Consider the following 55,157-nt stretch of genomic DNA (forward strand, 5'->3'; position numbering starts at 1 on the left):
AGCCACTTGTACCCGATCCGGCGGCTCACGCCGAACCGCCGGCAGGTCGCCGCAAACGATTCCTCGCGCTTCTCAACCGCCACCACAAACCGCATCCGCTCTTCCACGGTACAGGTCTCCTTCCACCCCATCGGCAAGGTCCTCCTTGCCGACCAGTTGACCTGTTACCCATGTCGCCGGTCTATTCTGTTACCCATGTAGCCGGTCAGGACCCGCGCCACCTTCTCCCACAAGGGGAGAAGGGAAGGACGGCGCGCAAGGCGCCTTTGCCCCTCTTTCTGAGCGCCAAATTTTCGTGAATGTTCCCGCGATTCGAGCCATTGACTCGTGATCGATCGAGCCTATACTAAACCACATGGTTAAGTATCTCGACGAGACGCTGGACCGTACGTTCGCGGCGCTTTCCGATCCCACTCGCCGCGCGCTTCTGGCACGGCTTGGCGAGAAGGAAAGCCTATCCGTGAGCGAATTGGCGCAGCCATTTCAGATGTCGCTGCCCGCGATCATGAAGCATCTCGACGTGTTGTCGGATGCCGGCCTGATCACGCGAGAGAAGACCGGCCGCACGGTGGCGTGCCGGCTGACTGCGCGACCGATGGAGCAGGCGATGGACTGGCTCAATCGCTATGTGCGCTTCTGGTCCGACAATTTCGATCGCCTTGCCGCCTTTGTGGAGGAAGACCCATGGCCATCAGCAGCGCCAAGCCCGGCCCCGCCGCGCGCCCCGGCCTCACCCTCACGCGCCGTTTCCGCGCGCGGCCGGAAAAAGTCTACGCCGCATGGACCGAACCGGAAAACCTAGTGCGATGGTTCGGGCCGGCGAATGTGAAGCCCGGCTCTGTGCGGGCTGAGCTCGATGTTCGTGCCGGCGGGCGCTACCGCATCAGTTTCAACGGCAACGACGGCGAATATCACGAAGTCGGCGGCGTCTATCGCGACGTCGTGCCAAACGAGCGATTGGTTTTCAGTTGGGCCTGGCATTCGACGCCAGAGCGCGAGTCGCTGGTGACCGTGTCGCTGAGACCCGATGGCGCCGGCACGCTGTTGACCTTCCATCACGAGCAGTTCGTCGACGAGACCGCGCGCGACAATCATGAGCGTGGATGGACCGAGCTGTTCGCCAAGCTGGAAGATTTCATCGCCTGAATGCTGTCAAAGGAGGGTGCCATGCAGCCACACAAGGTCGTGTCACGCGAGGAATGGCTCGAAGCGCGCAAGGCCCATCTGGCGCACGAGAAGGAATTCACCCGTGCCCGCGATGCCCTCAGCGCGGAGCGGCGGGCATTGCCCTGGGTCAAGATCGACAAGTCCTATCTGTTCGACGGCCCGAACGGCAAGCTGGCGTTCGCCGACCTGTTCAAGGGCAAGCCGCAACTCGTCGTGCAGCACTTCATGTTCGCGCCCGATTGGGATGAAGGCTGCAAGAGCTGCTCGTTCTGGGCCGACGGAAACGAGCGCATGATCCCGCATCTTGCGGCGCGCGACACCACGTTGGTGGCGATCTCGCGCGCGCCCTTCGAGAAGCTGGAAGCGTTCAGGAAGCGGATGGGCTGGACGTTCGACTGGCTGTCCTCGGCGAACAGCGACTTCAATCATGACTTCGCGGTGTCGTTCACGCCGGAGGAACTGAGATCGGGCGCCAGGATCTACAATTTCGGCACGTCCGGTTTCGGCGTCGAGGAGGCGCCGGGCATCAGCGTGTTCTATCGCGACGAGGCCGGCCACATCTTCCACACCTATTCGTGCTTTGCCCGTGGCCTCGACATGATGAACGCGGCCTATCACTATCTCGACCTCACGCCGCTTGGCCGTCACGAAGAGGGCCTGCCTTATCCGATGGACTGGGTGCGGCACCGTGACCAATACCAGCCGACGCCGGTTCAGGCATCCTGTTGCCATAGCTGAGAGACCCGCAAACCGTCATTGCGAGCCGCCGGGTCGGCGCTAGCGCCGCCCAATGACGGGCTCCACGAAGCGATCCATGCCGCCGTATGCGGAGAAATGGATTGCTTCGTTGCTTCCGCCTCGCAATGACGGGAACAACAACAGGAACCGCCCATGCCCTATGTCGATGGCTTCATCCTCGCCGTCCCGAAGAAGAATCTCGCCGCCTATGCCCAGATGTCGCGAAAGTGCGGCAAGATCTGGCGCGAGTATGGCGCGCTGGACTATCGCGAATGGGTCGCCGAGGACGTCAAGCCCGGCAAGCTCACCTCGTTCCCCCAGAGCGTCAAGCTGAAACCCGGCGAGACCGTCGTGTTCGCGTGGATCACCTACAAATCCCGCGCCCAGCGCGACAAGATCAATGCCAAGGTGATGGCGGACGAACGCCTCAAATCCATGATGAACGGCAAGTCGGTACCCTTCGACGGCAAGCGTATGATCTATGGCGGATTTGCGAGCCTGGTGAAGGTATAGCGGCGCTCGCGCTACACAAACTGTTTCCGCAGAGACGGCCGAAGTGATCGCCGGTCGGCCGCTGGCTGACTTGCGCCCGTGTCGCGACTCCTGTACTTTGCAATGCAAAGTTCGGACAACCGATGCGCGACCTCGACAAGGCCCTGGCCGACATTCTTGCCATCCGCAGCCAGATTGCGGCGGGCACGGCGTTCCGCGGTTACGGTCCGGCGACCGTGGCCGCCACCGCCGGCGTGGCGCTGCTGACGGCGATCCTGCAGTTCCTCTGGCTCGATAATCCGACCGGGAACCCGCTCACCTTCTTTGGCGGCTGGACCGTGGCCGCGCTGCTTTCGGCCGCGCTGATCTGGACCGAGATGCGGGCGCGCTCGCGCCGCCATCATTCCGGGCTCGCGGACGCCATGATCCAGCAGGCGGTCGAGCAGTTCCTGCCCGCGGGCATCGCCGGCGTCTTGCTCGCGATCCTGTTGTGGAAGTTCGCCCCGGAAACGCTGTGGATGCTGCCCGGCCTGTGGCAGGTGCTGGTCAGCCTCGGCGTGTTCGCCTCCGTCCGCTCGTTGCCGCGCAGCATCGCCCTTGCCGGCGCCTGGTATTTCCTCTCCGGCTTTGCGGTGCTGGTGGTCGCGAGCCAGAGCCACGCGTTGTCGCCCTGGACCATGGGCCTGCCCTTCGTCGTCGGCCAGGTTTTGATGGCTGCCCTGTTGTATTTCGCCACCGGAGAAAACGATGTCGAAGATTGAAGCCAACAACGCGCCGTTCTCCTATGACGGTCTCGACCGCGTGATCCACGAGAAGGCGCGACTCGGGCTGATGACCTCGCTGATGACGCATCCCAAGGGATTGGCGTTCGCCGATCTCAAGCAGCTTTGCGGATTGACCGACGGCAATCTCAGCCGTCATCTGCAGGTGTTGCAGGAAGCCGGACTCGTCGAAGTCACCAAGGGCTATGAGGGCAACCGCCCGCACACCACCTGCCGCCTCACCAAGGCGGGCCGCCGCCGCTTCCTCGACTATCTGGTCGTGCTGGAGCGGCTGGTGCGCGACGCCGCCAAGGCCGCGGGCAAGGAAGGCGCCGCGCCTTCCCGGCTCGGCATCCTGCCGGCCTGATCACGATTCCTTTTTTGATCGGAGACTTTGTAATGCAAAGTGATCTTTCCTCCAAACTTCACGTCGGCATCATCATGGACGGCAATGGAAGATGGGCGACGCGGAGGGGGCTGTCGCGGCTGCGCGGCCACGAGGCCGGCGTCGAAGCGATCCGCCGCATCGTCGAGGCGGCGCCCTCGCAGGGGGTCGGCACGCTGACACTCTACGCTTTCTCCAGCGACAATTGGCGCAGGCCGAAGGCCGAGGTCACCGCGCTGATGGGCCTGTTGCGCTTCTATCTCGCCAACGAGATCCAGGCGCTGGTGCGCAATGGCGTCCGCCTCACCGTGATCGGCCGCCGCGATCGCCTTCCCAACGGCATTGCGGCTGCGATCGCCCGCGCGGAAGGCGCGACGGCTGATGGCGACGCCCTGCATCTGCGCATCGCGATCGATTATTCCGCGCGCGATGCCATCCTCAACGCCGCGACGCGGGTCGCCGGCTTTGGCAAGCTCACGCGCGAGACCTTCTCCGAACTCGTCACCGGCGAGCAGAATCTGCGCGATGTCGATCTCATCATCCGCACCAGCGGCGAAAAGCGCCTATCCGATTTCATGCTGTGGGAAGGCGCCTACGCCGAACTGCACTTCACCGATCGGATGTGGCCGGAATTCGATGGGGACGATCTCGCGGACGCGCTAGCCTCCTTCCACCGCCGCGAACGCCGCTTCGGTGGCCTGCAACCGGTCGCGCTGGAGGATGTGCCGAGCCTTTGAGCGGCGCGGACGCGTGCGCAACAGGTCGGAAGTCTCCTGTTGAAGATTCAAAGCCCGTTCTTAATCACCCGGCTCGTTCGAATGTAACATGTGTCGCTCCAGTGCGAGCGTCAGGATCGAACGACCAGCGGTGACCACGTGAGTGAATACCAATATTACGAGTTCAGGGCGATCGATCGGCAGCTCAGTCCGACCGAGCAGCAGGAACTGCGCGCGCTGTCGAGCCGCGCCGACATCACCGCCAGCAGCTTTGTGAACACCTATAATTGGGGTGACTTCAAGGGCAATCCTGATCGGCTGATGGCGCGATACTTCGATCTGTTCCTGTATCTGGCCAATTGGGGCACGCGACAGATCGCAATCCGCATTCCCAAGCTCGTGCTGGACGTCCCTCGCTTGAAACAATTCATTGCCGATCGGGATGTCGCCCGCATTCGATCTGAAGGTGAAAACGTCATTCTCGACGTAGCGCGGGATGAGCTGGATGCGGAGGACGAAGGCGGAGAGGGCTGGCTGGATGCGATCGCGCCGCTGCGCAATGATCTGCTCGAGGGCGATCTCCGGTCGCTCTATCTCGTGTGGCTGATGTCGGTCGAGAACAAGGACACTCCTGACAACACGATCGAGCCGCTCGACGGACTGGGGCCGCTGACGCCGCAGCTTGTCGCATTCGCAAACTTCTTCTGCATTGACCGCGATCTCGTCGAAGCGGCGGCCGTAAGGTCCGCGATCCTGCCCCCCGAACCATCGGAACAGGAAGTCACTGCAATGATCAAAGCTCTCGGCGCGAAGGAGAAAGACGGCTATCTACGTCGTCTCTACGATGGCGATCCGCTGGTCCGCGCGGATTTCCGTCGCCGCTGCCGTCCCGCCACCTCGCCAGGGAAGCCTGTGCAACCGCGCAGGCAGGCCGGCGAATTGCGCCGGATCGCGGCTGATCTGGCGGAAGCGCGCCGCAAGGCGGAGGAAGAGCGCCGGCAGGCTAAGGATCGGCGGGAGCGAGAGCGCGAGGCGAAAGCCAGGAAGATCAGAATAAATGCACTGAAGCGGCGGGGCAAATCTGCCTGGACGGACGTCGAAGCTATTGTCGCCTTTCGCAACAACGATGCCTATGATCAAGCGGCCGTCATGCTTGCGGACTTACGCGAGCTTTCGCTCCAGCAAGGGACTGACGACGAGTTTCATCGCCGCCTGACCGATCTTCGGGCGCGGCACAAGGCCAAGCGGCAATTGCTGGTCCGGCTTGCAGCTAACGGTCTTCACTGACGTTTCCGGTCCCGGCGGGAGGCCGGCGAGCCGAAGCCGCGCCAGATTCGCATCATCATCGTCACACTAGGTTAACCCTTAGCGGCTAGCTAGGCGCACCGACCTTCCCGCGAATCAAGTACAACCAGGGTCATTCCCATGGACAAGCAGATGCGCTGCCAATGCGGCCGGCAACGGACCGTCGCGCTGGACAAGCATTTCCGTACCGTCCTGCATTGCGAGAACTGCGACGTGGTCGAGCGGGCCGAGCCGGTCAGGCCGCGCGAGGACGCGCAGGCTGCGCTCCAGGACGCCTGAGCCCTCCACTTCGCTCAAAATGCTCTAACTGCCCGACGCGAGCTCCACGAGCTTCGCGATCGTGTTGATGTTCCGCGCCGTGCCGTTCGTCGCCGCCGGTATCTTCAGCTTCGACCGGCCGATCCCTGAGCCGTAGGCGACATAGATCTCGCGCTTGCCGAGGCGCACCTCTTCGTCCTGTTGCCCCTTGATCGTTTGAAGCGCTTCGGCCGGCGGCGCCTCATCAAGGAAGATCGCGACCGTCCAGTTCGGCGGCGCCTTCGGGAACGGATTGGCCTTCAGCGCCGCGGCCATCTCGTCGGCGGTCCGGATCACCACGCCGATCGGGCTGCCCGCATAGGCCTGCAGCCGCTTCTCCAGCGCCGCTTTCACCTTCGCGGCGGGCAATTTGCTGTCGAACACCACATTGCCGCTGGCGATATAGGTTTGTACGCTTGCAAATCCTTCGGCGACGCACATCGCTTTCAGTTCGGCCATTGGCAGCTTGCCGGTTCCGCCTACATTCACGGCACGCAACAGGGCGATATAGGTTGGCATTCCAGGCCGTATCCAAGGAGCGAGGCCGTGAGCATGCCACAGGCGCGCCAAGAGGGGCTACAGGACAAACGAGGTCAACTTGAAAAACCTTCCGATCACCTTGGCCGATATCAGGGCCGCCGCGGCCACCATCCGCGATTCCGTCATCGTCACGGCCTTCAACCAGAGCCGGACGCTGAGCGAGATCTGCGGCTGCGACGTCTGGCTCAAATTCGAGAATTTGCAGTTCACCTCGTCCTTCAAGGAGCGCGGGGCGTTGAACCGCCTGCAGGCGTTGTCGCCGGAGGAACGGCTGCGCGGCGTGATCGCGATGTCGGCCGGCAATCATGCGCAGGGCGTCGCCTACCACGCCTTGCGGCTCGGCGTTCCCACAACGATCGTGATGCCGATCGGCACGCCGATGGTGAAGATCGAGAACACGCGGCGCCATGGTGCCGAAGTCATCATCTCCGGTGCGACGCTGGAGGACGCCGCGCAGTTTGCCCGCAAGCTCTGCGAGACGCGCAGCATGACATTTATCCATCCCTATGACGATCCGCTGATCATGGCGGGCCAGGGCACGATTGCGCTGGAGATGCTCGCGTCCGTACCCGATCTTGATGTGCTCGTCGTGCCGATCGGCGGCGGCGGGCTGATCTCGGGCATCGCGATCGCCGCCAGATCGCTCAAGCCCGGTCTGAAGATCATCGGCGTCCAGGCCCAGCTCTACCCATCGATGTACAACGCCGTCAGGAACGAGCATCTGCCGATGCGCGGCGATACCCTTGCCGAGGGCATTGCGGTCAAGGCGCCGGGCCAGATCACGACCAAGATCGTGCGCGAATTGGTCGATGACATCCTGCTGGTCACGGAAGATCAGATCGAGCGCGCGGTGGCGATGCTGATTTCGATCGAGAAGACGGTCGTCGAAGGAGCCGGCGCCGCGGGCCTCGCTGCGGTGTTGGCCGCGCCGGAGCGCTTCGCGGGGCAGAAGCTTGGCCTGGTGCTGACCGGCGGAAATATCGACACGCGACTGATCGCCTCGGTCCTGACGCGCGAGCTCGCGCGCGAGGGGCGATTGACGCAGCTCGCGCTCGACATCGTCGACCGACCCGGCCAACTCGCCGCCGTCTCGGCGCTACTGGCCGAAGCCGGTGCGAACATCATCGAGGTCTCGCACCAGCGCACCTTCTCGGCGCTGCCGGCCAAGGCGACGCTACTCGAGCTCGTGATCGAAACCCGTGACCGCGCCCATCTGGACGATGTGCTGGCCAAGCTCGCGGCATCAGGTTTTTCGGCGCGCTGCACGTAGATGCGTAGCCCGGATGGAGCGAGGCGCAATCCGGGGTTCTCGCACGTGGCTCCAGCAGTCCCGGATTACGCTTCGCTGCATCCGGGCTACGTAACTGCAGCTCGATCTAGCCTCTGTCAGCGCAACAGATTGGTCCGCGCCAGGGTGACGACCTCGTCGGCGCGGCCGTTCAGCACTGCCTGCACCATGTAGAGGGTGAAGCCCTTGGCCATTTCGGTGGTCACCTTGGGTGGCATCGCGAGCTCCAGGCGGTTGACGACGGCGTCGATCACGACCGGCCCGGGATGCGCGAAGGCCTCAGTAAGCTTGCCTTCGACCTCGGCCGGATCCTCGATGCGCACCCCTTTGATACCGGTGGCCTCCGCCATCGCGGCGAAGTTCGGATTCTTCAGCTCCGTGCCGGTATCGAGGAAGCCGGAGGATTTCTGCTCGAGCTCGATGAAGCCGAGCGCGCCATTGTTGAACACGATCACCTTCACCGGCAGCTTGAGCTGCGAAAGACTCAAGAGATCGCCCATCAGCATCGTGAAGCCGCCGTCGCCGGAGAGCGAGATGACCTGGCGTCCCGGCGCGGCCGCCTGGGCGCCGATCGCCTGCGCCATCGCGTTGGCCATCGAGCCATGCCAGAACGAGCCGATCAGGCGGCGCTTTCCGTTCATGGCGAGATAGCGCGCCGCCCAGACCGTCGGCAGGCCGACGTCGCAGGTGAAGATCGCGTCCTCGCTGGCGAGCTGGCTCGCGAGGCGCGCGATCTGCTGCGGATGCAGCGTGCCGCCCTTGCGGCCGGAAGCGAGCTCGTCGAGGCCGCGGCGCGCTTCGGCATAATGCTTGCGCGCGCTATCGAGAAACCGCCGGTCGTCCTTGGCCGTCAGCCGCGGCAACAGCGCGCGCAATGTCGGGCCGACCTGCCCGATGACGCCGAGCTCGACGGGCACGCGCCGGCCGATCGCCTCGGGCCTGACATCGACCTGCGCGATCCGCGCGTCCTTCGGATAGAATTGTCGATATGGGAAATCGGTGCCGAGCATCAGCAGCGTGTCGCAGTTTTCCATCGCATGATAGCCGGAGGAAAAGCCGATCAGGCCGGTCATGCCGACATCGTAAGGATTGTCCCACTCGACATATTCCTTGCCGCGCATGGCGTGGACGATCGGCGACTTCAGGGCTTCCGCAAGCTGCATCAATTCGTCATGCGCGCCGGCGCAGCCGCTGCCGCAGAGCAGCGTGACACGTTCCGATTGGTTGAGGAGGTCGGCGAGTTGTTTAAGCGCGGCATCTGATGGCGCCACCGCCGGCTGCGACAGGACCAGCCCTGTCGATGTCGAGGCAGACGTGCCGGTGGCCGGCTTGAGCGCGATGTCGCCGGGAATCACGATGACGCTGACGCAACGTTCGGCGATTGCGCGCCGCACCGCGATCTCGAGCGCGCGCGGCATCTGCTCTGCGCCCGACACCAGTTCGCAATAGGTCGAGCATTCCCGGAACAGATGCTCCGGATGCGTCTCCTGGAAAAAGTGCGAGCCGATCTCCGGTGAAGGGATATGCGCCGCGATTGCCACCACCGGCACGCGCGACCGATGGCAGTCGAACAGGCCGTTGATCAGATGCAGATTGCCGGGCCCGCAGCTTCCGGCACAGACGGCGAGTTCGCCCGTGATGTGCGCCTCGGCGCCGGCGGCGAAAGCCGCAACTTCCTCGTGGCGCACATGCAGCCACTCGACGCCGCCGTGGCGGCGCAGTGCATCAGTGAAACCATTCAAGCTGTCGCCGACAATGCCGTAGATGCGCTTCACGCCGGCTGCGGCAAAGGTCTCGACCATCTGGTCGGCAACGGTGCGGGCCATGAGATTCTCCCTGGGGGAATGGAGGTTTCGGTCGGAGGATGCGGACGTGTCACGGAGGATAGGCCATCCGAACCGAGCGAGGCGAGGACTGCTCACAGCAAGGTGACCAGGATATTTCGGGTTCGCACGGCCTCGTCTTGAGACCGTAAGGGCCTTGCTTCTAGCGGCCGGCCCAGTGCACGAAGCGCCGTTCGATCAATAGAAACAAGAGATTGAGCGCATAGCCGAGCGCGCCGGCGGCAAAGATCGCCGCATACATGCCGGGCATGTCGAACAATTGCTGCGCTTCGAATACACGCTGGCCGAGCCCGTCGGTCGAACCGATGAACATTTCGGCGACCACGATGATGACGAGTGCGAGCGACACGCCGTTGCGCAAACCCACAAAGGTCTGCGGCAGCGACTCCAGCAGCATCACGTCGAACAGCACGCGCATCCGCGACGCGCCCATCACCCTGGCGGCAAGCAGGCGGGTCTTGCGCGCGTTCATGACGCCATAGGCGACGTTGAACAGGATCACGAGGCCGGCGCCGAACGCGGCCACCGAAATCTTGGTGCGGTCGCCGACGCCGAACAGCACCAGGAACAGCGGAAACATCGCGGAGGCCGGCGTCGAACGGAAGAAGTCGATCAGGAATTCGACCGAGCGATAGAGTTTTTCCGAGGAGCCGAGCAGGATGCCGAGCGGAATGGCGATGACGGCCGCAATCGCGGTGGAGGAGATCGTCCGCACCACGGTCTTGACGAAATCGACGCCGAGCTTGCCGCTGGTCATGCCTTCCCACAAGGTCTTGAACGTCGCTGCGGGCGAGGGCAGGAGCACGGGATCGACCAGTTTCAGCCCGTTCACCAGCGTCCAGACGGCGAGCAGCATCGCGACACCGACCAGCGGCAGCAACGCCCTCGCGATTTGCTTGCGTCCGGTCATCCGCGGCGCACCTCGTGCTGAAACAGCTTCAGGCAATGCGCCTTGGTGGCGACGAAGGAGGGCTCGGTCATGGTCTTGTCGGAGCGCGGCCGCGCCGCGTCATAGGGCACGAGCTCGACTACCCGTGCCGGATGGCGCGACAGCAGCAATACGTAGTCGGACAGATACACGGCCTCTTCGAGGTCGTGCGACACCAGGACCGTCGTCGTTTTGGTCTCCATGAACACGCGCTGCAACTGCTCGCGCATGAACAGCGTCATCTCGTAGTCGAGCGCGGAGAATGGCTCGTCGAGGAACAGGATCTCCGGTTCGACGATCAGCGCGCGCATGATCGAGACGAGCTGCTGCTGTCCGCCGGAGAGGTGATAGGGATAAAGCGCAAGGTCGATCTTGACGCCGAGATGCGCCACCAGCCGCTCCACGCGCAGCCTGCGTTCCGCCTCGGGCACGCCCATCAGCTTCAGCGGATAGGCGATGTTGTCGAACGCCGGCAGCCACGGAAACAGCGCTTCGCGATAGTTCTGGAACACGTAGCCGAACTTGACGCGGCTCAGCGGCCGCCCGTCGAACAGCACCTCGCCGGCATCAGCGGGCACGAGCCCCGCGATCATGTTGATCAGCGTGCTCTTGCCGCAGCCATTCGGTCCGAACACGGAAATGAGCTTGCCGCGCGGGATATCGAAATCGAAATTGTCATAGATCACTGCGTCAGGGTAACGCTTGGAAAGCCCCCGGATCGTGACATGCGGTGCCGTCCGGCGCGACTCGTCGAAGCCGCTGGCCAGCCCGCTCGCCATGCTTGCGGCCGCGCTCGTCATACGCCCCTCAGAACTTGTGCAGGAATTTGCTGACGTCGATCTTTTCGGGCACGACGCCGATCGAGTTGCCGAAATCCGCGAAGGCCTGCAGATCGGCAAGCTGCTCCTTGGTCATGTCGCCGACCATCACATAGCCGAGCATCGGCACCATCTCGACCACGTTGTCCGGCGTGTAGGTGTTCTTGGCGAGGTGCTTGCGCGCTTCATCCGGATTGGCATTGATGAAGGCGATCGCCTTGGCCCAGGCGGCGGCGAAGCGTTTTGCCACATCCGGTCGCTTCTGGATGAAGTCGGCGGTCATCGCGCAGCCGGCGGCGTACGCGTTGGCATTCTCATTGCCGAGGATGTATTTCGAGATCACCCCGGCCTCGATCGGATGCGCGACGCCGGCCTTGATCATCATCGATGCGTTCGGCTCGAGCGTATAGCCGCCGTCGAACGTGCCGGCCGTCATCGCGTTGACGTGCTGGCCCATGTCGAGCTGGTCGATGGTGTAGTCGCCTTCCTTCAGGCCGTTCTTGGCGAGGATCGCTTTGGCGGTGTTGATGTTGGCCGGACCCGGCGCCGACATCAGTTTGGCGCCCTTGAGATCGGCGATCGTTTTCGCCGCAAAGCCGCTGCGGACGACGAACTGCTCCATCTTCCAGACCTTGGTCTGGCTGTTGAGGCTGATATAGGTGGCAACCCCCGGCTTCTTGACATTGGCGTTGAGGCCTTCGAGCGTGACCAGCACGGCGGAGACCTCGATCTGGTTGGTCATCAGCGCCGCGACATTGGCAGGCCCGCCCAGGAGTTTCGTCATCTCGGGCTCGATGTTCTGTTCCCTGAAGAACCCGCGTTCCAGCGCGACGAAATAAGGCAGCGACGAGGAGAGCGGGAACACGCCGACGGCGACCTTGTCCTGCGCCAGCGACGGGGCGGGCAGCGCCGCAAAGGCTGCGAGCAGGGCAAGGATCGCGGTCACTCGGGTCGTCAATTGCATGGAAATTTCCCCTGGGAAGTCCCGTCGGGAGTAGCAAGAAATGTGCCGCGATAGACTATGATTGCGACCTCCGAGTAAGCTCGCCCTCATTGCGATCTCTCATCAGGAAAGGCTGACCGTCATGGCCATCCGCTTCAGCCGCGTGATGCACCGAAACCTGCGCGAGACGCCCCCGAAAGCCGTCGGCGGCGAGGGTGTCTGGCTGATCGCCGAAGATGGCCGGAAAGTTCTTGATGCCTCCGGCGGCGCCGCGGTTTCCTGTCTTGGTCATCAGCATCCGCGTGTGTTGGAAGCCGTGGCGCGGCAAGCGTCAAAGCTCGCTTATGCCCATACCGGGTTCTTCTCGTCCAAGCCGGCGGAAGTGCTCGCCGACAAGCTTGTGGGTCACGAACCCGGCGGTCTCGCTTACGTCTATTTCGTCAGCGGCGGATCGGAAGCGATCGAAGCCAGCATCAAGCTGGCGCGGCAGTACTTCGTCGAAATCGGTCAGAAGCAGCGCCGGCATTTCATCGCGCGGCGGCAGAGCTATCATGGCAACACGCTGGGCGCGCTCGCGGCCGGCGGCAATGCGTGGCGGCGCGAGCCCTATGCGCCGCTGCTGTCGGAGGCGTTCAGCCATGTGACGCCGGCCTTTGCCTATCACGAGCAGCGCGACGGCGAACAGGAAGCCGATTTCGTCACACGGCTCGCGGCCGAACTGGAAGCCGAATTTCAGCGCCTCGGGCCTGATACCGTTGCCGCCTTTCTCGCGGAGCCCGTGGTCGGCGCCACCGCGGGCTGCGTGCCGCCGCCGGAGGGATATTTCAAGGCCATCCGTGAGGTATGCGATCGCCATGGCGCGCTGTTGATCCTCGATGAGGTGATGTGCGGCATGGGGCGCACGGGCACGCTGCATGCCTGGGAGCAGGAGGGTGTTGCGCCCGATATCCAGGCGATCGCCAAGGGCCTTGGCGGCGGCTACCAGCCGATCGGTGCAATGCTCTCGAGCGCCCGCATCGCTGAGACGATCCGCGACGGCTCGGGCGCATTCCAGCACGGCCATACCTATCTCGCGCATCCGCTGGCCTGCGCGGCTGCACTGGAAGTGCAGCGGATCATCGACGATGAAAGACTGCTCGATCGCGTACAGGAATTGGGCCGGCAGCTTGAACGTCGCCTCGTTGAGCGCTTCGGCAATCATCGCCATGTCGGCGATATCAGGGGCCGCGGCCTGTTCCAGGCGATTGAGCTGGTCGCCGACCGCGGCACGCGCGAGCCGTTCGATCCCACTCTGAAGCTTCACCACAAGATAAAGGCCGCGGCATTCGAGGATGGGCTTGCCTGCTATCCCTCCGGCGGCACCGTTGATGGCCGCCGCGGTGACCATGTATTGCTGGCGCCGCCCTATATCGCAACGCCTGGTGATATCGATACGATCGTCGATCGGCTCGGCCGGGCCGTCGACCGGGCGCTGACGAGCATCGGCCATTGATCGGAAGCAGAACAACGAAAATGCGTATCGCACTCATTCACGCCCTGAAGCATTCGATTCAGCCGATCGAATCATCATTCGCAAAGCTGTGGCCGGAAGCGCGGCTGATGAACTTGCTCGATGACAGCCTGTCGGCCGATCTGGCGCGCGACGGCCGGCTCATCGACGTCATGACTGAACGTTTCCTCGCGCTCGGCCGCTATGTCGTGAGCACGGGCGCCGACGCGATCCTATTCACCTGCTCCGCCTTCGGTCCGTGCATCGAGGCCGTCGCGCGGGCGCATGCGCCGATGCCGGTCTTGAAGCCCAATGAGGCGATGATCGAGCAGGCTGCGCGAAGCGGCCGCAAGGTCGGTTTGCTCTCGACATTTCCGCCGACCTTGGCGTCCATGCCTCGCGAGTTTCCTGCCTCCGTCGAGCTCGTGCCAAAACTGGCGGAAGGCGCGCTGGCGGCGCTCGACCGCGGCGATCGCGCCGAGCACGATCGGCTTGTGGTCGAAGCATCGAAAGACTTGCGCGACTGCGACGTGATCGCGCTCGCGCAATACAGCATGGCGCCGGCGGCATCAGGGGTTGAGCAGGCATCGGGACGACCGGTGTTGACGACGCCGGATAGCGCCGTGTCGAAGTTGAAGGAGATGCTCTGCTGACGGTATCCTATGCGGACAAGCGCGCTGCCGAATTGTCCTGACCAAGCGTCTTCTGGACGAAGAAGTACATCAGAGAGTTGTGCGAGCTGAGCGTTCGCGCGTCGGCATATGCAGCGTACGTTTCTGCAAGCGATGATTCATTCGCTCTCGGGTTGTTTCATCGCTTTCGCTGCCGCCGTTTAACGTTAATTAAACAGCCCCAACAATAAGTTCGCCCCTGCTGAAGAGGTTGGGCCAAAGGCCAGACTGCAACGGGGTGGGCATGATCAAAGGTATTCAAAACTTACGGATCGGAGCCAAGCTTGGCATTGCATCCGCGCTCGGCGTGATCTTCGTCGCGCTGATGATCGTGAATCAACTGACGGCGAATGCCACGGTCAGCCGCACCAATGAGAGCGTGCTCCTGCAGTCCAACATCGCGCGCGCGGCAATCGACGCCAAGGCGGAGGCGCGAGGCCTGCAGATCGGCGCGGCCAACATCCGCGTTGCCACCACCGATGAAGAATTGCAGAAGGCCACCGAGTATCTGGCGGCACGCTACAAAGGATTCCTCGGGTTCATCGATGATATCTCCCGTCTCTCGGCCGCCGATGCGCGCTCGCAGTTGGAAAAGCTGAAGAGCACGGCGACTGCCTATGAGTCCGCCGCCGAGAAACTGGCGAAGATGAAAACCGAGCTTCTGGAAATTGCCTCCGTCGAAGCTTCCGGGCTGACGATCTCGAACGAGGCCCAGGCGCGCGCCGCCCAGTTGACGACGGATTCACGACAGATCGCCAATGACGTCATGCTGTCGCTTTCCGCGGAGCTCGAATCCAACGCCAATGCGATTGTGGACCGTGCCAAGCAGGCTATGGCCGGCGAGATCGAAAAGGCGACGCAGCAGGCAGCCTCGGCCGACAGGATGTCGCTAGCGATCGGCGGCGTTGCGGCCCTGCTGCTGATCGTGACCTCGGTGCTGTCGGCGCTTTCGATCGCGGGACCGATGCGCAGCCTGAGCCGGGCCATGCAAGAACTCGCGAACGGTAATTTCGACGTCCAGTTGCCTGGCATCGGGCGCAAGGACGAAATCGGCGCGGTCGCGCGCGCTGTCGAGACATTCAAGGTCAAGGCGGAAGAGAGGGCGGTGCTCGAGGCCGACTCCAAGCGCCGGCAGGATGATACCCTCGCCGGGCAGCGCCGGGCCGAGATGATCAAGCTTGCGGATGCGTTCGAGGGAGCGGTGGGTGAGATCGTCAGCACCGTCTCGACGGCGTCGACGGAGCTGGAGCACTCCGCAAAGGCGCTCACCTCGACGGCCGAGCGCACCCAGGAAATAACGGTTGCGGTGGCGTCGGCTTCCGAAGAAGCGTCGGCCAACGTGCAATCGGTTGCGACCGCAACGGAAGAATTGTCGTCTTCGGTGAACGAGATCAGCCGGCAGGTCCAGGATTCGGCGCGAATCGCGGCGGCTGCGGTCGGCCAGGCGCGCGCCACCACCGAGCGCGTGAGCGAACTTTCCAAAGCCGCCAGCCGCATCGGCGATGTGGTCGAGCTCATCAACACCATTGCGGGCCAGACCAACCTCTTGGCGCTCAACGCCACCATCGAGGCTGCGCGCGCCGGCGACGCAGGCCGGGGCTTTGCGGTCGTCGCATCCGAGGTGAAGGCGCTGGCCGAGCAGACGGCGAAGGCGACCGGCGAAATCGGTCAGCAGATCGCGGCGATCCAGACCGCGACCAATCAGTCGGTCGGCGCCATCGGCCAGATCAGCAACACGATCGAATCGCTGGCGGAGATCGCCTCGACGGTCGCCGCCGCGGTCGAAGAGCAGGGTGCGGCGACGCAGGAGATCGCGCGCAACGTGCAACAGGCTGCACAAGGGACCGAGGAGGTCTCTTCGCGGATCACCGACGTGCAGCGCGGCGCCACCGCGACAGGCTCGGCGTCCACGCAGGTGCTCTCGTCCGCGCAATCGCTGTCCCGCGACAGCAGCCGGCTCCAGACGGAAGTTAGCCGGTTCCTGCAGACGGTGCGGGCTGCCTGACCTGACCAAAAGGTCGTCTCGGGCCGAGTGAGGTTCCTGAGACGTCCAACTCCACTTCGATTCCGATCGCGGAATGAACTCCCGCATTTCGCGCGCGTTGTCCTCGCACATGCTCGATTGTACGGGGAACCGATCATGACGAAACACGACAAGACGAAACGGCCGAGCGATGTCGACCTCTATCGCAATCCGCTGATCGGCGGATCGAAGGGCGTCACGATGGCGCAGGCGACGCCGGACGATCTCGAGGAGGTCGAAGGCGAGAACACCTTTGAGGGCGACGTCGAGAACGATACCAACCCGCAAGGCGGTATCGAGGCGCCAGATCGCCGGCAAGGCCGCCCGTCGCGCGATCAGACGCCGAAATCGCGCAAGACGGTGCTGCAGGGCAAGAAGACCCATGAGCAGCAGTTGCGGATGCTGGAACGCAAGCCCGATGTTCCCGACGCGCGCAATGTCGAGCAACGAGGCGCGCGCATTGTGGAAGATGCAGGCGCGAGACATCCGAAACAGGATGCGCGCCAGTCGGAATTTCCGGTGAGCCGCGGCGGGCTGAACCAGGAAAGCCACCACAACAAGCACAACGATCCCGGCCAGAGCGGCCATAAGCCGCAGAAGCACGGCGGGTGACGCAACTGAAATCGTGATTCGGTTGAACGGAACCAGATCACGATTTCATCTTCTGGTTTGAGCATGATCTCCGCGCAAACGCTTCGCGTTTTGTTGTCGCGAGGGCAAACCGGTCTCCGCCTTCCCGGATCATGCTCTACGGTTTGGCGGCCGCCTCCGTGCGCAGCCATTTTCGTGGCGGCGGCTGGTAGGTTCCAAAGCGGCTGAGCAGCGCGTCCACCTTGGTTTCGATGATGAGCATCTCGGCATAGGCTGCGATCGTGAAGCCTTCGGCGACCATCCTCTCCACCATCGCGATCAGCGGCGCGAAGTAATCCTTTACGTTCAGCAGGCCGCACGGCTTTTGGTGGATCCCGAGCTGGGCCCAGGTCCATTCCTCGAAAAGTTCTTCGAGTGTTCCGGCGCCGCCCGGCAGCGCGACGAAGCCATCGGATAGCTCTGCCATCATCGTCTTGCGCTCATGCATGGTTTCGACGATGTGAAGCTGGCTCAAGCCCGTGTGTCCGATCTCGCGCTCGACCAGCGCGCGCGGAATGACGCCGACGACGCGCCCGCCCGCCGCAAGCGCCGCATCTGCTATCGCACCCATCAGTCCGACCTTCCCGCCGCCATAGACGATGGTAATGCCGGCCTTTGCCAGCGCCTGTCCGGTGGCGATCGCGGTCTCCAGATAGATCGGATCACGGCCCGGGCTGGAGCCGCAGAAGATACAGACGGATTTCAGCGCTTTGGCGTTTTGGTTCTGCATTGGATCTGTGCGGACCTTTCGTGCTGCAAACGATTCGTCGGCGGATCGACGTTAGCATGAGGGGCTGGGGATCGCGGCGTTGCGCTACAACGTGATGCATCGGCGGATCGGTGCTGTGAATGACCTGCTCATATATCATTGAATTAAAAAAAGAATTTCGCCGCGCGGGCGGGTCGAGCCGAATCGGGTTTTGCGGCAGCCGGTAACGTATGCCGATCCGGGAAGGACTTCATCAACAGGCCTGTTGTCAACCTCGGAGACTGTCATCAATCTGTCGTATCGCCTGCGCTTAGCTGCGGAACCAGTCCGGCATGCTACCATGGCCGCGGCCGAGAGGGAGTGAGGCGGTGAGCGAAACGACGAGTGTCCCGGCATTGCCGGCAGATGCATCAGTGATTGCACGTATCAAGTCCGAAATCGATATTTCAGATCGTTCGCGCATCGTCACGTTCGGCGAGCGCGCCCAGCGGTCGGTGGTCGAGTTCGCCGACCGCATTCTGTCCCAGACGCAAAATCGAGAGCTCGGAACAACCGGCAAGCTGTTGTCGGACATTTTGGCAAAAGCGCGCGGGCTCGATCCCGCCGATCTCAAGGACAGCGGCCTCTTGACGCGCCTGTTCTCGTCGGCGGAGGCACGGCTGCGCCGCTTTGCCGAGCAGTTCGGCGATGTCGCCTCGCAGATCGATCGCGTCTGCGTCGAGCTCGATCGCAACAAGGAGGTCCTGCGCCGCGACATCGCGCTGCTCGACGATCTCTATGAGCAGACCAGGACCGCGCTAGGCCAGCTCGACGCGCATATTAACGCCGGCAAGGCCTTTGCCGCGGACTTCCGCGGCGGCAAGCTGGTCGAGATGGAGCGGGCTGCGACCGCGAAAGGCCAAAGCAGCGATGCCCTGCTCGCTGCGCAGACCTATCAGGACGCAGTCCAGGCGCTCGACCGGCTCGAGAAGCGCATCTTCTATCTGCAGCAGGCACGCCAGATCGGCATCCAGCAGTTGCCGCAGATCCGCATCGTGCAATCGGGCGACGAGACGCTGATCGAGAACCTGCAGGCCACCACCGAACTCACTATCCCGGTGTGGAAGCAGAAGATGATCCTGCTGCTCGGGCTGAACCGGCAGAAATCCGCGCTCGAGCTGCAGAAGACCATCACCGATGCCACCAACGAGATGATGCGCCAGGCCTCCGAGATGATGAAGACCCAGGCGATCGAGATCGAGAAACAGTCGCAGCGCGGTATCGTCGACATTACGACGCTGGAAAAGACCAATCGCGACCTGATCGACACCATCTCGGGCGTGCTCGCCGTGCAGGAGCAGGGCCGCACCAAGCGCGCCGAGATCGAACAGCGCATGTCGGAGCTGACCGACGAGTTGAAATCCGCGGTGACCAAGGCCTCTGCATGAGCCTCGCGTTGTTCCCGCGGCGCTGGCTTGCGCTGCTCGCTGCGGCGCAGCTGATCGCCGTACTGCTCTCCGGCTGCAGCGGCGGCCCGGGACCGCAATTCACCATTCTGTCGGGCTCGGAGAATGACGTGCTCGAGCCGCTGGTGCAGGAATTCTGCAAGTCGCGCAATGCCGCCTGCACCATGCGCTATCAGGGCTCGCTTGACATCGCGCTGGCGCTCAAGGGCGACGATCCGCCGGCCGACGCGGTGTGGCCGGCGGCCTCGATCTGGATCGACATGTTCGACACCAAGCGGCGAGTGAAGTCGGTCAAGTCGATCGTGCAGATGCCGGTCATCCTCGGCGTGCGCCGCTCCAAGGCGCAAGAATTGAACTGGATCGGCGCCAAGGTGACGGCCAAGGATATTCTCGCCGCCGTCGAGGCCGGCCGATTGAAATTCCTGATGACCTCGGCGACGCAGTCGAACTCGGGCGCGGCGGCCTACCTTGCGATGCTCGCGGCCGGGATCGGCAAGCCCGACCTGATCGAAGCCGGCGATCTGGACAAGCCCGAGGTGCTGGCGACGGCGCGCGGCCTTCTGAAAGGGGTCGAGCGCAGCGCGGGTTCAAGCGGCTGGCTCGCCGATCTCTATCGCGACGGCGAGCGGAATGGTGCGCGCTACCAGGCGATCTGGAACTATGAGGCTGTTATCAAGGAGACCAATGACAAACTGATCGCCGATGGCCATGAGCCGCTCTACGCGATCTATCCGGAAGACGGCGTCGCGGTTGCCGATTCTCCGCTCGGCTTCGTCGATCGCGGCCGCGGCAAGGACGTCGAAACCTTCTTTGCCGATCTGCAGGCCTTCCTGCTCAAGGGCGACGTTCAGGCACGCATTGCCAAGACCGGACGGCGAGTGGAGGTCGGCCGCGCTGCGCCGCTTCCCGCCGACCCCAAGACCAATCTGGATCCGGCGCGCGCGCTGAACGTCATCCGCCCACCCGAGCCCGCGGTGATTCAGAAGGCGCTGTCGATCTATCAGGAGGCGCTCCGCCGCCCCTCGCTCACCGCTTTGTGCCTCGACGTCTCCGGCAGCATGCAGGGGGCCGGCGAGACCCAGTTGCTCGACGCGATGCGTTTCCTTTTGACGCCCGCCCGCACCCGCGAGCTGCTGGTGCAATGGACCAAGGCGGACGAAATCCTGCTGCTGCCGTTCAACGATCATGTGCTGTGGACGGCGCGCGCCACCGGCGCCGACCCCGAGCAGGCCACGCTTCTTACCCAGGCGCTGGAGCTGCGCGCCGGCGGCGGCACCGATTTCTACACCTGTGGCGAGCGGGCGCTCGTCGCCATGAAGCCGCTGCTCGACGGCGGAGAGCATTTGCCGGCCATCGTCATCATGACCGACGGCAAGAGCCAGGGCTATTTGTCGACGTTTGAGGCCGCGTGGCGCGCGGACGGCCGCCGTGTGCCGGTATTCGGGGTCACGTTCGGCGACCAGGTCGATCGCAGCCAGCTCGACAATCTCGCGAAGCTGACCGGCGGCAGGGTGTTCGACGGCACCAAGAGCCTGACGGACGCGTTCCGCTCGGTGCGGGGATATAATTGATGGCGGCCGCGCCGTCCGGGCTCGGCTGGATTGCCGGTGGCGCGGCGGCGGCCATCCTGCTGCCTTCGCTTGCGATCGGCGTCGGGATGCCGTTCTGGATCGCTCTCCTCGTCAGCGCGCTCGCCGGCGGCGGCGTCGTTGCGGTGATGGCGCCGCGCAGGCGCTTCGCCGAACTCGACGCCAGCGGCGCGGCGCGCGGCCGCATCGAATTCGCGCGCGAACTCCTCACGGAGGCCGAGCCGCTGACGGAGCGCATGGAAACCGCGGCGGCAGCGATCCGGACCCGTGCGGTGGCCGAGCGCGTCCGCCACCTCGTGAAGATCGCGCGCGATATCTTCGCCGCGATCGAGCGGGACCCGCTGCGCATCGACCGTGTCAGGCGCTTCCTCACCTATTACCTGCCGCGCGCGGCCGAGATCACTGAGGCCTATGCTTCGCTGGAGCGCAGCGCCGTGCCCGACGCCGCGCGGCTTGCCGCGACCGGTGAATTGATCGAGCGGCTCGATGCCGCGTTCACGCGCTACGCGGCCAATCTGCAGGATGCCGATCTCGACAGGCTCGACATCGAACTCAAGCTTTTGAAAAGCTCGCTCGACGAGGATATCGGACCGGCGCGGGCCGATATCCCGTCCGGGCAGAAGAAGGGAACAACCTGATGGCCATGTCGCGTCGTGCGTTCGGGATCGGCCTCGTCGCCGCAAGCGCCGCGGCGACCGGAGGCTATCTCTATCTTCGCGAACATCCTGAGATCGCCGGCCGCTTCGGTGAAGCCAAGAAGCTGTTCGGGTTCGCCGGCGGCGAGAAGGAAGGCTTCCTCGCCAATGCGCGTGTCCGCGGCGTGCTCGAACGCCGCTTTGGGCTGGTGCTCGACGGGCGCCGCGCTGGATCGGTGGAGATGGTGCGCGAGCGTGCATTGCTCGACCAGAAGCCGCAATTCCTGTGGCCGTCTTCCTCCGTGCTGGTGGAGGTGGCGCGCACCTCGGGCGTGAAGATTTCGCGCGACCAGGTGATCTTCAACTCGCCGATCGTGCTCTATTCATGGGACCGCATCGCCGATGGCCTGGTGAAGGGCGGCTTCGCCGAGCCGATGGGCGGCCCGCGCTACAAGGCGGACCTTTCAAAGCTGCTCAAGGCGATCATCGCTGGCGAGACCTGGGCGGCGATCGGCGTCTCCGACCTGTTCGGCCGCGCCCGCATCGTCTGCACCGATCCGAACAAATCCAATTCGGGATTCATGTTCGCCGGCCTCGCGGCGAGCCTGCTCTCGGGCGACGTGGTGATGCCGGATACGCTGAGCCGCATCGACGGTGACGTCGCCACCGTGTTCCGCCGCATGGGGTTCAAGCCGCCATCCTCGGGAAAACTGTTCGACGATTATGTTGCCGGCGGCGCCGGCGCGCAGCCGCTGATCGTCGGTTACGAGAATCAATTGGTGGAGTGGGTGCTGCAGGATGCCGAGCGCTGGAAGCGGCTGGAGGCCAACGCGCCGGCCAAGCCGGTGATCCTCTATCCGCAGCCGACGGTGTTCTCCGCGCATCCGTTGATCAGCATCGAGCGCCAGGCCGACGACCTCATCGACGCGCTGATGAGCGAAAGCCTGCTCGAAATGGCATGGGAGGATCACGGATTCCGCGGTCCGCTCGGCACCATCGGCAAGGCGCGCAATGCGCTGCTGCAATCGCGCCTGATCGAGCGCATCGACGCGGTGCTGCCGATGCCGGACGCCCCGGTCATGCTGGCGCTGCTCGACCGGTTGGCAGCATAGCGCGCAAGCGGTGCACCGCGCCTCAATCGTTGGGCCTTACCAGCCTGCCGGGCTGGCTATGCCGGCGATCTCAATAGTCGGACTTCGGTCCGCCCTGATACCGGCGCACGTTGGGCCAGTACGCGAGCCAGGGCGCTGCGGGCTCGAAGGCGTAAGGGTAGTACGCGGCTTGTGCAGCGTAAGATGCCGCGGACCAATGCGTGCGCGCGTGCGTTTTCGGGCTGCCTGCAACCGCCGCGCCCGAGATTGCGATCAGCATGATGACCGATGCAGCCAGTGCGAGTTTGTTTGCCATGAATTCCTCCTTGTGCCTCCGGCTAACGAATGCATTTTGCGGTAACCGCGAGCGGTGCCGCATGCCGGAACTTCGAAGGTCAGGGTTACGCGCACATTTCAAGGCCGGATAATTCGGTTACATCTGCCACATGCCGCGTGTGCCCCGGCAATTGATGGGGCGGGCAATTGATGGGCGTCACAGCTCCGGACCGGACAGCCTCATCTCTCGTTCCGCCCTGAACACATTGCTGTAAAGGTTTGCGATCCATTGGCGGCCGCTTGACGTGACGTTCAGGTATCGAATGGCGGTCGATATCTGCGGCGCAACGGTGTTCCAATAGAACTGCGGATATTTGTACACGACATCGGCCGGGGTATCGTAGCCGAGCTGCTTGTTCATCCCGGTCTCTTCGAATTCATAGAAGAGAGCGTTCGCCTTCCTCAGATAGTTGGGGTCGCCGAGTTGGCCGATCAGGTCCGCGGCGCGCAGCAGCAGGCCCTCTTCATTGTTCAGATCGTCGTCCGACGATGACGGCGCGTAGGGAAATCGCGTGTATTCGATCGCGCGCGCCATCCGGTTGGCGTCGACGTGTTCAACGGTATCGAAACGTTCCAGCGCGAACAGTTTGGACCGGTCCACGTGATAGGGCGCGAGCGCTGCGTCCGACGCGCCGCGCGGAAGCCGGATGGTCGCGCCGGTGACATCGGCGACATAGAGGTCGTCCCCGTCCCCTTGAAGGACGCCGCGGACATAGCCGATGTCGTGGATCAGGCAGGCCAGGATGAAATTTGAATAGTCCTCGGCCGTCGTCGGCCGCGACAAGGCGCGCCCCATCAGGATGTCATGGCCGGCCAGGGTGACCAGCATCGAGTGCTCGATATCGTGATAGAGCGCGTCGCTGTTGCCGATGCATTCGAGCGACAGGCGTGCCGCATATGGCAGAAGCTCGTTGAGGTAACCGTAAGACGCACCGAACCGTCCGTTTGTCTCGGAGGCCAGAAAGGCGCCAAGCGCCTGCGCGGTCAGATGTGGAATGGTGAGCATGTTGCTGCTCGCTCAATCGCGGCCGGTCGAAAGATAGCACAGTCGGTTCGGGCCGTCTTCAGGCGGCATGTTGAAAATGATATGGATCGGGACGTTAGAAACGCCCGGGGGCGCGCCGTTGACCTGGATCAACCACAGTGGACTTGTCGTCTTTTTCTCACTTTTCGTGTGCGCCGCACACGAGGCAAAGGCCGTCCCGCTGACGCCGTTCCGCTATCAAGCCCAGGCCCAGCGGCATTGCCCTGATGATTCCGTGGTTTGGCTCGATTTCCGGCGCGCGCGCTATTACCTGAAAGGGCAAAAACGTTACGGACTGGGTCACACCGGAAGCTTTGTGTGCAGGAGCGAAGCCCGCGCCAGCGGCTACCGGCGCTCCCTTCTCGGGCTGAGGTAGCGGTGCGCCCGACCGCACGTGAGGTGGGTGCCTATGGCGATAGGCCCGGTCAAGCTCGGCCCGCAAGGACCGCTGCAGCCGCCGGATATCCGGCTACGGTATGCATCATGGCGGTTGGTCACGTGACGTTCAGGAAGCGTCGTGAAAAGTTGAGTGCGGCCATACTGCCTGAAGACTGTATGTCCGACGAGTACGACCGTGATGCTGCAACGAAGAGGAAATGCCGATGAAGATGGCTTTAAGCATCGCCCTGCTGGTCGTGATGACATCTAGCGCAGGCGCGCAATACCTCGGCAACTATTCCGCCAACCCATATGCCCCGAACTCTACGGGGAACGCATTCGGTGCTGGTAGTCCCTACAATCCAAACAGCGTCAATAATCCGTACGGGCGATATGGCAGCACCCACAGCAACAGCTCCGCCAATAATCCGTACGCGATGGATGCACCCAAGCTGTATGACAGCCAGGGAAACTATCGCGGGCGCTTAAGCAGCAACCCGTATGATCCGGATTCGATTTCAAACCCATACGGCCGTTATGGAAGTTGTTTCTCTCCGGATAGCGTCAACAATCCCTTCGGTGCTGGAAATCCGTACATACCGGATAGCCCGACGAACCCGTATGGCCAAGGCTTCTCCATTCAGGGAGCTGACGACGACTGAAGACTCCCCTCGCTCGCGCCGCACACGGGAGTGGGGTGGAGCGCAGGCGAGGATGAGCAGCTGAGAGATCACATGCGACTAGCGCCGGAGGAAAGCGAAGTCGCGCCTTCAGCCTAGGCAAGCGCTGCTACGCTGCGAGCTTTCAGTGGCACAAACTGCACTGGTCAATTGCCAGCCGTAGCCACATCATAGGTGGTGTGGAGTATTGGGGCCATGCCGTCGTTCTCAAACACGACCCGGGCGAAAACCATAGTGATCTTCGCCATCGCCCGGTTGCGTTGGCGCAAGAGCGTTCTCCGATTGAAGTCTGGCTTGTTGTGGTTTGCCGAGAATGACTTGGTATTCAAAGCGGCCGTCATCTCGCTCGGAATATTTTCTGGGGCAATAACCGCAGTTGCCGTGCTCTACCTGTGACCCGGCAAAGTGCCCGTAATAGGCGCATGACAGCAGGGCCATGATCCGTTTTTAGCTGAGCGTCAGCGCCAAATGGATCGTCTGCGGGTCTCGCCGCGAGACCGGCTTGAAGCCGAATTTTCCGAACACTTTGAGCATCGCGGCATTCTCGGGCAGAACCTCTGCGGTCAATTCCTGTAACCCGGCATTACGAGCAATCTTGACGAGGTGACGCATCAGGATCGAGCCGATGCCGCGTCCTTGCCAGGCATCGACGACCACGAATGCCATCTCGGCTCGCCCGGGCTCGAACACAACGTATCGGCCGCCTCCGACGATCGCCGATTGATCGGCTTCCTCGAGGAGTGCGACAAGCGCGACATGATTTCTGAAATCGATCTCCATGAAGAAGGCGCGCTCCTTCTCCGAGAAGCCGCGCTTCACCGCAAAGAAGCGGCGTTGCAGGGATTGCGCGCTCGCCCGCCCAACTGCAGCCATCATGTCGGCCTCATCGTCCGGTCGAAGCGATCGGATTTCGACTTGGCTGCCGTCGTTCAGGCGCTCGAGCGCCGTGTAGGTTGCGGCTTCCGGCATCTGCTGCCTCTTGTTCCAGCAATTTGACGGCCGGTCTCGCCGACCAATCAAACCTGCCGCTCGGGGGGCCAGGGTGCTTGATCTAGATCAAGTCGCCATTAGTCACGGGCACTTGATAGTCGTGTGAATCTACGCGGGCCGCGAGACGCGGCTCACTCAGGTCGGCTCCCTCGATCGACGCCGACCATCCCGATCTGGATCGCCCCCTAGAGCGTTTTCGAGCGAAGTGGACACCGGTTCGCGTGAAGAAAACGCGTCAAAACAAGAATCTAGAGCTTCGGTTCTGATTCAATCAGAACCGAAAATGCTCTAGTTGGGGCTGATGATGCAGGCTCCGTCGCGACGGCTCCAGACGAACCACCGGTAGCACGGAGGACGGGGGTGAGCCCCGACCGGACACTCATTGCGCACACGCGCGCCTCTATCCCAGCCGTCGACGACGCACCCGCCGTTGCGTGCCACATGGCAACCGGGGCCGCAGCCGTCCGCGGCGTTGGCCATGCCGATGCTCGCGAATATGGCTGCGAACAGAACTGCGAATGTCACTTTCATCTCTATTTCCTCTCGCCTCTCATGTTTTGCAGGCAAGTGCTGCGCGGAGCGCGCGGCATTGATCTTGGATCAATGGGGCGGAAAAGCGAAGCCCCTCCCGAGCACGAAACCGAGCGGGCGAGGGCACTGATTTCGCGGGGGTGGGGGCAGTGGGGCCGGTGTGCTTGATCTAAATCAAGCCGCGTCGCGGAACGAGGCGGGTACGCTTTCGCGCAGCCTCGAACGAGGGTGCGCCCTTGAGAACACTTCGCCAGCTTTTGTCCGGGGAGGACATCATCCAGCTTGCAATCCGGCTTGGATTGCTGGCTTTTCTGATCTACTGGACTTTTGTCCTTGTACGACCCTTCGTGCCGATCGTGGCCTGGAGCGTGGTGCTCGCCGTTGCGTTCTATCCGGTCTTTAACGGTCTCGCCAACTTGCTCGGCGGACGCCCGAAGCTGGCGGCGGCGCTTCTCACTATCGTCAACCTCGCGATAGTCATCGGGCCGGCGACCTGGCTCGGTCTAGGCGCGGTGGATGGCCTCCGGGAAATTGCTGCACAACTCAGCGCGGGAAGCCTGGCGGTTCCCTCGCCGCCCGGGCGCATCAAGGATTGGCCGCTGATCGGCCCGCAGCTCTACGATCTCTGGGATCAGGCATCGACCAATCTCCGCGCCGTTCTGGGCGAAATCGCTCCTTATCTGAAGCCGCTGGCTGCGACGATTCTCGGCCTTGCGGGCAATGCCGGCGTCGGAACGCTCAAATTCCTCCTGTCGGTTGCTTTGGCCGGCTTTCTCTTTCCCTATGGACCGCAGCTTGTGGCGGCGAGCAGGGGGTTCCTGTCCCGCGTCGTTCCCGAGCAGAGCGAGCACTTCCTGGAATTGGCGGGGGCAACGATACGCGCGGTATCTCAAGGCGTTATCGGCGTCGCGATCATCCAGTCCCTGCTCGCCGGCATTGGTCTCAAGCTGGCGGGAATTCCAAATGCGGGCCTATTGGCTTTCGCGATCCTGCTGCTGAGCATCGTGCAGATCGGTGCGACGGTCGTCCTGCTTCCCGTGATCATCTGGCTCTGGACAGCGAAAGACTTCACGACGGCGCTGCCACTGACCGTGTTTCTGGTGATTGTTGGCTTGCTCGACAACATCTTGAAGCCGCTGGTGATGGGGCGCGGCCTTACTACACCCGCCCTCGTCATCCTTATCGGGGTGATCGGAGGCACGCTTGCGCACGGAATTCTTGGCCTCTTTATCGGCCCGGTCATCCTGTCAGTCGCCTGGGAGTTGACGGTGGCCTGGATCAATCAGGATCGCAGCCGCCTTGCGCAATCAGCGGAACAATAGCTCTCGAGCCGAAGCCGCTCAAAACGGACCATTCTGTTCCGCTTCACGACGTTGACCTAAATCAAAGTCCGAGGTGGCGCGGCGCATTCAATCGACAAGCGACAGGGAGGTCCGGACATGTCGATGGACAAGGCACCGCTTTCGCGCGATCCCATATCGGGCCTCATTGCCTCGGCCGTGGAATACATGATTGATGCCGGGCAGCGCAGCGTGCTGTTCCTGGACATCCTGCGCCGGCGCGGCGACCAGTATCAGCAGCACATTGCCCAGACGGCACCGCATGTTCTGCACTACACCGCCGAACTGGTCATGGACGGGCGCAAGCTCTCCGAACCGGTGAACTATGCGCTGGTGCGCATCATTCCGCCCGAGGGTACCGAGCTCGATCTCGAGCGGCGGCCGTTCATCGTGGTCGATCCGCGCGCGGGACACGGGCCGGGAATTGGCGGGTTCAAGGCGGACAGCGAGATCGGCGTCGCCATGAAGGCCGGTCATCCCTGCTACTTCATCGGCTTCCTGCCGGAGCCGATGCCGCACCAGACCATCGAGCGCATCGCGCGCGCGGAAGCATTGTTCATCGAGGAAGTCATCAGGCGCCATCCTGATGCCGATGGTAAGCCCTGCGTCATCGGCAACTGTCAGGCGGGCTGGGCCGTGATGATCCTTGCGTCGCTGCGTCCGGAGCTGTTCGGGCCCGTCATCATCGCCGGCGCGCCGCTTGCCTATTGGGCCGGCGTGCACGGCAAATATCCGATGCGCTATTCGGGCGGTCTGCTCGGGGGGGGCTGGCTGACGGCGCTCACTAGCGACCTCGGTGCCGGCAAGTTCGATGGTGCCTGGCTGGTGCAGAATTTCGAGAGCCAGAACCCTTCGAACACGCTGTGGACCAAGCAATACAATGTGTATTCGAAGGTCGACACCGAGGCGGACCGCTACCTCGAATTCGAGCGCTGGTGGGGCGGGCACGTCAACCTGAATGCGGAGGAAATCCAGTTCATCGTCGATGAACTCTTCATCGGCAACAATCTCGCCGCCGGTCGCATCAAGATGTCGGACGGCAAGACGGTCGATCTGCGCAACATCAAATCGCCGGTCGTGGTGTTCTGCTCCAAGGGAGACAACATTACTCCGCCACAGCAGGCGCTGGACTGGATCCTCGATCTCTACGCCGACGTCGACGAGATCAGGGCCTACGGCCAGACCATCGTCTACACGGTTCATGAGAGCGTCGGCCATCTCGGAATCTTCGTGTCCGGCGGCATCGCCAAGAAGGAACATGCGGAATTTTCCAGCAATATCGATCTGATCGACGTGCTGCCGCCGGGCCTCTATGAAGCGACCTTCGAGGCAAAGGGCGCCGATACCGTCAATCCCGATCTTGCCGTCGGCCAGTGGGTGATGCGCTGCGAGGCGCGCACGCTTGACGATATCCGCGCTATGGGCGGCAATTCGCCGGAGGACGAGCGGCGCTTCGCCACCGCCAAGCGCGTGTCCGAGATCAATCTCGCGGCCTACCGGAAATTCGTCCAGCCCTGGATCAAGGGCATGGTGACGCCGCAGATGGCCGAGTGGATGCGCAAGCTGCACCCGCTGCGCCTGCAATATGAGGTCTTCAGTAGCCACAATCCTTTCATGGCCGCCGTGAAAGCGGCGGCAGATGCGGCGAGTGAGCATCGCAAGCCGGTATCATCAGACAATCCGTTCCTTGCCTTCCAGGAGCAAGTCTCCAAGCAAATCGTCCACGCGCTCGACACTTGGCGCGATTCGCAGGAAGCCCTCAGCGAGGCAGTCTTCCTTACCGTCTACGGCTTGCCCGCGCTTCAGGCGGCGGTTGGAATCGATCCGCAGTCCACGCCGTCGCGGCGGCAGGAGATGTCGGCCGAATATCGCGAGAGATTGCGGGCGCGGATATCAGAGCTGAAATCCAAGATCGACGAGGGCGGTCTTCGGGAGGCAACCATTCGCGGCTTGCTCTATGTCGGGTCGGCGCGGGGAATGGTCGATGAACGGAGCCTGGAAGCACTGCGTCAGGTTCGGCGCAATGACAGCGGGGCGCGTCTGGCGCTGGCGGATTTCAAGATGATGGTGCGCGAGCAATTCTTCATACTGCTCCTGGACCAGAAGGAGGCGCTGGCAGCGATCCCGAAGCTGCTGCCCGATAACGCCCAGGAGCGTAGCGCGGCCTTCGCCGTCATCCGCGACGTGCTGTCCGCGAGTGCCGCGATTTCAGGTGACACTGCCAAGCGCCTGCACCATGTGGCTGAGCTGTTCGGCGTAGATGCGACAGAGACGTCGGACAGAGCCTCGAACGTTGCCCCTTTCGATCCCAAAACCGATCCCAAGACCGATCCCAAAGCGAAGGCGTCGTAACGCCGGTTGGAAGAATCCGGAGCGCCACCATGAGCATCATGCCCGCAGATTCAGGCGAAGTGCGATCCCATACCAAATATGATCGGTTGATCGCGGCCGCCAAGGCCGTGCCGCCGGTGCCGACCATTGTCGTGCATCCCTGCGACGAGACCTCGCTGCGCGGTGCCTTGGACAGCGCAGAAGCCGGCATCATCCGTCCGCTGCTGGTCGGCCCCGAAGCCAAGATCAGTAACACCGCAAGCAAGCATGGCCTCGACATCGCCGGCGTCGAGATCATTGATGTTCCCCACAGCGACGCCGCGGCCGCCAAAGGCGTCGAGCTGATCCACGCGGCCAAGGGCGAAATGCTGATGAAGGGCAGCCTGCACACCGACGAGCTGATGCGCAGCGTCACGGCAAAGGCGACGGGCTTGCGGACCGATCGGCGCATCAGTCATGTGTTCGTGATGGATGTCCCCGCCTATGCCGATACGCTGTTTGTGACGGATGCGGCCATCAATATTTTCCCTGATCTCGATGATAAGCGGGACATTATCCAGAACGCCATCGATCTCTTCACGCAGGCTGGTTTCGGCACGTTGCCGCGGGTGGCGATCTTGTCCGCGGTCGAAACGGTCACGCCCAAGATCCCGTCCACCATCGAGGCGGCGGCACTGTGCAAGATGGCGGATCGCGGGCAGATCACCGGCGGCCTGCTCGACGGGCCGCTTGCCTTCGATAACGCGATCGACGTGGAGGCGGCCAGGATCAAGGGGATAAAGTCCGAGGTCGCGGGGCGCGCGCAGATCCTGGTTGTCCCCGACCTCGAGGCCGGCAACATGCTGGCAAAGAATCTGGCTTATTTCGCGAACGCCGACAGCGCCGGCATCGTGCTCGGGGCCCGGGTGCCGATTGTTCTGACGTCTCGCGCCGATTCGCCGCGGGCGCGCATGGCCTCCTGCGCGGTCGCGGCGCTCCATGCCGACGCGCGGCGCCGGCTTGCTCCAATTGCGGCTGCGTGATCGCCATGAATACGATCCTCGTTGTCAATGCGGGCTCCTCCAGCGTCAAATTCCAGATCTTTGCGATTGAGGGAGAAGGGAGGCTGCGGCGGCAGATCAAGGGCCAGATGGATGGCATCGGTAGCCGTCCGCGCCTGCGCGCTGTCGATGCAAACGGCGATCCGCTGGCGGAGCGCGCCTACCAGATCGAAAGCGTTTCGGACATCCCGGCCGCAATGGCTGTTGCCGGAGCGTGGCTGCGGGACGAGCTTCGCATCAACCCGATGGCCGTCGGGCATCGCGTTGTCCATGGCGGTCCGGACTATGAGCGGCCGGTGCTGATCGACTATGGCGTGGTGTCGCGCCTGGAGCGGTATGTCGCGCTGGCGCCGCTGCATCAGCCCCACAATCTGGCGCCGATCCGTTCGCTGCTCGCCAATTTTCCTGCCCTTCCGCAGGTGGCCTGTTTCGACACCGCCTTTCACCGCACCCACGGCACGGTGGCCGACTATTACGCGATCCCTTATCAGCTCCATGCCGAGGGTGTGCGGCGCTACGGATTCCATGGCCTGTCGTATGAATATATCGCGAGAACCTTGCCGCAGATCGCGCCGGATGTTGCGAAAGGGCGGGTGATTGTCGCCCATCTCGGCAGCGGTGCGTCGATGTGTGCCCTGAAGGGTGGACGCAGCGTGGAGAGCACAATGGGGTTCACCGCGCTTGATGGCTTGCCGATGGGGACGCGTCCGGGGCAGATCGATCCCGGGGTCGTGCTTTACCTCATATCCGAAAAGGGAATGTCGGCCTCGAACGTCCAGGATTTTCTCTATCGCAGTTGCGGATTGAAGGGTCTCTCCGGCGTCAGCAACGATATGCGGCAATTGGAGGCGAGCAACGATCCGCACGCGATATTGGCAATCGAGTATTTCGTCTATCGGATCTGCCTCAACGCCGGCATGCTGGCGGCGGCGCTGCAGGGGTTGGACGCGTTCGTCTTTACGGCCGGCATCGGCGAGAACTCGGCTGGAATTCGCTCACGCATCGTCGAGCAGTTGGCCTGGCTCGGCATTGCGTTCGATCCGGTCGCGAATGCCAGCCACGCGCGGCTCATATCGCGGTCCGACAGCCGCATCCCGGTATACGTCGTGCCGACGGATGAGGAACTGATGATCGCGCAGCACACTTTGTCGGTGCTGTTGAACAGTCCATCATCCAGCCCGAACCGCGAGAGGGTATCATGAATATTCCCGTGTTTCCGGAGACCAAGGTTGCTCTCAAGGGGAGGAAGGGCCTGATCGTGGGCATCGCCAACGATCAATCGATCGCATGGGGCTGCGCCAAGGCGTTTCGCGCGCTCGGCGCCGATCTGGCCGTCACCTACCTGAACGACCGGGCCAAAAAGCATGTCGAGCCGCTGGCGCAGGCGCTGGAAGCCCCGATCTTCATGCCGCTGGACGTCAACACCGAAGGCCAAATGGAGCAGGTGTTCGAGCGCATCGAGAAGGACTGGGGCCGGCTTGATTTCGTGCTGCACTCGATCGCGTTCTCGCCAAAGGAAGCGCTGCATGGCCGCGTCGTGGATGTTGGACGGGATGGCTTTTTGAAGACGATGGAGATTTCGTGCTGGTCGTTCCTGCGCATGGCGCATCTGGCCGAGCCCTTGATGAAGGAGGGCGGAACGCTGTTCACGATGACCTATTACGGCAGCCAGATGGTGGTGCCGAACTACAATGTCATGGGGGTCGCGAAGGCGGCGCTTGAGGCGGCCGTACGCTATGCCGCGGCCGAACTGGGGCCGAAGGGAATCCGGGTGCACGCGATTTCGCCCGGGCCGCTGGCCACCCGCGCCGCGTCGGGAATTCCCGAATTCGACGAGCTGATGGACAAGGCGCAATCGAAGGCGCCCGCGCGCAGCCTCGTCAGTATTGATGACGTCGGCAATGCAACGGCCTTCCTGGCGCTCGACGGTGCGAAGTTGATCACCGGTGGCGTCATGTATATCGATGGCGGCTATCACATCATCGATTGAGTGGACCCGGGCGCCGCAGCGGTTGGAAGCTGTTCAGCGCTGAATACCCGCGCGTTCGTTACCTCGTCAGATCGTCATTTCCGGAACCGTGTCGGGAATGACGAGTTCGGCTTCCGTCACTGCCATGACCTCGGCGACCGTGACGCCGGGAGCGGTCTCCATCAACGTCGCCTTGCCGTCCGGAAAGCCGATCACGGCGATGTCGGTGACGACGAGATCGATTATTCGCGACGACGTCAGGGGCAAGGTGCATTTTCTGACGATCTTCGATTTTCCCTTCGCGGCATGCTGCATCGCCACGATGACACGTTTGGCGCCGCTGACCAGGTCCATCGCGCCACCCATGCCTGGCACCATCTTGCCTGGGATCATCCAGTTGGCGAGGTGTCCCTCCGCGTCGACCTGCAGGCCGCCCAGTACGGTCACGTCGAGATGGCCGCCGCGGATCAATCCGAACGACATAGCGCTGTCGAAGGTGCAGGCCCCCGGAAGCGCGCTGATCGGCCGTCCGCCTGCATCGGTCAGATGGGGATGGGCCATCCCTTGCTCCGGGATCGGGCCGGTGCCGATCAGACCGTTCTCGGACTGGAAGAACACCTTGATGTCTGATGGCACGTAGTTGGCCACCAGTGTCGGAATGCCGATCCCAAGGTTCACCAGGTGGCCGGTGCGAAGCTCGCGTGCCACGCGGCGGCCGATGATCTCTTGTGCATCCATGGTTCACTCGTTCGCTATGAGATAGTCGACAAGCGGCGCCGGTGTGACCACCTGGTCGGGCGCTATGACGCCGACCGGAACGATGTGCTCGGCAGTCACCATCACGGTATCGGCCGCCATCGCCATGACAGGGTTGAAGTTGCGCGCGGTCAGCGCATAAGAGAGGTTGCCGAGGTAATCGGCGAGGAAGGCGTGGACCAGCGCGAACTGGGCCCGCAGCGCGGTCTCGAGCAGGAACGCTTTTCCATCGATCTCGATCTGACGCTTTCCTTCGGCAACCGTCGTTCCGACGCCGGTCGGCGTGAGCACGCCGCCGAGGCCGCAGCCTCCGGCGCGGATGCGCTCCACCAATGTCCCCTGCGGAATCAGGTCGACGGCAATCTGGTTGGCCAGCATTTGCTGCTGTGCTTTGGGATTGAGGCCGATGTGACTTGCCGTCAGGCGTGAGACCAGGCCGGCGTCGAACAGCTTGCCGACGCCCTTTCCAGGTGTCGCCGCGTCATTGGAGATCAAGACGAGGCCCGTCTTGTGCTGGCGCACGACTTCGTCGAGCAGGCGTTCCGGCGTACCAACGCCCATGAAGCCGCCGACCATGACACTTGCGCCGGCCGGGATCATCGCAACGGCTTCTTCGACGGAAATGGCCTTCATGATGGGCACTCCGGTCGGCACGCGATTGATCTAGGGCAGTACCGGTGCGATGCTGGCTCCCGCTCACCGCGTCGCTTTGATCTGTATCAAGAGTATTCGCTGGAGCGACGGGTACCGAAGATCCGCCACCCGCATCTTGCGCTCTTGGGTGAGCGGGACGGCGGGATTTTGCTTGCCGACCTCAGGACAACGGCGGAGGCTGAGGGACAGTCGACCCGTCATCGGGCCCGGCACCGGGCGTTCGGTGAACCTCGAATTGGCGGCTCTGTGGCGGCTGGTTCGGCGGCCTCGCGAAATAGACGGCACCTTAATGGATTTCATCAGAAGAGGAGGATGCGATGTCGAACCCCCAAGAAGTGGCAGCGGACAAGGTCCGGACGATGCTCACAGAGAATCTCGGCCGTGTTCGCAAGGCCAATTCGGATTATTTTGACATGCTTGAGAAGGGCTTGAACTCCTCACAGCTCCCGATTGCCGGGCAGGCCAAGCAGTTCTGTGATCATATGCGGCGGCAGACCGCGACGACTTTTGACCTCTGCGACCGGCTAATCGAGGCTAAGGATGTGCCGGACATAGTCAGGATTCAGTCCGAGTTCTTCCAGGACCAGATGCGAGCGCTGATGGAACAGGGGAGGAGCATGGGCGAATCGGCCATGAAGGCGGCAGCGGGCGTGTTTACTCCCAAGAGCTGATTTGCTTAGCGGCCGGGGCCGACGGATGGCACTTCAGTTCCTTGTCGGCGCAGTCATCAGCGTAGTCAACATCATGATCCACGCGCTGGTGACCGTCGCTGTGGTCGCCATCGCCCGTATTGCAGAGCAACGACACCCTGTTTGGCCGAGACTTCATCTGATGGGCGTCATGGTCGTTGTGGCAATCCTGCTGATGCTGGCTCATACCCTCGACGTCTTTGTCTGGGCACTGGCCTATGCGATCGTCGGTGCCGCACCTGCCGGCGCCGACCTCGTTTATTTCGCCTTCGTGAACTACACCACCCTCGGCTACGGCGATATCACGCCCGCGGCATCATGGCGGCTGACGGGACCGATAACCGCAATGAACGGCATCCTGATGTTCGGCTGGTCGACGGCCCTGTTGTTCGAGGTGCTGCGCAGGTCGTACGACCACCTTGCATCGATCGCCGAGCCAGGAGGGCCTTTCAGTTCTGCAAATCGAGGCCCGCCAACTGGGGCCGGTCCAGGAGCACGATCTGGCGCTGGTTGTTGCCGATGAATCCGAGGATGCCGAGCTCGTGCAGCCGCGACAGGGCGCGAGAGACCGTCTCCAGCGTCAGGCCGAGATAATCGGCGATGTCACGGCGGCACATCGGCAGCGCCATGACGCCGGCCGCGGTCAGGCGCTTGTCCATTTCGAGCAGGAAGGCAACAACGCGCTCGAGCGACGTCTTGCGGCCGAGCAGGAGCATGTGATCCTCGGCGTGCTGCAGGTTGTTCGTGGTCATGCTGAGCAGGTTGCGGGCGACCATCGCATCGCTCTCGGCTACGAGTTCGAGGCTGCGACGCTTCACCAGGCGCACCGCGGTGTCGACGATCGCCTCGGCCGTGAAACGATGCTCGCTGCCGTTCTCCAGCCCGAAGATATCGCCGACCAGGTGAAACGCGCCAATCTGACGGCGGCCGTCTGAAAGCAGCTTGTAGCTTCGCACTGCACCAGACTTGACCTGATAGACGTAATCGGCAGGTTCTTTCTCGCCGTAGATCTCCGTCCCTTTCTTGTACGTAAATTCGTTTAAGGTCACCATCGGGTTCGAAGCGCTCGCCATGCCGAACGCGCCGAGCATATTAGGTAGGGATGCTGCCGGATCGATGTTGACATAGGAAAACATGGCCCAACTCCTAACCTGAACGTCACGATTTTTGTCAGTCTTTAGAAGTATTGCGCTGCAAGAATGCGGTATCGGGTCCAGTCTCGCTAAAGTTGATCTGCGACGAAGGCAGGATTCCTAATCATTGTCCCACGGACCATTGTACTATGGGACAAGTAGGCAATGGTGTCGGACCGGCGGCGAGACTACCGGTCACGATCCGGCTCCATGCCTCCTCGGAGGGAAAATTGCCTGGCCTCGTTCACGTGGTTGATGACGATGCTTCGTTTCGGACAGCCATTGAGCGGCGGCTGAAGCTCGCCGGCTATGACGTCGCAACCTATCCGTCCGCTCAGCAGCTACTGGATCGTCTGTCGGACAATGAGCGGCTGGGATGCATCCTGCTCGATGTGCGGATACCCGGCCTGAGCGGTCCCGAACTGCAAAATCGTCTCAGCGAACTCGGTTCGACGCTGCCGATCGTGTTCCTCACCGGGTACGCCGACACTGCGACGGCCGTGCGGGCAATCAAGGCCGGCGCGGAGGATTTCCTGACCAAACCAGTGTCTTCGGAACAGTTGATGGATGCCATCGAGCGCGCCATTGCTCGTCATGGCGCAGTGCGCAGCCAGCGCAGCAAGCTCGATTCCCATCGCTCCCTCCTTGCAAGGCTGACGCCGCGCGAGCGACAGGTGTTCGAGTTGATCGTGCGCGGCAAGATCAACAAGCAGATCGCGCATCAATTGGGAACAACCGAGCGCACGGTGAAAGCGCACCGCCACCAGGTGATGGAAAAGATGCAAGTGCACTCGCTCGCCGAATTGGTATCGATCGCGGAGCGGCTCGGCGTGCTCGGCTCAAGGAACGATGCAGACCGTTAGCGTCCGAGATCGAAACTATCGCACTTTGACAGGAAAAATACGCAAAGGGTGTTGGGTTCCCTCAGGACACCTGTCCGAACGGACAATATCACACCTTGATGACAGCGCGTATCTGGGGGTGCGAAATCAATCGAGCTTCTCGGCTCGCGGTCAGGCCGCCGACTGCAGAAGACGGCCGAAAACATCCTCGAAAAGCTGAGCACCTTGCCGAATCGAAGATCTGTTCTTGTCGTAGATGACGACCGATCCATGCTCAGGAGCCTTAAGCGTCTGCTGGGGCAGCACGGGTTTGATACGACGCTATTCGAGTCCGCCAGCGCGCTGCTTGGCCACGGCGATTTTGGTGGCGCTTTCTGCATCATCCTGGATATCAATCTGAATGGTCAATCCGGCATTGATCTGCGTCGCCGGCTCCTGGACAACGGCATCAGCTTGCCGGTCATCTATATCACTGGCAATGACAGCCATGCGAACCGCACGGCGGCGACGGAGTCGGGATGCGTCGCTTACCTGACCAAGCCGTTCTCGGCGAAATCACTGATCGAGCCGATCGAAAGAATGGCGGCCGCTATCGCCTAGTCGCGCGTGTTTATCCTCACTCATCGATATCCTGTTCGAAAACACGTGCAGGTGCGCCTTTGCGCACGGTCGCAAACTGATCGAGCGGCAGCGCCGTCTTCACCGACAGCAAGTTGGTGTCGACCACTTGCAGAAAGAGTTTCTGACCAGAGTCCATGTCGCGCAGCAGGTTTGGGTTGGCGAGGTCGCCTGCAATGCAGGTGTTGGTGAGACACCACGTGAACGGAAGTCGATAGGTTGCGCCCTGATCGACGGTGAGCGTGGCGCCTGCCGGCAGATAGAGACCAACCGGCAGGAAAAGCTGTAGCCGCGCGCCGCTATTGTCCTCGCGCTCGGTCAGATAGACGCGAACCGCGGTCTGGGCGGTATTGAAGGTGCCGCTGATCGTGGTGCGGCAGACCATCTTCGCGCCGCCGGGCTTGAAGCAGACCTTCTCCCAGTCGCCAAACTTGATGTCGCGCGCTTCGCGCTGGCCGCGAGGCGCGATTTCGGCTCCCCCGGGTTGCGCGTCAGCCGGCACCTTTTGTCCATTCGCCGGACCGCCCGCGATCGTCGCTGATAATATCAGGGCGACGAACGGGATCGGAAACGGTCCAGGAGGCTGCATCGTCATGGCTATGCTCCTCACGCCGGCCACCGTCGCTATTTGTGCCTGTCCAGGAACACGCTGACGAGCGGCGCCCAGATCGGAATGGAATCGGCCGAGCCGACCAGGAAATGTCCATCGTCACCGAACGGCGGAAGCAGGTGGTACTCGGCGTTGCCGCCTGCGGCGGTGAACGCCTCGTGCATTCGTTTCGACAGCGCCGGGCCGAAGAACGTGTCGTTTGCAATGTAGATCCAGAGCATCGGCACCCGCGACGTACGGCCGAATTCACGGGTAGCCTCGACCAGCCGGTCCGGCGCACAATTGTTGTTCGGCTTGCCATCGACGCGGCCGCCGCGTCCGGCTGCAAAGGTGATGATGGCTTTGACTTGCGCCGGGTTTGCGCTCGAAAGCGCAATCGACGCCCAGCCGCCGGCCGATTGGCCGATCACGATGACATCCTTCGGCACGATCTTCTTCTCGGCTGCCATATAGTCGATGATCAAGAGGTCGAGCTGCGCAACCGCCATGCCGGCGTCGTGGAAGTTCGGATTGGTGCAATTGCCGATCTTGGAGAAGAACGGTCCGTAGAGCCCGCGTTCGGGTATGTCGATCGCCGAGGCGCCGTAACCCGATCCAACCGGTGCCACCACGAGGTAGCCGCGTCGCGCGAACCACATGGCGGCGTCGCGGAATTCGACCAGCGGAAAGAAGCTGCGCTGCACCGGGTCAAGTGACACCCCGTGATTCATGATGGCGAGCGGGAAGGGGCCGTCGCCGACCGGACGCACCACATAGGCGATGGTCGGCAGGACGAGCGGCAGCGCCCAGACTTCCTCCTGAATGCGCGCGGGAGCGTTTTGATCGTCAGGGCGCGCCGGCGCGATCTGGCTGAGGAAGACGAACAGTATTATCAGGAATCGTGAGCAAGCCTGACCCATATCAGAGCTCCGCCGTAACGAGGCGAGTTGACGGATCGAATCCGAAGCGACGCTTGATCCAGATCAATCCCGCTTGGCTCCAGGCCGCCGTTGATCGGAGCAATTCGGCGATCGCTATAGCGCCTCAAATCTCGCGTGACGGGCCAATTCACATGAAGCCATCGTCATCTCAGCAACCGGGATGGACGCGGCTCTTTCCGCCGATGGAGTGGCTTGCCAATTATCGGCTTTCCTTTCTGTCCTTGGACGCCGTCGCGGGGATTACGCTCGCCGCCTACGCGATACCGGTTTCGCTGGCCTATGCGGCGCTCGCCGGGCTGCCGCCTCATGTCGGAATCTACGGCTATCTGCTTGGCGGCGTCGGCTATGCACTCCTCGGCTCCTCGCGTCAGCTTGCGATTGGTCCGACATCCGCGATCTCGCTCATGATCGCCGGCTCGGCCGGAGCTTTGGCCGCAGGCGATCCGGCGCGATACGCTGACATCGCGAGCTTGGTGGCCTGTGCGGTGGCGTTGCTTTGCCTGATCGCCTGGCTGTTCAAGCTCAGCCTTTTGGTACGCCTGATCAGCGACAGCATCCTGGTCGGATTCAAGGCGGGCGCCGGGCTGACGATCATGATGACGCAGCTACCCAGCCTGTTCGGTGTAGCGGGCGGTGGCCACAATTTCTTTGACCGGGCTGTTCGGCTCGCCGGGCAGCTCGGCGATGTCAACTTGCTCGTCTTAGCGATCGGTCTTGCTTCGCTGCTGCTGTTGCTGATCGGCGAGCGCTTCCGGCCGGGCAAGCCGGTTGGACTCGCCGTCGTCGCACTATCGATTCTGGTTGCATCGATATTTGGCCTGCCGGCGCTGGGAGTGCCGATTACCGGGGCGATTCCGCAAGGGCTGCCGGCGCTTGCAATGCCTTCGTTCGGGCTGTCGAAGCCTGCAGAGCTGTTTCCGATCGCGGCCGGCTGTCTGTTGCTTGCCTATGTCGAGGGGATTTCGGCGGCGCGGAGCTTTGCGGCCAAGCATGGCTACGGCCTCGATGTCCGGCAGGAGTTTCTGGGACTGGGTGCGGCCAACCTCGCGGCGGCGCTCGGCCACGGCTATCCCGTTGCCGGCGGCCTGTCGCAATCTGCGGTGAACGACGCGGCCGGGGCCCGTACGCCTTTGGCGCTGGTGCTCTGCTCGGTCACGCTTGCGCTGTGTCTGCTGTTCTTCACGGGACTGCTGACAAATCTTCCCAAGGCGGTGTTGGCTGCGATCGTTCTTGCTGCGGTGTACAGGCTGGTCGACATCCCCGCGCTGCTGCGCATGTGGAAAATCAGCCGGATCGATTTCTATGCTGCGGCGATCGCGCTCGCTTCGGTGCTGCTGCTTGGAATCCTGCAGGGAGTGCTGCTTGCGGCACTCGCATCCATCTTCCTGCTGCTCGTCCGCGCGTCGCAGCCGCATGTGGCTTTTCTCGGACGGCTCCCCGGAACCGGCCGTTATTCGGATAGCGCCAGGCATCATGGGGTGGAGCCGCTCGCCGGCGTCATCGCATTCCGTCCCGAAGCGTCGCTGCTCTACGTCAATGCCGAGACGATCCTCGACACTGTTCTGGCTGCACTGCGAAAATCGTCGGACATCAAGGTGGTGGTCTGCGACCTCTCGGCATCGCCCTTCATCGATCTGGCCGGCGCGCGCATGTTGCATGATCTGCATGACGAACTGGCAGATCGCGAGGTGACGTTCTGCATCGTCGGCGCTCATGCTCAATTGCGCGACCTGTTGCAGGCGGACGGGCTGGCGGAAAAGACCGATAGCCGCAACTGGATGCGGACGCTCGACAGCGTGCTTGGCGAGAGCAAGGCCGGCGGATGATCGAGCGCCTGAGGAGCTCGCTGCGGGTTAACGCAGCATTGACTTGGATCAAAGGGGCGGCGGCGCGACCCACCACCATTCAGTGTCGCCGTACACGACGATCGGGAGAAACCCGCCGTCGAGCGCGTCTGACGCGGGAAGTAGTCTTGGCAAACTGTTCTCTAAATCGCTCTTGGAGGTAAATCATGAGACATGTTGGGGTGATCGGGGTGCTGGCAATGCTGGGCTTGGCAGGACTGAGTACGCCGTCGCGGGCGGAGACCGGCCAGGTTGCCGTCGTCTTCACCAAAGGCGGCTTTGTCCTCGGCGTCGGTGGCGGCGAGGGCGTGCTGATACTCCGCGGCAAGCGCTATCCATTCACTGTCTCCGGCATGAGCGTTGGCTTCACGATCGGAGCCTCGACTACCAAGCTTGTTGGGCGTGCGCTGAATTTGCGGGGGCCTGAGTCCATCGAAGGCAGCTACGGCGCGGTCGGCGCTGGTGGCGCCGTTGCCGCCGGCGCCGGTGGCGTTCAGCTACGAAACAACAATGGCGTGATCTTGCAACTCAGCGGACCGAAGATCGGAGCCGAAGTCTCAGCCGCCGTCGGTGGCGTCACCATAAGATTGAAGTGATCGCGCAGCGGGCCATGGCTGCGGTGCCGTGGTCTGCTTTTCGGGGACGAGGCGCTCTTGTGCGATGCGCGAGAGTCAGCCCGCCCAGGGAGCGTTCGCCTGCCAAATCAGAATCGTCAGCTCTCAGGAACGCACGCAGCCGCCTATCGTTTCGGCTAACTCGAAAGCGTGCAAATCCGTCGTCTGGGTCGTAAGCGGCAAGCAGACATCCCGGCTTTCAGAGTTGTCAGCGAGGTTGGGGCTGTGCTCCCGGAGCGCCACTCGGTGCTCCCGGAGCGCCACTCTGCGCTCCTCCTCCAGGCTGCATGGAGCGCGCCCGCTCAAGGAGCGTCAGAGTGGTGTCAACGCATGCCTTCATGGAGTCTTGTGGATCGCAGCGCACAGCCACCATCGCGTCGCCATTCCGCAGGAAGAACGCGGCGCCGCCTCGGCGTGCTCCCCCGCGACCAGATTCGCCGATTGCCCGCAGAACATCGTCCAGATCACGATCGCTTCGGGAGTATGATGAGTCTCGCTGATCTGAGCTGGGGGCGTTCTGACTGAAGGCGGGCGGAGAGATAAGCAAAAGCGTGGCGGTGAGGGCAAAGGCCTTGTTCATCATGAGTCTCCTCATTGTGAGCGAGAGGCCGGAGCGGAACTCGTCGTGATTCCGCTCCGGCTCACTCTGAGATGCTCAGTCGCGGCACACGCGCCGACGAATGATAAGGATAAAATCGCGGTCCTCGTCACTCAGGCTGCGGGTAAGGAAATAGCAGCCTCCGCCCTCACCTCCATGGCGTCGCTCAGCCAACCTCTCGGCGAGCCGCTCCCGCAGACCGCCGCGCCAGCTCCCGTCGCCTTCATCCTCCTCGCGGTCACGCCACTGGCCCATCCGCTCGCGCAGGCGGCCCCGCATCTCCTGTCGATCTCGCAGAAGGTCGATAATGAGGTCTCGCAGATCTTCGCGCGTTTGAATCCGGTCTCTCAGAAGGTCTCTCAAATCGCTGCCCACATTGCCGTCCCTGCCTTGCCATCCTTGGGCTGATGCGGGGCTTGTTGTCGTGCAAACAATGGGGGCAGATGCAGCAATCGCTAGAACTGCTGCGGCAATCACTGGCAGCCGTGTCATTGCGCTCTCCTCTTGTTGCGGACAAGATTCGAAGACCGAATGATTCTTTATGCCGCCGTTGGCAAATCGCGACGGATGGCGAGATGATCCTCGAACCTATCCCTGCTCGGCCGGAATGGGCGGCCATTATTAACGCTATTCGTGCGCGGTGGTCGCTCCCTTGACATAAATCAAGCTGGCGTTGCGAGTCCCGGATGGCGGACGATTGAGAAAAGCTCGGAATTTGGAACTTGGCCGCATCCGGTCAGTACCGCTGAGCAACAAACGCCATCCCGCGCAGCCCGGTCTGATCGTTGTAGCGTCCTTTGCTGGAACGCTTGGGCAGCCTGACCTTGTTCCGGCGAACGCGCTTGTACGGGATCATGTCCAAGATATGCGAGATGCAGTTCAGCCGTGCCCGCCGTTTGTCGTCGGAGCGGATGATGTGCCATGGCGCATGTTTCGAACTGGTGGCCTTGAGCATCAGGTCGCGTGCCCGCGAGTAGGCGTACCAGCGTCGATAGGATTCCGTATCCATCGGACTCAGCTTCCATTGCCGCAGCGGATCGTTGATCCTGGCCCTGAATCGTCGCTCCTGTTCCTCCATCCCGACCTCGAGCCACAGCTTGATTAGGACGATGCCGGCCTCAACGACGTAGTGCTCCACGGTAGGGCACAGCTCGAGGAAGCGCTTGTGCTCGGCGGGGCTGCAGAAGCCCATCACATATTCGACCCCGGCCCGGTTGTACCAGCTCCGGTCGAAAATGACGATTTCGCCCCCGGCAGGGAAATGCTGCATGTAGCGCTGGATGAACATCTGCGTCTTTTCGCGATCCGAAGGCGCAGGGAGGGCGACGACGCGAAACACGCGGGGGCTGACCTTTTCCGTGATCGCCTTGATCGTGCCTCCCTTGCCCGCCGCATCCCTGCCTTCGAACAGGATGATGACCCGCGCCTGGTTCGCTTTCACCCATTCCTGGAGATGGCATAGCTCGACCTGGAGCTTCTCCAGTTCCTTCTCATAGATCTTCCGCTTCATCCGTGCGGCGGGCGCATCTGCCATGTCCAGGCTTCCACTGTTTCAGATCGTCTTGAACCGGCCGGCCGCTTAATCGCCCCAGGCGATGGTGACGCCGATGTCGCCGGGCACACCGCCGGGAAAATCGATGACCTGATAGCGGATGCGGTAGCCGCGCGGCTTCAGGTAGTCGGTCCAAAGCTGGAAGATCTCCTTGGGAATCCCGGTCAGCGTGGCTTCCCAGCCCGCTTCCATCTGGTTGATGGCGCGGCCCTTGTCGGTGCACAGCGTATTCGGGAAGCGATACACCAGGACTTCGGTCAATCCGTTCCGCACGGCGCGCTGGATGATGGTCGATGCCAACTGGATCTTTTCCTCCTCGGACTTGCCGGAGGGCCGGCTGAGCCGATCGATCAGGGCTTTCTTCTCGGCCTCGGCGGCGGCCGCGCGGCGGACATACTCATCCGCCTTTTCCGCCTCCCGGAGGGCGGCCTCCTTCTGGATCTGGCTGGCGTTGGGGATCAGGTCATCAATGTTCGCTGGCATGGCTGACATCTCCTGAATGGCCGGTTTCCTCTGGTCGTTCGCGAAAGGCTAGGGCCGGGTAGGGGCGCACCTTTGATCCAGATCAAGCGACCCCTGGACGACGGTACCCAGACTGAACGGTCAAAGGCCCAATTCCTGACCCGGGAGAAGCAGTTGAGCGAGCAGCTTCATCCAATGGCGCCCCATCATCTGCCTTTTTTCATCACGCCGCCGAACGAGGTCGACGTGCTGATGGTTGTGATGGGCATCTTCCTGATAGCCGTCGTGCTGTGGGTCGGTACGCTCTATTGGCGCCTGCACAGCCTGCCCGAGCGGATGGCGCACAAATCGCAAAAGCTGCAGTTCGAGATCGTCGCGGTCCTCGGCTTGCTGGCGCTTTTCACGCACATCCACCTGTTCTGGGTCGCGGCGCTGTTGCTCGCCATGATCGATCTTCCCGATTTCAGCACGCCGCTGCGCAGCATTGCCGGCTCGGTGGAGAAGATAGCAAGTGCCGCTGCGGATGAAGGCGGCGCGGCAAAGCCTGAAACCAAACCGGATCCGGCGCTTCCGGCCGCCTCATCGGAGACGAGAGGCCCGGATGCCGCGAAGGCAAGGGAGTCCAGCAATGCTTGAGCTCCTGATCTGCTCCCTCGTGACGGTCCTTCCAGACTATCTCTTCCGCCGCTACGTCCAGGGCAAACGCTTCGGCAAGGAGATCACCTTCTTCTCGGTCTGGTTCGAGCTGAGGTGGGGCATCACCAGTTGCCTCATGCTCACGATAGCGCTGATCACCATGATCTTCTATTTCCATCCCGCAACCGACACCGCCACGCTGTTCTTCCGGACGATCCCGATCCTCCCGGAGGCTTCCGGGCGCGTCGCGGAAGTCAATTTCGACTTCAGCGCACCGGTGAAGAAAGGCGACGTGATCTTCAGGCTGGACAATTCGAAGCAGGAAGCAGCCCTTGAAACGGCCAAGCGCAAGGTCGCCGAGGTGGACGCTGCGCTGGTGGCCGCGGAAGCCGATGTCGTCAAGGCCGAGGCACAGGCCCAGGAAGCAAGAAGCGCGCATCAGCAAGCCAAGGACGAATTGGATGTGAAGAGCGAACTGCAGCGCCGCAATCCCGGCATCGTGCCGCAGCGCGACATCGAAAAGCTGCAGGTCCTCGTCGATCAACGGCAAGCCGGGATCGACGCCGCAGTGGCCGTCAAGCAGTCCGCGACCTTGCGGGTTTCAACACTGCTGCCGGCGGAGAAGGCAAGCGCCGAAGCCAGCTTGGCGCAGGCGCAAGTGGATATGGACAAGACTTTCGTTCGCGCCGGCGTCGATGGTCGTGTGGAGCAGTTCCTGCTTCGGGTTGGCGACGTCGTCAACCCGCTGATGCGGCCGGCCGGCATCCTTATCCCGGAGGGTGCAGGCCGGCGGATCCTGCAGGCCGGATTCGGCCAGATCGAGGCTCAGGTGATGAGGGAAGGCATGGTGGCGGAAGCGACCTGTATCTCAAGGCCCTGGGTCATCATTCCGATGGTGGTCACGACGGTCCAGGACTATATCGCCGCCGGCCAGTTCAGAGGTGGCGAGCAACTGGTCGAAGCGCAAAACATCATCCGGCCGGGGACCGTCTTGGTGTTCCTGGAGCCGCTCTACAAGGGCGGTCTCGAAGGGGTCACGCCGGGCAGCAGTTGCATCGTCAACGCCTACACCAGCAACCATGACGAAATCTCCAACACGGACACCAGCGCGGGCCGGCGCATCGCGCTGCATGTGGTCGATGGCGTGGGACTGGTGCACGCGTTGCTGCTGCGGATCCAGGCGCTGCTGTTGCCGATCAAGACCCTCGTGTTCAGCGGCCATTGATACGCGGCGAGCACGGAAGTGCCTGCGACATTCTGGAAGGGGGCATGAAATGAAGGGACTTCGCGGGTTTCCGGTGCTTGTGACAACATTGGCCGTTGCCGTCTTGGGATTATCCGGAAATGCGGCCGCGTTTGATCTCACCGGCTCATGGGTCGCGAGCGCCGACCAATGCAGCAAGGTATTCACGCGCAAGGGAAGGGCAAAGCTGGTCGCCTTCACCAATTTTCCCGGCGTGCATGGCGGCGGATTCATCGCCGAGCCCAATCGTCTGAGAGCCAAGTACGCGACCTGCTCGATCAAATCCAGGAAGGACAACGACGAGAACGTCAATATGGTCGTCGGCTGCGCCTCAGGGATCATGCTCGAAAACATCCAACTCTTCTTCAAAGTGGTTGATGACGACACCATCACGCGCCTGTTTCCTGGCATCGAGGGAATGGAAGTCACCTATCACCGCTGCAAATCATAGCGCTTGCCGTGACGCAATGCGCGCGGCGCGCGGTTGATTCAAGTCATCGAGTCCCTTGCGTGCAGTCAGGGAACGCCTACGGTCGGGTCACGACGCGCTGCTGAACTCCTCGCCCGGCGGAGTAAGCCGTTGGCCGCGGTGCAATTCGCGCTGGAATTGCCGAGCTTGAGATGCAAACGTTTGGACGTCTGAGACTGCCGGGGAAAAGAATGGGCGGACCTGCCCCCATTGCTGCGCCCAACATTGGCAGGCCGGTTGCGGCCGTGTGGCTCTGCGCCTGTTTACTGGTCTGGTTCATCTTCCTGCCCGAGCCGGCGAGTGGCGCCGCCCCACGTGGCGAACCCAAGCGCGTGCTGCTGCTCCATTCCTTCGGGCGAGACTTCCGACCATGGAGCGAATTTGCCCGCACCATCCGGGAGGAGCTCGAGCGCCAATCGCCGTGGCCGCTGGATCTCCAGGAACAGACGCTGCTGACCGCGCGGTTCGACAATCCGGTTCCGGAAGCGCCGTTCGTCGACTATCTGCGCTCGCTCTACCAGGGCGCGGCGCCCGACATTGTGATCAGCTTTGGCGCGCCTGCCGCCAGATTCGTCGAGAGATTTCGCGCAGAGCTCTTCCCTGAGACGCCCATGGTGCTGACGGCGGTCGAACAGCGGCTGGTGAATCGCGCCGGACTTACGGATAACGACACTGTCATCTCGGTCTACAACGATTTCTCAGCCTTTTTCGGCAGCATTCTTCATGTCCTGCCGGACACGCAAACGATTGCCGTCGTGATCGGCGCCTCGCCGTTGGAGAAGTTCTGGCTCGATGAAGCAAAGAGGGAAGCGAAGCCCTTCGAAGGCCGGGTGGCATTCGTCTGGTACGCGGACCTGTCATTTCACGAAATCCTGCAGCGCGCGGCGACGCTTCCGCCGCGCACCGTCCTCTTCTGGGGCTTGATGTCGGTCGACGCGGCAGGTGTCGCTCATGAAGGCGATCTCGCATTGCGCAGTCTTCATGCGGTCGCGAACGCTCCGATCTTTTCCTTCCAGGAAGCCTTCTTCGGCCAATACACCGTCGGCGGCCCGATGCATTCGATCGGCGCATCGAGCGAGAAAACCGTCAATGCCGCGATCCGCATCCTCGGTGGCGAGAAGCCTGCCAACATCAAGATCGAGCCGATCGGATTTGCACCTCCGAGATACGACTGGCGCGAGTTGCAGCGCTGGGGCATCAGCGAGAGCAACCTGCCCGCGGGAAGCGAAATTCTGTTTCGCGAGCCGACGTTCTGGCAAAGATATCAGTGGCAGGTCGCGCTGATCGCGGCAGTGATCCTCGTGCAGGCGGCCCTGATCAGTGGCTTGCTCCATGAACGCCATCGCCGGCGCCTCGCCGAGGTCGAAGCGCGGCAACGTCTGGCGGAGCTCGCACGGGTGAACCGCTACTCGGCTGCGGGAGAACTCGCGACCTCTCTGGCACACGAGCTGAACCAGCCGCTTGGCTCTATTCTCACCAACACCGAGACGGCGGAGCTGATGCTGAAATCGCCATCGCCCGATCTCGGTGAAATACAAGAAATCCTGGCTGACATCAGGCGTGATGACCAGCGGGCGAGCGAAGTGATCCGCCGTCTTCGCAACATGCTGAAAAGAGTGCCAATTGAGGTTAGCCAGATCAACCTCAACGAGACTGTTGGGGAGGCCGTTGGCATAGTGTCGGCCTTGGCCGAAGGCCGTGCCGTGACGTTGAAGTATGTACCGGCTTCGATGCCGTTGCGCGTCAAGGGCGATACCGTTCAACTTCAGCAGGTTGTCCTCAATCTGGTCATGAACGCGATCGATGCCGTATCCGAGGTGCAAACCGAGAAACGGGAGGTGATCGTCGCGACGGGCATACCTGATGAACAGGCCGAAATCCTGGTTGGCGATTCAGGTCCAGGCATCGCCAACGATCATTTGAAGGATGTCTTCGAGCCATTCTTCACGACCAAGACACAAGGCATGGGCATGGGCCTTGCGATCGCCCGCACGATCGTCGAAGCGCATCATGGCCAGATCACCGTGGAAAACCGGAGCTCAGGTGGGGCGCTGTTCCGGATCAGATTGCCACTTGTTGGCTAAGGTCCGGCGCGAACCGGCAACGGCGCGAGTTCGTGTTGATCCTGGTTATCTGCCCGTGAGCATGTCGCGCCGCAGCAATATCGCGTCCAGGTGAACCGCCCCGAGTTTCTTTGATCTTGATCAAGAAGCGCGCATGCCCTGGACGGATGTTTGCCGCATGTGAGGCTCATGGAGGTTGTGATGTCTCGTTGCGGCAGGATTTTGCTCGCGCTCGCACTGTTCCTGATGGCTCCCGTCGCCGCCTTTGCGCAGGCGACCAACCCTCCGCCTGCTCAGGGCGATCAGCTGCAGGGGACGCCACCGGCCACGCCGAGCGAACCGTTGTTGAAGCCTGAACAGCTCGAGGCGCTGGTCGCGCCGATTGCACTCTATCCCGACGACCTCCTGGCGAACGTGCTCGCGGCGTCGACCTATCCGCTGGAGATCGTGCAGGCCGACCGTTGGGTGGCCTCGCACAAGGACCTGAAGGGCGACGCGCTGAAGAACGCGGTCGACAAACAGTCCTGGGACGACAGCGTCAAAGCCCTGGTCAGCACGACAGCGGTTCTCTCGATGATGAGCGACAAGATCGACTGGACCAAGAATCTCGGCGATGCCGTGCTCGCGCAGCAGCCTGATGTCATGGACGCGGTCCAGCGGTTGCGCGCCAAAGCCCAGGCCAACGACAAGCTGGTGACGACCAAGCAGCAGAAGGTCAGCGTGCAGACTCAGGACAACAAGCAGGTGATCGTCATCGAGTCGGCTGATCCCAATGCGATGTACGTTCCCTATTACGACCCGGCCACCGTCTACGGAACGTGGCCGTATGCGGACTATCCGCCCTATTACTTCGGCTACCCATCTTATATCGGCGCGGGCGTGATCGCAGCGGGCCTTGCCTTCGGTACCGCCTGGGCGATCGGCCGCTGGGGCAATTACTGGGGCGGCGGATTCAATTGGGGCAACCGCAACCTCTACGTCAACCACTACAACCGGGTCACCAATGTCGGAAACAATTGGCAGCACAATCCGGTGCATCGGCAAGGCGTGCGATACAGCAACGCCAATGTTCAGCAGCGCTTCGGCAACAACAATCTGAAGGCGGGAAGCGCGAATCGGATGGATTTCCGAGGCCGCGGCGGCGAGCAAGTGCTGCGTCCCGGACAAGACCGACCCGGCGGCGGTGATCGCGTCGGCGATCGTACTGGTGATCGCGGTCGCGACGGCGCTGCCTCTCGTGATCGTCCTGGCGGTGATCGGGCCAATCGCCCAGCCGCGGCCGATCGCGCCAAAGCGGGGGGCGCTCGTGCGGGGGCAGGTGAGCGCGGTCGCAATGCGGCGCGTGGCGGCGGCGGCCGCGACACAGCCTTCAGGAATGTGTCTTCCGGCAAGGCTGCCAATCTGCAGGCCGCTCGAGGCCGGGCAAGCTCTGCTGGACGGGCCGGAGGTGCGGTCGCCTTCGCCGGCCGCGGGGGCGGTGGTTTCCAGGGTGCCGCCGTTCGCGGTGGCGGTGGAGGTTTCCGTGGCGGAGGCGGCGGGGGCTTCCGCGGGGGTGGCGGACGGCGGTCGGATATCGCGCTGAAGCACGGTATCGTCCTGCTTGGTCATCTCGCCAACGGTCTCGGCTACTACCGCTTCAGCTATCTCGGCAGCAGCAAGTCCTATGTCGGCGTGATGGCGCAGGAAGTGCAGGGCATCATGCCGGAAGCCGTCACGCGTGGCGGCGACGGCTACCTCAGGGTCTACTACGACAAGCTCGGATTGAAGTTCCGGACCTACAGCGACTGGCTTGCCGCCGGCGCACGGATTCCCACAGCATCGGAGCCATCACCATGATCGTCGTTCCGTGGCTCCGATTGGCTCGCCCCGCGGCCGCTGTCGCTGCCCTTATGATGCTGGCGCTCCCGATCACATCGGCTCACGCGCAACAGGCCTATCCTTCGCCGGAGGACGCCGCGGCTGCGCTCGCTGCCGCCGTCAAGACCGGGGAGAAAAGAGCCGTGCTGAAAGTTCTGGGCAAGGACGCCGAGGACATCATCGCGTCAGGCGATGATGTCGCCGATGCCGAGACGCGCGAACGTTTCCTGTCCGCGTATGAAGCCAAGCACTCGATCAAGGCGGAAGGAAACAAGAAGGCGACGCTCATCCTGGGCGCGGATGACTTCCCGTTCCCGATCCCGCTGGTCAACAACAGGGATGGCTGGGAGTTTGACTCCGCCGCTGGTCGCCTCGAGATCCTGTATCGCCGCATCGGACGCAACGAGCTCGATGCCATTCAAACCGCGCTCGCCTTTGTCGATGCCGAGAACGAATATGCGGACAAGGATCGTACCGGCGACGGCGCCGGGGTCTATGCGCAACGGATTGTCAGCACTCCGGGCAAGAAAGATGGCCTGTTCTGGCGCGACGACCGCGACCAAAGTCCCCTCGGTGAACTCGCGGCGCAGGCGGCAACGGAAGGCTATAAGGCCGGCGCGGAGGGCAGCGCGCCCTACCACGGCTACTACTTCCGAATCCTGAAAGGACAGGGGCCCAACGCGCCCGGCGGAGCCGTGAATTATGTCGTCAAAGGCAAGATGATCGGCGGCTTCGGGCTGATCGCCTATCCCGCGGAGTATGGCAATTCGGGCGTCATGACCTTCATGGTCAACCACGCGGGCACGGTCTATCAGAAGGATCTCGGCGAACGCACGGCGGTCATCGCCAAGCGCACTTATCTGTTCGATCCGGACCAGACGTGGAAGAAGGTGGACGCGACGAATCCTTGAAAAGGCGGAAGCATTGCAATGGAGCCATTTGCAATTCGTCTTGCGGTGATCGCATTGTTCGCGTTTGCATTTCCTGTAACGTCATCGCAAGCGCAAGCGCCGGGCTACGTCCGGGTCAATTTCGCGAAAGCGGGCCTGGTGGTGGGCGCCGGCGGCGGCACCGGCGTCCTGACATATCGCGGCCGCAACTATCCGTTCCGGGTCTCCGGCCTCAGCCTCGGCGTTACCGCCGGCGCATCCGTCAGTCGTCTGGAAGGTTGGGCCTCAGGCATAGCTGACGTAAGCGACTTTGCCGGCACCTATAGCGCGGTTGGCGCCGGCGGTGCCCTGGTTGGCGGCGCAGGAGGCGTCAACTTGAGAAATGAAAACGGCGTCGTGCTCATCCTGAAAGGGCCAAAAGCGGGGATGGAGTTCGCCGCCAACCTCAGCGGTATCAGGATTTCGCTGAAGTGAGTTGAGTATCGGGCAAGAGCAAAAGTCATCCGCTCAAGCTGAGCTTCTGCGCTTGTGACAATGAGCGGGCATTCGTGTCGGAGCTGGCGCCCGAAGCGACCTACGCGAACGAGACGGAGCTACAGTTTCGATCTGGCGCGCATCGCGCTGCAAAGTAACGCGCCATTCAGAGCAGAATAGCGAACTCTTATGTGAAATTAATGCATAATTTTTCGTCGTCTCAAAATGGAATCGATCCTCTTCCGCGGAAAGTCCAGATTTGCACGTTGCTGCCTATGCCGCCGAGTTCGGCGCCAAGAGCAACAGTGGCTTCGTTGCCAAGGCGCACCGCCAGCCCTCCCGTTGCACGCGCGGACCAGCCATCGAGCAGCGGGACCGAAGCGAGCGGCACGGCCCCGGCCAACGCCAACGCAGCGGCATCATCGCCGGTGAAGTAGTAATCCGCGTAAAGGCCCGCATAGGGCGCGAGCGCCACGGTCGCGCTGGCGACCCATGGATAGCTGACTTTGAGACCAGCCGAGGCACGGCCGGTGAAGAAATTGCGATCCGCCTGCGGCGTGCCGAGCGAGTCGGTGTAGGCGTTCTCATTTTCCCAGAGCGCGTAGACCTTGGCCGAAGGCTCGATGTTTAAACCATAAGCTTTGGTGTCGCCGGTCAGACCACCCGACACCAGCCAGCGATGTCCACTGAAGTTGCCAGTAGCGGTGCCTGCGGTGCCGTCATAGCCGATCCCGGAATACGCCGCGGCTGCGTCGAAGCGCAGTCCCGGCGCGAACCTCCAGCCGAGATATGAACCGAGTGTCCAGCCATCGCCCTTGAGATGGCCACTCAAAGCATCGGACCGGTAGTCGAAGGTCTCGTAGCCGCCGAGCGCACCGACCAGAAAGTTCGGTGTGACCCTGCGCGTAAGGCCCAACAGCGCATTGATCTGGCTGCCGTACAGAATCGGTGTCGATGTCGACGACCCCCAGCGATCGATGCCGCTGCCTCTGACATCCGCCCACAACAGCCAGTCCTTCGGCTCGACGTAGCGAAACGCGGGCGCCTTGGCGGGCATCGCATTGCGATCGATTGCCGCGAACGCGTTGTCGACCCGGGATGCGCCCTGCGGCAATTGCGACTGCGCATAGCTGTTGGCGCCACCCGACAGGCCGCCGCCGTTGCGCCCGTACAATCCATTCCATCGATCCGACACGTCGGCGCCTGCGGTTGCGGCCTGCGGCTGATCGGGATCGGCGGAGAAGTTGAAACGAATGCCGCCTCCGCTCGGCGAGACCATGTTGCCACCATCGCTGAAGCCCTCGGAGATCGCGGTGTCGATCGCGCCTGCAATGGCTGCGCCCGAGTTTTGCGCCACGGTCTTGGTTGCGATGATCTGCAAGGCCCGCAGCTTCAGACTGTCCTGTGGCGTGTTCACCGCCTGCAGCAGCGCTGCCGACGTGCTGGCCTTGAACGTGCCATTGCCGGCATAGGTTGCGGTGATGGTATGGGTGCCAGCCGTCAGCGCCGAGGTCGTCAGGCTGGCAACCCCGCCGGCCAAGGTCGCGCTGCCGATCGCAGCGCCGCCATCGTCGAATCTCACCGTGCCGGTCGGCGTATCGCCCCCGCTTGTCACTGTTGCTGTGAACGTCACGGCCTGTCCCGGCGTGCTTGGATTGGCAGATGAGACGAGAACTGTCGCCGTCGCCGCCTGGTTGACAGCCTGGTTCAGCACCGATGACGTATTGGACGTGTTGTTGGCATCGCCGCCATAGACTGCCGTGATCGCATGCGTTCCGGATGTCAGCGCCGATGTGGTCAACGTCGCCTGTCCGCCACTGATGGTGCCGGTGCCCAGCGTCGTCGCGCCGTCCTTGAACGTGACCATGCCGGTGGGCGTGCCGCTCGTGCCAGTCACTGTTGCTGTGAACGTCACGGCCTGTCCCAGAGTGCTTGGATTGGCAGATGAGACGAGAACTGTCGCCGTCGCCGCCTGGTTGACAGCCTGGTTCAGCACCGATGACGTATTGGACGCGTTGTTGGTATCGCCGCCATAGACTGCCGTGATCGCATGCGTTCCGGACGTCAGCGCCGATGTGGTCAACGTTGCCAGTCCGCCACTAAGGGTGCCGGTGCCCAGCGTCGTCGTGCCGTCCTGGAACGTCACCGTGCCAGTGGGCGATGAGCCCGACACTGTCGCGGTGAAGGTGACGGCCTGTCCCGGAAGACTCGGGCTGGGTGACGCAACCAACGTAATACTGCTGGTCGCCCTGGCGATGATGATGTCCTGGGTCACCTGGCTCGCGGCCGCGACGGTGGTTCCATTGCCGGCCTGATCGGCGGCCACCGTGCACGTGCCTGCGCTGATCATGGTCACGATACCGCCGAAAACCGTGCAGACGCCCGGGGTCAGCGAGGAATAGGTTACCGCCAGGCCGCTGCTTGCCGAGGCCAGCGGACTGACCACAAACGTGCCGCCGCTGACAAAGGTCCGTCCCGTCTGGGCGCCGAAGGTGATGGTCTGGCTGATCGGTCCGACTGTATAGTTATTTGAAACGGCGGTGCCGATGCCGGCTTCCAAGCCGTTCGTCACCCCGGATAAGTTCACAACGACCTGATTGGTTGCGGCCGGCGCACCCGAATTTGCAGTGAGGTCGACGGTGTAGGTGATGTTGTCCGAGGTTGCGAGATTGGACGCGGTCGCATTGGTGAGCGTCAAGTCAAGGAGAGTAAAGCCGGTCACGGCTTCAGAGAACAAGATTGTCACCTTCGCCGACCCACCATACGCTAGTCGATCCGGGTCAACAGTGATGGTCGCTGTCGGTGGCGCCGCATGGGCTGACGTCGAAACGGCAAAAAATGCGAAAACAATCAGTGCGGCCAGCTTGATGCTGCCGACAATGCGACCAATCCCAGACACCTAGCCCCCAGCACGTCTCTTTGCGATGTATTTCCCAGCCAGTCGTCGTTGATCGCACACGTATCGGGACGTGTCGAGCGCAATAAATGCGCGCCGATCTAAGCGACGTCCGACGTATCTCGCAGGACAATCGATGGTGATCCGAATAACCACAGAGTTAAGTTGATTTTGATTCTTGAAAAAGCGGATTGACGAGTTGGCTGCAGCAGCG

At 62.5% G+C, this 55,157-nt stretch carries 58 protein-coding genes; 39 read left to right on the forward strand and 19 right to left on the reverse strand.

Features of this window, described 5'->3' with window-relative positions; genetic code table 11:
• Positions 1-355 precede the first annotated feature (355 nt).
• The 9 genes from ACZYOF_RS09430 (at position 356) to ACZYOF_RS09470 (ending at position 5,843) form a co-directional block, all read left to right on the forward strand.
• Complete coding sequence (locus tag ACZYOF_RS09430) at positions 356-802, forward strand: ArsR/SmtB family transcription factor (protein ID WP_282529110.1); 447 nt, start codon at positions 356-358, stop codon at positions 800-802.
• Entirely contained in the window at positions 802-1,146 is a 345-nt protein-coding gene (locus tag ACZYOF_RS09435) for an SRPBCC family protein (protein ID WP_394567642.1), read from the forward strand. The genes ACZYOF_RS09430 and ACZYOF_RS09435 overlap by 1 nt, the downstream gene beginning before the upstream one ends.
• Before the next feature lie 21 nt (positions 1,147-1,167).
• Positions 1,168-1,905: a DUF899 domain-containing protein gene (locus ACZYOF_RS09440; RefSeq protein ID WP_463715573.1), complete on the forward strand. Its 738-nt coding sequence runs from the start codon at positions 1,168-1,170 to the stop codon at positions 1,903-1,905.
• Positions 1,906-2,058: 153 nt separating this feature from the next.
• Positions 2,059-2,418 (forward strand): DUF1428 domain-containing protein, encoded by a 360-nt coding sequence (locus ACZYOF_RS09445; protein ID WP_130580697.1) that lies wholly within the window; start codon positions 2,059-2,061, stop codon positions 2,416-2,418.
• A gap of 122 nt (positions 2,419-2,540) precedes the next feature.
• Positions 2,541-3,158 (forward strand): hypothetical protein, encoded by a 618-nt coding sequence (locus tag ACZYOF_RS09450; protein WP_282529107.1) that lies wholly within the window; start codon positions 2,541-2,543, stop codon positions 3,156-3,158.
• Entirely contained in the window at positions 3,145-3,525 is a 381-nt protein-coding gene (locus tag ACZYOF_RS09455; RefSeq protein ID WP_394567644.1) for a winged helix-turn-helix domain-containing protein, read from the forward strand. The genes ACZYOF_RS09450 and ACZYOF_RS09455 overlap by 14 nt, the downstream gene beginning before the upstream one ends.
• A 32-nt stretch (positions 3,526-3,557) precedes the next feature.
• Entirely contained in the window at positions 3,558-4,280 is a 723-nt protein-coding gene (locus tag ACZYOF_RS09460) for a di-trans,poly-cis-decaprenylcistransferase (protein ID WP_282529105.1), read from the forward strand.
• A 138-nt stretch (positions 4,281-4,418) separates the two neighbouring features.
• On the forward strand, positions 4,419-5,546 hold the full coding sequence (locus ACZYOF_RS09465; RefSeq protein ID WP_463715574.1) for a hypothetical protein: 1,128 nt from the start codon (positions 4,419-4,421) through the stop codon (positions 5,544-5,546).
• A gap of 138 nt (positions 5,547-5,684) precedes the next feature.
• Positions 5,685-5,843, forward strand: a complete 159-nt coding sequence (locus tag ACZYOF_RS09470) for a hypothetical protein (RefSeq protein WP_463715575.1) — start codon at positions 5,685-5,687, stop codon at positions 5,841-5,843.
• Between the two features lie 24 nt (positions 5,844-5,867).
• Here the strand turns inward: ACZYOF_RS09470 and ACZYOF_RS09475 are convergent, their stop codons facing one another.
• Positions 5,868-6,380 carry a DUF1697 domain-containing protein gene (locus tag ACZYOF_RS09475; RefSeq protein WP_463715576.1) on the reverse strand — a complete coding sequence of 171 codons (513 nt, stop codon included), beginning with the start codon at positions 6,378-6,380 and terminating at the stop codon, positions 5,868-5,870.
• A 79-nt stretch (positions 6,381-6,459) separates the two neighbouring features.
• Between ACZYOF_RS09475 and ACZYOF_RS09480 the strand changes: the two genes are divergently transcribed.
• Positions 6,460-7,671, forward strand: coding sequence for a threonine ammonia-lyase (locus tag ACZYOF_RS09480; protein ID WP_463715577.1), 1,212 nt, complete (start codon positions 6,460-6,462; stop codon positions 7,669-7,671).
• Between the two features lie 116 nt (positions 7,672-7,787).
• Here the strand turns inward: ACZYOF_RS09480 and poxB are convergent, their stop codons facing one another.
• The 4 genes from poxB to ACZYOF_RS09500 all read right to left on the reverse strand — a co-directional run bounded on the left by poxB (position 7,788) and on the right by ACZYOF_RS09500 (position 12,243).
• Entirely contained in the window at positions 7,788-9,515 is a 1,728-nt protein-coding gene (gene poxB / locus ACZYOF_RS09485; protein ID WP_463715578.1) for a ubiquinone-dependent pyruvate dehydrogenase, read from the reverse strand.
• Between the two features lie 160 nt (positions 9,516-9,675).
• Complete coding sequence (locus ACZYOF_RS09490; RefSeq protein WP_463715579.1) at positions 9,676-10,443, reverse strand: ABC transporter permease; 768 nt, start codon at positions 10,441-10,443, stop codon at positions 9,676-9,678.
• Complete coding sequence (locus ACZYOF_RS09495) at positions 10,440-11,261, reverse strand: ABC transporter ATP-binding protein (protein WP_463715580.1); 822 nt, start codon at positions 11,259-11,261, stop codon at positions 10,440-10,442. The genes ACZYOF_RS09490 and ACZYOF_RS09495 overlap by 4 nt, the downstream gene beginning before the upstream one ends.
• A 7-nt stretch (positions 11,262-11,268) precedes the next feature.
• Positions 11,269-12,243 (reverse strand): ABC transporter substrate-binding protein, encoded by a 975-nt coding sequence (locus ACZYOF_RS09500; RefSeq protein WP_463715581.1) that lies wholly within the window; start codon positions 12,241-12,243, stop codon positions 11,269-11,271.
• Between the two features lie 121 nt (positions 12,244-12,364).
• Between ACZYOF_RS09500 and ACZYOF_RS09505 the strand changes: the two genes are divergently transcribed.
• From ACZYOF_RS09505 to ACZYOF_RS09520, 4 genes are all read left to right on the forward strand, one after another.
• Positions 12,365-13,714 carry an aspartate aminotransferase family protein gene (locus tag ACZYOF_RS09505; RefSeq protein ID WP_463715582.1) on the forward strand — a complete coding sequence of 450 codons (1,350 nt, stop codon included), beginning with the start codon at positions 12,365-12,367 and terminating at the stop codon, positions 13,712-13,714.
• Positions 13,715-13,734: 20 nt separating this feature from the next.
• Positions 13,735-14,364 carry an aspartate/glutamate racemase family protein gene (locus ACZYOF_RS09510; protein WP_463715583.1) on the forward strand — a complete coding sequence of 210 codons (630 nt, stop codon included), beginning with the start codon at positions 13,735-13,737 and terminating at the stop codon, positions 14,362-14,364.
• A gap of 262 nt (positions 14,365-14,626) precedes the next feature.
• Positions 14,627-16,387, forward strand: coding sequence for a methyl-accepting chemotaxis protein (locus ACZYOF_RS09515; RefSeq protein ID WP_463715584.1), 1,761 nt, complete (start codon positions 14,627-14,629; stop codon positions 16,385-16,387).
• A gap of 135 nt (positions 16,388-16,522) precedes the next feature.
• On the forward strand, positions 16,523-17,017 hold the full coding sequence (locus tag ACZYOF_RS09520) for a hypothetical protein (protein WP_245476426.1): 495 nt from the start codon (positions 16,523-16,525) through the stop codon (positions 17,015-17,017).
• A 136-nt stretch (positions 17,018-17,153) separates the two neighbouring features.
• Here the strand turns inward: ACZYOF_RS09520 and ACZYOF_RS09525 are convergent, their stop codons facing one another.
• Positions 17,154-17,765: an LOG family protein gene (locus tag ACZYOF_RS09525; protein WP_463715585.1), complete on the reverse strand. Its 612-nt coding sequence runs from the start codon at positions 17,763-17,765 to the stop codon at positions 17,154-17,156.
• 311 nt (positions 17,766-18,076) lie between these two features.
• Here ACZYOF_RS09525 and ACZYOF_RS09530 point away from each other — a divergent pair, with 311 nt between their 5' ends.
• The 4 genes from ACZYOF_RS09530 to ACZYOF_RS09545 are packed head-to-tail and all read left to right on the forward strand — an operon-like array spanning position 18,077 to position 22,525.
• Positions 18,077-19,171 carry a toxic anion resistance protein gene (locus ACZYOF_RS09530; RefSeq protein ID WP_463715586.1) on the forward strand — a complete coding sequence of 365 codons (1,095 nt, stop codon included), beginning with the start codon at positions 18,077-18,079 and terminating at the stop codon, positions 19,169-19,171.
• Positions 19,168-20,760 carry a vWA domain-containing protein gene (locus ACZYOF_RS09535; protein WP_463715587.1) on the forward strand — a complete coding sequence of 531 codons (1,593 nt, stop codon included), beginning with the start codon at positions 19,168-19,170 and terminating at the stop codon, positions 20,758-20,760. Before ACZYOF_RS09530 ends, ACZYOF_RS09535 begins: the two co-directional genes overlap by 4 nt.
• Positions 20,760-21,416 carry a 5-bromo-4-chloroindolyl phosphate hydrolysis family protein gene (locus ACZYOF_RS09540; RefSeq protein ID WP_394567662.1) on the forward strand — a complete coding sequence of 219 codons (657 nt, stop codon included), beginning with the start codon at positions 20,760-20,762 and terminating at the stop codon, positions 21,414-21,416. The genes ACZYOF_RS09535 and ACZYOF_RS09540 overlap by 1 nt, the downstream gene beginning before the upstream one ends.
• Entirely contained in the window at positions 21,416-22,525 is a 1,110-nt protein-coding gene (locus ACZYOF_RS09545) for a hypothetical protein (RefSeq protein ID WP_130580096.1), read from the forward strand. Before ACZYOF_RS09540 ends, ACZYOF_RS09545 begins: the two co-directional genes overlap by 1 nt.
• Positions 22,526-22,595: 70 nt before the next feature.
• Here ACZYOF_RS09545 and ACZYOF_RS09550 read toward each other — a convergent pair whose 3' ends face one another.
• Together ACZYOF_RS09550 and ACZYOF_RS09555 are read right to left on the reverse strand one after the other, a co-directional pair.
• The gene (locus ACZYOF_RS09550) at positions 22,596-22,820 is read right to left on the reverse strand and encodes a hypothetical protein (RefSeq protein WP_463715588.1); all 225 of its coding nucleotides are present in this window, start codon (positions 22,818-22,820) and stop codon (positions 22,596-22,598) included.
• A 177-nt stretch (positions 22,821-22,997) separates the two neighbouring features.
• Positions 22,998-23,846 carry a metal-dependent phosphohydrolase gene (locus tag ACZYOF_RS09555; protein WP_463715589.1) on the reverse strand — a complete coding sequence of 283 codons (849 nt, stop codon included), beginning with the start codon at positions 23,844-23,846 and terminating at the stop codon, positions 22,998-23,000.
• A gap of 127 nt (positions 23,847-23,973) precedes the next feature.
• Between ACZYOF_RS09555 and ACZYOF_RS09560 the strand changes: the two genes are divergently transcribed.
• The 3 genes from ACZYOF_RS09560 (at position 23,974) to ACZYOF_RS09570 (ending at position 25,318) form a co-directional block, all read left to right on the forward strand.
• Positions 23,974-24,240 (forward strand): hypothetical protein, encoded by a 267-nt coding sequence (locus ACZYOF_RS09560; protein ID WP_394567668.1) that lies wholly within the window; start codon positions 23,974-23,976, stop codon positions 24,238-24,240.
• A gap of 226 nt (positions 24,241-24,466) precedes the next feature.
• Positions 24,467-24,904 (forward strand): hypothetical protein, encoded by a 438-nt coding sequence (locus ACZYOF_RS09565; RefSeq protein WP_463715590.1) that lies wholly within the window; start codon positions 24,467-24,469, stop codon positions 24,902-24,904.
• A 213-nt stretch (positions 24,905-25,117) separates the two neighbouring features.
• Positions 25,118-25,318, forward strand: a complete 201-nt coding sequence (locus ACZYOF_RS09570; RefSeq protein WP_463715591.1) for a hypothetical protein — start codon at positions 25,118-25,120, stop codon at positions 25,316-25,318.
• Positions 25,319-25,369: 51 nt separating this feature from the next.
• Here ACZYOF_RS09570 and ACZYOF_RS09575 read toward each other — a convergent pair whose 3' ends face one another.
• A complete protein-coding gene (locus ACZYOF_RS09575) occupies positions 25,370-25,891 on the reverse strand; it encodes an N-acetyltransferase family protein (RefSeq protein ID WP_463715592.1) in 522 nt (173 codons plus the stop codon).
• Positions 25,892-26,200: 309 nt separating this feature from the next.
• Positions 26,201-26,443: a GCG_CRPN prefix-to-repeats domain-containing protein gene (locus tag ACZYOF_RS09580; protein ID WP_130580103.1), complete on the reverse strand. Its 243-nt coding sequence runs from the start codon at positions 26,441-26,443 to the stop codon at positions 26,201-26,203.
• A 236-nt stretch (positions 26,444-26,679) separates the two neighbouring features.
• On the opposite strand from ACZYOF_RS09580, the gene ACZYOF_RS09585 reads away from it, so the two are divergent.
• The 5 genes from ACZYOF_RS09585 to fabI all read left to right on the forward strand — a co-directional run bounded on the left by ACZYOF_RS09585 (position 26,680) and on the right by fabI (position 33,144).
• Positions 26,680-27,765, forward strand: coding sequence for an AI-2E family transporter (locus ACZYOF_RS09585; protein ID WP_130580104.1), 1,086 nt, complete (start codon positions 26,680-26,682; stop codon positions 27,763-27,765).
• Between the two features lie 117 nt (positions 27,766-27,882).
• Positions 27,883-30,135 carry a DUF3141 domain-containing protein gene (locus tag ACZYOF_RS09590; protein ID WP_463715593.1) on the forward strand — a complete coding sequence of 751 codons (2,253 nt, stop codon included), beginning with the start codon at positions 27,883-27,885 and terminating at the stop codon, positions 30,133-30,135.
• Between the two features lie 29 nt (positions 30,136-30,164).
• Positions 30,165-31,136, forward strand: coding sequence for a phosphate acetyltransferase (locus ACZYOF_RS09595; RefSeq protein WP_463715594.1), 972 nt, complete (start codon positions 30,165-30,167; stop codon positions 31,134-31,136).
• A 5-nt stretch (positions 31,137-31,141) separates the two neighbouring features.
• Entirely contained in the window at positions 31,142-32,356 is a 1,215-nt protein-coding gene (locus ACZYOF_RS09600) for an acetate/propionate family kinase (RefSeq protein WP_463715595.1), read from the forward strand.
• On the forward strand, positions 32,353-33,144 hold the full coding sequence (gene fabI, locus ACZYOF_RS09605; protein ID WP_463715596.1) for an enoyl-ACP reductase FabI: 792 nt from the start codon (positions 32,353-32,355) through the stop codon (positions 33,142-33,144). The genes ACZYOF_RS09600 and fabI overlap by 4 nt, the downstream gene beginning before the upstream one ends.
• A 66-nt stretch (positions 33,145-33,210) precedes the next feature.
• Here fabI and ACZYOF_RS09610 read toward each other — a convergent pair whose 3' ends face one another.
• The gene (locus tag ACZYOF_RS09610; protein WP_394567122.1) at positions 33,211-33,861 is read right to left on the reverse strand and encodes a 3-oxoacid CoA-transferase subunit B; all 651 of its coding nucleotides are present in this window, start codon (positions 33,859-33,861) and stop codon (positions 33,211-33,213) included.
• Positions 33,862-33,864: 3 nt separating this feature from the next.
• A complete protein-coding gene (locus tag ACZYOF_RS09615; RefSeq protein ID WP_463715597.1) occupies positions 33,865-34,512 on the reverse strand; it encodes a CoA transferase subunit A in 648 nt (215 codons plus the stop codon).
• Between the two features lie 338 nt (positions 34,513-34,850).
• On the opposite strand from ACZYOF_RS09615, the gene ACZYOF_RS09620 reads away from it, so the two are divergent.
• Complete coding sequence (locus ACZYOF_RS09620) at positions 34,851-35,204, forward strand: phasin family protein (protein ID WP_130580111.1); 354 nt, start codon at positions 34,851-34,853, stop codon at positions 35,202-35,204.
• A 25-nt stretch (positions 35,205-35,229) separates the two neighbouring features.
• A complete protein-coding gene (locus ACZYOF_RS09625) occupies positions 35,230-35,745 on the forward strand; it encodes a potassium channel family protein (RefSeq protein WP_130580112.1) in 516 nt (171 codons plus the stop codon).
• On the opposite strand, the gene ACZYOF_RS09630 is transcribed toward ACZYOF_RS09625, so the two are convergent.
• On the reverse strand, positions 35,672-36,358 hold the full coding sequence (locus ACZYOF_RS09630; RefSeq protein WP_165421218.1) for a helix-turn-helix domain-containing protein: 687 nt from the start codon (positions 36,356-36,358) through the stop codon (positions 35,672-35,674). The two genes, ACZYOF_RS09625 and ACZYOF_RS09630, sit on opposite strands and share 74 nt — an antisense overlap.
• Positions 36,359-36,585: 227 nt before the next feature.
• Between ACZYOF_RS09630 and ACZYOF_RS09635 the strand changes: the two genes are divergently transcribed.
• Positions 36,586-37,218, forward strand: coding sequence for a response regulator transcription factor (locus ACZYOF_RS09635; RefSeq protein ID WP_165421219.1), 633 nt, complete (start codon positions 36,586-36,588; stop codon positions 37,216-37,218).
• Positions 37,219-37,422: 204 nt separating this feature from the next.
• The gene (locus ACZYOF_RS09640; RefSeq protein ID WP_463715598.1) at positions 37,423-37,797 is read left to right on the forward strand and encodes a response regulator; all 375 of its coding nucleotides are present in this window, start codon (positions 37,423-37,425) and stop codon (positions 37,795-37,797) included.
• 16 nt (positions 37,798-37,813) lie between these two features.
• On the opposite strand, the gene ACZYOF_RS09645 is transcribed toward ACZYOF_RS09640, so the two are convergent.
• On the reverse strand, positions 37,814-38,410 hold the full coding sequence (locus ACZYOF_RS09645; RefSeq protein ID WP_463715599.1) for an invasion associated locus B family protein: 597 nt from the start codon (positions 38,408-38,410) through the stop codon (positions 37,814-37,816).
• 29 nt (positions 38,411-38,439) lie between these two features.
• Entirely contained in the window at positions 38,440-39,324 is an 885-nt protein-coding gene (locus tag ACZYOF_RS09650; protein ID WP_130580114.1) for an alpha/beta hydrolase family protein, read from the reverse strand.
• 152 nt (positions 39,325-39,476) lie between these two features.
• Between ACZYOF_RS09650 and ACZYOF_RS09655 the strand changes: the two genes are divergently transcribed.
• Together ACZYOF_RS09655 and ACZYOF_RS09660 are read left to right on the forward strand one after the other, a co-directional pair.
• The gene (locus ACZYOF_RS09655) at positions 39,477-41,171 is read left to right on the forward strand and encodes a SulP family inorganic anion transporter (protein ID WP_463715600.1); all 1,695 of its coding nucleotides are present in this window, start codon (positions 39,477-39,479) and stop codon (positions 41,169-41,171) included.
• Between the two features lie 185 nt (positions 41,172-41,356).
• Complete coding sequence (locus ACZYOF_RS09660; protein WP_463715601.1) at positions 41,357-41,785, forward strand: hypothetical protein; 429 nt, start codon at positions 41,357-41,359, stop codon at positions 41,783-41,785.
• A 673-nt stretch (positions 41,786-42,458) separates the two neighbouring features.
• On the opposite strand, the gene ACZYOF_RS09665 is transcribed toward ACZYOF_RS09660, so the two are convergent.
• The 3 genes from ACZYOF_RS09665 to ACZYOF_RS09675 form a co-directional block, all read right to left on the reverse strand.
• On the reverse strand, positions 42,459-42,893 hold the full coding sequence (locus ACZYOF_RS09665) for a hypothetical protein (RefSeq protein ID WP_463715602.1): 435 nt from the start codon (positions 42,891-42,893) through the stop codon (positions 42,459-42,461).
• 244 nt (positions 42,894-43,137) lie between these two features.
• Positions 43,138-43,935, reverse strand: coding sequence for a polyphosphate kinase 2 (gene ppk2 / locus ACZYOF_RS09670; RefSeq protein WP_282529081.1), 798 nt, complete (start codon positions 43,933-43,935; stop codon positions 43,138-43,140).
• A 45-nt stretch (positions 43,936-43,980) separates the two neighbouring features.
• The gene (locus ACZYOF_RS09675; RefSeq protein ID WP_130580120.1) at positions 43,981-44,436 is read right to left on the reverse strand and encodes a hypothetical protein; all 456 of its coding nucleotides are present in this window, start codon (positions 44,434-44,436) and stop codon (positions 43,981-43,983) included.
• A 174-nt stretch (positions 44,437-44,610) separates the two neighbouring features.
• On the opposite strand from ACZYOF_RS09675, the gene ACZYOF_RS09680 reads away from it, so the two are divergent.
• The 7 genes from ACZYOF_RS09680 to ACZYOF_RS09710 all read left to right on the forward strand — a co-directional run bounded on the left by ACZYOF_RS09680 (position 44,611) and on the right by ACZYOF_RS09710 (position 52,047).
• A complete protein-coding gene (locus tag ACZYOF_RS09680; protein ID WP_463715622.1) occupies positions 44,611-45,051 on the forward strand; it encodes a hypothetical protein in 441 nt (146 codons plus the stop codon).
• Entirely contained in the window at positions 45,044-46,276 is a 1,233-nt protein-coding gene (locus tag ACZYOF_RS09685) for an HlyD family secretion protein (protein WP_463715603.1), read from the forward strand. The genes ACZYOF_RS09680 and ACZYOF_RS09685 overlap by 8 nt, the downstream gene beginning before the upstream one ends.
• 49 nt (positions 46,277-46,325) lie before the next feature.
• Entirely contained in the window at positions 46,326-46,745 is a 420-nt protein-coding gene (locus ACZYOF_RS09690) for a hypothetical protein (protein ID WP_463715604.1), read from the forward strand.
• 209 nt (positions 46,746-46,954) lie between these two features.
• The gene (locus ACZYOF_RS09695; RefSeq protein ID WP_463715605.1) at positions 46,955-48,847 is read left to right on the forward strand and encodes a sensor histidine kinase; all 1,893 of its coding nucleotides are present in this window, start codon (positions 46,955-46,957) and stop codon (positions 48,845-48,847) included.
• A gap of 180 nt (positions 48,848-49,027) precedes the next feature.
• A complete protein-coding gene (locus ACZYOF_RS09700) occupies positions 49,028-50,662 on the forward strand; it encodes a DUF3300 domain-containing protein (protein ID WP_463715606.1) in 1,635 nt (544 codons plus the stop codon).
• Positions 50,659-51,594, forward strand: coding sequence for a DUF2950 domain-containing protein (locus ACZYOF_RS09705; RefSeq protein WP_463715607.1), 936 nt, complete (start codon positions 50,659-50,661; stop codon positions 51,592-51,594). Before ACZYOF_RS09700 ends, ACZYOF_RS09705 begins: the two co-directional genes overlap by 4 nt.
• An 18-nt stretch (positions 51,595-51,612) precedes the next feature.
• Positions 51,613-52,047 (forward strand): hypothetical protein, encoded by a 435-nt coding sequence (locus tag ACZYOF_RS09710; protein WP_463715608.1) that lies wholly within the window; start codon positions 51,613-51,615, stop codon positions 52,045-52,047.
• Positions 52,048-52,267: 220 nt separating this feature from the next.
• On the opposite strand, the gene ACZYOF_RS09715 is transcribed toward ACZYOF_RS09710, so the two are convergent.
• Positions 52,268-54,946: an Ig-like domain repeat protein gene (locus ACZYOF_RS09715; RefSeq protein WP_463715609.1), complete on the reverse strand. Its 2,679-nt coding sequence runs from the start codon at positions 54,944-54,946 to the stop codon at positions 52,268-52,270.
• Positions 54,947-55,157 lie beyond the last annotated feature (211 nt).

The sequence above is a fragment of the Bradyrhizobium sp. LeoA1Lang genome (assembly GCF_055413685.1).

Coding starts and splice junctions, on each gene's coding strand:
- ACZYOF_RS09430 (WP_282529110.1), top strand. CDS start 356: ATGGTTAAGTATCTCGACGAGACGCTGGACCGTACGTTCGCGGCGCTT.
- ACZYOF_RS09440 (WP_463715573.1), top strand. CDS start 1,168: ATGCAGCCACACAAGGTCGTGTCACGCGAGGAATGGCTCGAAGCGCGC.
- ACZYOF_RS09445 (WP_130580697.1), top strand. CDS start 2,059: ATGCCCTATGTCGATGGCTTCATCCTCGCCGTCCCGAAGAAGAATCTC.
- ACZYOF_RS09450 (WP_282529107.1), top strand. CDS start 2,541: ATGCGCGACCTCGACAAGGCCCTGGCCGACATTCTTGCCATCCGCAGC.
- ACZYOF_RS09455 (WP_394567644.1), top strand. CDS start 3,145: ATGTCGAAGATTGAAGCCAACAACGCGCCGTTCTCCTATGACGGTCTC.
- ACZYOF_RS09460 (WP_282529105.1), top strand. CDS start 3,558: ATGCAAAGTGATCTTTCCTCCAAACTTCACGTCGGCATCATCATGGAC.
- ACZYOF_RS09470 (WP_463715575.1), top strand. CDS start 5,685: ATGGACAAGCAGATGCGCTGCCAATGCGGCCGGCAACGGACCGTCGCG.
- ACZYOF_RS09475 (WP_463715576.1), bottom strand. CDS start 6,380: ATGCCAACCTATATCGCCCTGTTGCGTGCCGTGAATGTAGGCGGAACC.
- poxB (WP_463715578.1), bottom strand. CDS start 9,515: ATGGCCCGCACCGTTGCCGACCAGATGGTCGAGACCTTTGCCGCAGCC.
- ACZYOF_RS09490 (WP_463715579.1), bottom strand. CDS start 10,443: ATGACCGGACGCAAGCAAATCGCGAGGGCGTTGCTGCCGCTGGTCGGT.
- ACZYOF_RS09495 (WP_463715580.1), bottom strand. CDS start 11,261: ATGACGAGCGCGGCCGCAAGCATGGCGAGCGGGCTGGCCAGCGGCTTC.
- ACZYOF_RS09500 (WP_463715581.1), bottom strand. CDS start 12,243: ATGCAATTGACGACCCGAGTGACCGCGATCCTTGCCCTGCTCGCAGCC.
- ACZYOF_RS09505 (WP_463715582.1), top strand. CDS start 12,365: ATGGCCATCCGCTTCAGCCGCGTGATGCACCGAAACCTGCGCGAGACG.
- ACZYOF_RS09510 (WP_463715583.1), top strand. CDS start 13,735: ATGCGTATCGCACTCATTCACGCCCTGAAGCATTCGATTCAGCCGATC.
- ACZYOF_RS09515 (WP_463715584.1), top strand. CDS start 14,627: ATGATCAAAGGTATTCAAAACTTACGGATCGGAGCCAAGCTTGGCATT.
- ACZYOF_RS09520 (WP_245476426.1), top strand. CDS start 16,523: ATGACGAAACACGACAAGACGAAACGGCCGAGCGATGTCGACCTCTAT.
- ACZYOF_RS09525 (WP_463715585.1), bottom strand. CDS start 17,765: ATGCAGAACCAAAACGCCAAAGCGCTGAAATCCGTCTGTATCTTCTGC.
- ACZYOF_RS09530 (WP_463715586.1), top strand. CDS start 18,077: ATGCTACCATGGCCGCGGCCGAGAGGGAGTGAGGCGGTGAGCGAAACG.
- ACZYOF_RS09535 (WP_463715587.1), top strand. CDS start 19,168: ATGAGCCTCGCGTTGTTCCCGCGGCGCTGGCTTGCGCTGCTCGCTGCG.
- ACZYOF_RS09540 (WP_394567662.1), top strand. CDS start 20,760: ATGGCGGCCGCGCCGTCCGGGCTCGGCTGGATTGCCGGTGGCGCGGCG.
- ACZYOF_RS09545 (WP_130580096.1), top strand. CDS start 21,416: ATGGCCATGTCGCGTCGTGCGTTCGGGATCGGCCTCGTCGCCGCAAGC.
- ACZYOF_RS09550 (WP_463715588.1), bottom strand. CDS start 22,820: ATGGCAAACAAACTCGCACTGGCTGCATCGGTCATCATGCTGATCGCA.
- ACZYOF_RS09555 (WP_463715589.1), bottom strand. CDS start 23,846: ATGCTCACCATTCCACATCTGACCGCGCAGGCGCTTGGCGCCTTTCTG.
- ACZYOF_RS09565 (WP_463715590.1), top strand. CDS start 24,467: ATGAAGATGGCTTTAAGCATCGCCCTGCTGGTCGTGATGACATCTAGC.
- ACZYOF_RS09570 (WP_463715591.1), top strand. CDS start 25,118: ATGCCGTCGTTCTCAAACACGACCCGGGCGAAAACCATAGTGATCTTC.
- ACZYOF_RS09575 (WP_463715592.1), bottom strand. CDS start 25,891: ATGCCGGAAGCCGCAACCTACACGGCGCTCGAGCGCCTGAACGACGGC.
- ACZYOF_RS09580 (WP_130580103.1), bottom strand. CDS start 26,443: ATGAAAGTGACATTCGCAGTTCTGTTCGCAGCCATATTCGCGAGCATC.
- ACZYOF_RS09590 (WP_463715593.1), top strand. CDS start 27,883: ATGTCGATGGACAAGGCACCGCTTTCGCGCGATCCCATATCGGGCCTC.
- ACZYOF_RS09595 (WP_463715594.1), top strand. CDS start 30,165: ATGAGCATCATGCCCGCAGATTCAGGCGAAGTGCGATCCCATACCAAA.
- ACZYOF_RS09600 (WP_463715595.1), top strand. CDS start 31,142: ATGAATACGATCCTCGTTGTCAATGCGGGCTCCTCCAGCGTCAAATTC.
- fabI (WP_463715596.1), top strand. CDS start 32,353: ATGAATATTCCCGTGTTTCCGGAGACCAAGGTTGCTCTCAAGGGGAGG.
- ACZYOF_RS09610 (WP_394567122.1), bottom strand. CDS start 33,861: ATGGATGCACAAGAGATCATCGGCCGCCGCGTGGCACGCGAGCTTCGC.
- ACZYOF_RS09615 (WP_463715597.1), bottom strand. CDS start 34,512: ATGAAGGCCATTTCCGTCGAAGAAGCCGTTGCGATGATCCCGGCCGGC.
- ACZYOF_RS09620 (WP_130580111.1), top strand. CDS start 34,851: ATGTCGAACCCCCAAGAAGTGGCAGCGGACAAGGTCCGGACGATGCTC.
- ACZYOF_RS09625 (WP_130580112.1), top strand. CDS start 35,230: ATGGCACTTCAGTTCCTTGTCGGCGCAGTCATCAGCGTAGTCAACATC.
- ACZYOF_RS09630 (WP_165421218.1), bottom strand. CDS start 36,358: ATGTTTTCCTATGTCAACATCGATCCGGCAGCATCCCTACCTAATATG.
- ACZYOF_RS09645 (WP_463715599.1), bottom strand. CDS start 38,410: ATGACGATGCAGCCTCCTGGACCGTTTCCGATCCCGTTCGTCGCCCTG.
- ACZYOF_RS09650 (WP_130580114.1), bottom strand. CDS start 39,324: ATGGGTCAGGCTTGCTCACGATTCCTGATAATACTGTTCGTCTTCCTC.
- ACZYOF_RS09655 (WP_463715600.1), top strand. CDS start 39,477: ATGAAGCCATCGTCATCTCAGCAACCGGGATGGACGCGGCTCTTTCCG.
- ACZYOF_RS09660 (WP_463715601.1), top strand. CDS start 41,357: ATGAGACATGTTGGGGTGATCGGGGTGCTGGCAATGCTGGGCTTGGCA.
- ACZYOF_RS09665 (WP_463715602.1), bottom strand. CDS start 42,893: ATGACACGGCTGCCAGTGATTGCCGCAGCAGTTCTAGCGATTGCTGCA.
- ppk2 (WP_282529081.1), bottom strand. CDS start 43,935: ATGGCAGATGCGCCCGCCGCACGGATGAAGCGGAAGATCTATGAGAAG.
- ACZYOF_RS09675 (WP_130580120.1), bottom strand. CDS start 44,436: ATGCCAGCGAACATTGATGACCTGATCCCCAACGCCAGCCAGATCCAG.
- ACZYOF_RS09680 (WP_463715622.1), top strand. CDS start 44,611: ATGGCGCCCCATCATCTGCCTTTTTTCATCACGCCGCCGAACGAGGTC.
- ACZYOF_RS09685 (WP_463715603.1), top strand. CDS start 45,044: ATGCTTGAGCTCCTGATCTGCTCCCTCGTGACGGTCCTTCCAGACTAT.
- ACZYOF_RS09690 (WP_463715604.1), top strand. CDS start 46,326: ATGAAGGGACTTCGCGGGTTTCCGGTGCTTGTGACAACATTGGCCGTT.
- ACZYOF_RS09695 (WP_463715605.1), top strand. CDS start 46,955: ATGGGCGGACCTGCCCCCATTGCTGCGCCCAACATTGGCAGGCCGGTT.
- ACZYOF_RS09700 (WP_463715606.1), top strand. CDS start 49,028: ATGTCTCGTTGCGGCAGGATTTTGCTCGCGCTCGCACTGTTCCTGATG.
- ACZYOF_RS09705 (WP_463715607.1), top strand. CDS start 50,659: ATGATCGTCGTTCCGTGGCTCCGATTGGCTCGCCCCGCGGCCGCTGTC.
- ACZYOF_RS09710 (WP_463715608.1), top strand. CDS start 51,613: ATGGAGCCATTTGCAATTCGTCTTGCGGTGATCGCATTGTTCGCGTTT.